The following is a 57,494-nucleotide window of genomic DNA, read 5'->3' as shown; positions in this document are numbered from 1 at the left end:
GGACAGCGAGCGGGAGCCGGTGCGCGTCGTCATCGTCGACGACGACCAGTTGGTGCGGATGGCGCTGCGGCTCGTCGTCGACGGGGAACCGGACCTGACCGTCGTCGCGGAGGCGGCCGACGGGGACGCCGCGCTCCTCGTGGTGGACGAGAAGCGCCCGGACGTCGTGCTGATGGACGTGCGGATGCCGGGCCGGGACGGCCTCAGTACGACCAGGGAACTGCTCACCCGGCCGGCACCGCCGAAAGTGCTCATGCTGACCACCTTCGACTCCGACGATCTGGTCCTCGGCGCCCTGCGCGCCGGAGCGCTCGGCTTCGTCCTCAAGGACACCCCTCCGGCACGGATCGTCGACGCGGTGCGGGCGGTCGCGGACGGGAACCCCGTGTTGTCTCCGGTGGCCACGGCACGGGTGATCGCCGCGGCCACCGGGCCGGCGTCCTCCGGCACCCGCCGCTCCACCCGCGACACCGCGCGGAAACGGCTGTCCACGCTGACCGAACGGGAACTCGACACCGCCAAGGCCATCGCCGACGGGCTGGGCAACCCGGAGATCGCCGAGCGGCTACACATCAGCGTCGCGACCGTCAAGGCGCACACGGGTAACCTGTTCAGCAAGCTGGCGGTCGAGAACCGGGTGCAGATCGCGCTCCTGGTCCGTGACGCGGAGGAGTGACCGTCCTGGCACCGAGGACGCCGACCGTCCCCCCTGGCCACCCGTAAGCGAAGGACCGCCCGGATCAGACATGCTCCGCCGCGTCCAGCGGATTGCCCGTTCGGACAACGAGATCGGCACGGTTCTCCCTGGAAAGTGCAAGTCTCCCGGCGAGTCGGCGTAAGTTCATATCCGTTGTGATCGCCCTGAGCAACCTCGGACGCCTCGTGTGCTCAGCGGGGACGGGATGACGACGACGCGAACAGTGCAGCCACTCGCGACGGCTGGGCCGGAAATCGTCGCTCTCGCCGCCGCCTGAGGGTGCTCTCCCGACTGGATCCTCCGGCACGACCCCGACCACCCCGCGAACCAGTGAACCGACGGCGCTCGAGGACGAGGACGCCGTCACGCCACCCATCGAAATCCCCGCGTAAGCCACGGCCGCCGCATTCGGGCACGCCAAGCGTGAGCGGGCGGGTCACGCCCGGCTCGGCGGACGGGGTCTGCCTGTTCGCAGTGCCCGCACGAACCACTCCGATCGACCTTCCCACGAGCAGGAGAACCACTCGATGATGCCGTCGTGCGCAGCCCCCGCAACGGAAACGACCGGGGCGTCGCCCCGGAGACACCGATCCGAACAGCTTCGACACGAGGCCGTTCCGGTCGAGCACGGGCCCCGGGAGAGCGTCGGCGAAGGCCACGCGATCGGCCTGTCCCGGTGAGCGCGCGACGGACCCTCGCCGGTGCATTGCTGGCCACGGCGGTCGTGGTCACCGGCTGCGCGACTCCCGGTGCGGAGCAGACGGCCGCGGGCCTCGACCGGCGGCACCAGACCATCATCGACGGGCCGCAGCGCCCGGAGGACCTCATCGCGGTACCGGCCAGCACCTGGGTGGTGAGCAGCGGTGTTCCACACGGCACCACGACCGGACGCCTCCAGGGCGTGAACTCTACCGACAGTGCCATCGTGGACCTGTGGCCGGCGAATGCAGGGCCCGCGCGTCCCGACCGAGAGACGTACCCGGACTGTCCCGGCCCGCCGGACGCGCAGCGGTTCTCGCCGCACGGACTCGATCTCGTCGCCACCGGCCCCGGCGTGGCTCGGCTGCTCGTGGTCAACCACGGTGGCCGCGAGGCCGTTGAAGTATTCGATGTGGACACTGCTAGCTCTCCGCCCCTCGTCTCGTGGCGAGGATGCGCCGTGCTGCCGGAGACCGTGGGCGGCAACGGAGTGGCCGCGCTACCCGACGGTTCCGGCTTCGTGGCGACGAACGCCTACGACTCCACCAAACCTCCGGACTACAAGGCGATCATCGAGGGCCGCTCCAGCGGCGACGTTCGCCTGTGGCAGCGCGGCACAGGATGGACGACGGTTCCGTTCAGCGCCCTCCCCGGACCGAACGGGGTCGCCGTCTCGGCCGACAGCAAGACCGCCTACGTCGCGGACTGGCCGAGCCGCCGCATCGTGGCCATTCCCGTGGCGGGGGGACTCCCGAAGACCGTGGCGTCACTGAAGTTCCTGCCCGACAACCTCCGCACGACCGTGAGGGGCACCATCCTGACCACCGGCCAGGACATCACCGCCGAGGACCTCGGCACCTGCGGGGCCGGCGAGGGGCCCGACTGCCCACCAGGGTTCTCGATCGTCGAGATCAACCCGGGGAAGGGGAAGACGAAGGTCGTCTACCGCAGTGAGGATCCGGAGTTCGGGATGGCCACCACCGCGGCCCCGGTCGGAAACGAGATCTGGGTCGGCCGGGTCGGCAAGGACCGGATCGCACGGGTCAGCCCCTGAGGCCGTACCCGATTCGCTTCGCCATCGCCTGCACGGCGAGCTGTTCGGGAACGGCGAGCCGCACAGCTGTGCCGGCTGCGGAGCCCGCGTCCTGCCCGAGGTGAATCGGATCGTCCGGTTGCCCGGATGTACTTCCTTTCCCGGCCGGGCACGCGCGTGGTGGTACAGAGATTCCGTGCGCATACTGGTGGCTGAGGATGAGAAGATGCTCGCCGACGCGGTCAGCGAGGGCCTGCGGGACAGCGGGCTCGCGGTGGACGTCGTGTACGACGGCGCTGCCGCGCTGGACCGGTGCCGCGTCAACGACTACGACGTCGTGGTGCTCGACCGCGGCCTGCCGCTCGTGCATGGCGACGATGTCTGCCGCTCGCTCATCGGTGACCAGCCGGGCCCGCGGATCCTGCTGCTCACCGCGGCCTCCGCGGTTCCGGACCGGGTCCGCGGCCTCGAACTCGGCGCGGACGACTACCTGCCGAAACCGTTCGCCTTCACCGAACTCGTCGCCAGGGTGCGGTCACTGGGGCGGCGGAGCAGGCCCGCGGCACCTCCGGTGCTGGAGCGAGCGGGAATCTCGCTGGACACGGCACGGCACCGGGTGGTGCGCGATGACCACCCCCTGCCGTTGACCAAGAAGGAATTCACCGTTCTCGAGGAACTGCTGCGCGCCGACGGGGCCGTGGTCTCCAGTGAGCAGTTACTGGAAACGGCCTGGGACGAGAACATCGATCCGTTCACCAACGTCGTGCGCGTGACCATGACCTCGCTCCGGCGGAAACTGGGTGAACCCGGCGTCATCGAGACGGTGTCCGGCGTGGGATACCGGATCTCGTGAAGCGCTGGACACTGCGAGGCAGACTGACGCTCGCCTACGTGCTGCTCACCGTCGTCACGGGGGCGATACTGCTCGGCCTGACCATGGTGATGGCGGATCCGCTGGCCCCGGCAGGGATGGCGAGCGCGCCCCCCATTCCCGACTCGTCACCGGACGCCGTCGTCGAGCCGGCCGAGCTTCCGTCTCCGCCCCCGGTCGAGGAGGAACTCAACGATGACCCCATCGACAATCCGGTGGCGCTCAGCTATTCCTCGCTGATCAAGAACGGCTTCATCGCGCTGGGCGTCGTGGCGTTGGTGTCCGCCTTTCTCGGGTGGTTCACGGCCCGGCGCGCACTTCGCCCGGTCCGGTCCATCACGGCCGCGGCCCGGCGGGCCGCGGAACAGGATCTGAGCACACGCATCGAGCTTCCCGGTCCGAACGACGAGATCAAGGAACTCGCGGACGCCTTCGACCACATGCTGGGCCGGTTGGAACGGTCGTTCACCGGGCAACGCAGGTTCATCGCGAATGCCGCGCACGAGCTGAAGACCCCGGTGGCGGCGCAACGAGCGGTCACCGAGGTGACGCTCTCGCGGCCACAGGTAGGGCCTGAGACCGTGGCCCTGGGACGCAAACTGCTCACCAGTCTCGATCGCCAGGAACGTGTGCTGGCGGGCCTGCTCACGCTGGCACAGAACGCGGAGACCGTGCGCCGGGACGAGATCATCGATCTCGCCAGGTTCACCGAGGACATTCTGCACGAACGAGTCGCCCATTCCGGCCGGGGAATCGAGCTGACCACCGAACTGGACACGGCCAAGGTGCGTGGCGACGCCGCGCTGGTCGAGCAACTGGTCCGCAACCTCGTCGACAACGCGTACATCCACAACAGTGCGCACGGCTGGATTTCCGTGCGCACCAAGGACGATCGGACGAGCTGCTCCCTCGAGATCGCCAACGGCGGCGCACACATCGACTCCGCCGACGGTGCCGCCCTGTTCGAACCGTTCCAGCGGTTGTGCTTCACCAGGGCGGACCCGCCCCCTGGCAACGGTCTCGGCCTCTCGGTCGTGCGGGCGATCGCCGAGGCGCACGGCGGCTCCGTCACCGCGCTGCCCAGGACCGAGGGCGGGCTCGCGGTCGAGGTCCGTCTGCCGCCGGCGGAGTACGCCACGAAATTCTGGGGACCACACCCGGCCCGTATCGACGCGCCGGTGTCCCGGAAAACGACTACTGTCCTCAGTGGACAGTGACTGGTGAGCGTTCGGAGCGCATCGATCGTCCGGGGATCGCCGAACCGTCCGTCAGGAGGCGACGGAGTCGATCAGCCAGTGGTACCGGAGTCTCAGTGCGCGTTCGACGGCGGAGAGGATCCCGGCGACGACCATGGTGACGTTCGCCCAGGTGGGCAGGCGGATCGGCGAGACGAAGGTGCCGAGGTGCTCGGCGACGACCGGGATCCGGGTGACGGTCTCGACACCTTTGAGAACGGCGACGACGAACACGACGAGGAGAATGACCAGGGCGAGCGCGCCGATGACGGTGCTCGTCCTGGGAAACTTCTGCTCGAATCTCGCCCGCAGCCCCTCCTGGGAGGAACGGTGCGGGCGCAGAGCGTGTTCGCTGCCGTCCTCAGCGACGTAGCGCATGCGCTTCAGTCCGAACGCGCTGGTGGCAACCTCGATCACACCACCCGGCACCGGGAACGTGGTCGGCAGGTTGGCCCGGTGGACCTGGACACCGTCGCGGTACAGCGCGGCAGGGCTCCTCCCGACCGCGTTGTTGTGCTGGCTCTTGGTCTTCGCATCGGCGAGGTATCGCACGTCGACCGCGTAGGTCTGACTGTGCCCCGAGGGGGCCGGGAGGTCGAGGAAGAACAATGAGCGCGAGAAGAGCTGCCAGAGACGGTACTCGGCGAGTGGCCGCCCGTCGCCGGGCCTGACCCTGCCGAGCTGCCAGCGCCGCTTGAGCTTCTTGACCATCGTCTTTCTCTCCTCGGGACTGCCCTCGGATGGGTTCCCCGGCCACCGGACGATGCCCGCGCATCCACCACGAGCGCTGACGCCCAGTACAAGGGATGCCCTCGGGGCCAGGTCAAGTCAGTCGAGGTGTATCAGCCGAAGGTGTGTACGTCACGAGAGAACTCAGGTCAGGTACTGCGCTGGGATACTGACTCCGTCCTTCACGGAGTCGAGTACGAACATGGTGTCGTAGCGGCGGATGTTGTCGTCCGCCTTGAAGAGCTGGTTTCCCGTGTCCCGCAGCTCGCGCACGGATGGTGCCGAGACCAGAACCGCGTAGTCCCACCGTCCGGAGAGCAGGAAGCACTGCTGGACCGCCGGGTGTGCTCGCAGCGTTTCGGTGATCCGCCTGTGGTGCTCCACGGATTCGTTGACCAGTGCGAGCAGGACCACGGCTTGCGTGAGCCTGGGGGCCTTGTCCGGGGCGATCTGCACGACGGTGCGGGTGAGGCCCGCGGCCTTGTATCGCTGAACGCGTCGCTGGACCGCACTGGGTGACAAGCCCACCAGGCCCCCGAGTTCGCGGAGCGTGCGGTCGGCGTCGATCTGCAACTCGTCGAGCAGGCGGACGTCGATCTCGTCCAGCCGGAGCGATTCGGGCACGCGAAATTTTTGCGCGCCCACGCAATCTTTGCAAGCGCGTTCGTCGGCGCTGCTCGTATGTTCGCCAGATGGACATGACGCGCCGTACAGGGATCATCGGAGTCGGAGAGCTCGGCGAGGCCATCGTGACGGGCCTGAGCAGCACCCCCTCGCCGCTACCGATCCACCTGTCGCCGCGCAGCGCCGGGGCCGCGCGCGGCCTGGCAACCACCTTCCACGGGGTGCGGGCCTGCCCGAGCAACCAGGCCGTCGTGGAGCACAGCGACGTCATCCTGCTCCTGGTACGCCCCAGTGACGTGGCGGAGGTGCTGGCAGGCATCCAACGAATCGCTGCGTCAGGACTGGCTCGGCCCGGCCAACGTGGCTGGCCTCCGGCAGGCACTCGCGCGCATTCACGACAGGGTCGCGCCACCCCATGCGGGCCAACGGTGACCCACACGGAAAGCACCACCGGGCAGTCGAGAGCCGGCCGGTGAACCGCGTATCGCACAACATGCCCTATCGGACGGTGCTGCTGGTCCTTCGGGTCCTTCCGCCACCGAGCGCTCGATCCGGTACGTGCTCGCTGGCTATCCTGGCGGGCGTCCTGAGGAGGGGATCACTCTGCCTGGAAGCGTGTTCTTCGTCGCCGCACCCGCGGCCGGTCATGTCACCGTCACCCTCCCCCTCGTGCGGGAGCTGACCCGGCGCGGGATCGAGGTCGTCTACGCGACCGGGGCCGAGCAGATCGGCGCGACGGAGGCGGCCGGAGCGCGCGGATTCGAGCTGCCGTGGACACTCGACGCCGGATGGCTCTCCAGCGAACGCTTCAGCACCACGACGTTCGTGGACTTCCTCGACGGCCTGCTCACCTCCGCCGCACCACACCTGGACCGGCTCGTCGCCCAGGGACGAGAGCGCGACGCCGCGGCGGTGTGTTTCGACGCGGCCGTCGCGCCCATCGGCATCGCGCTCGCTCAGCGTCTGGGAGTGCCGGCCGTGTCGGTCACCGGGAGCATGGCCGTGAACGAGCACCTGCCGCTGCACCGCTTGCTGCCGCCGGACTTCCGGCCGGACAACGAGGCACTGGTCCGACACGCGGGACACCTCGCGCAGTTCTCCACGGACCAGGGGCTCGACGGCCCGCTGCTGCCGATGGTCCAGCCGGAAGTGCCGCTGAGGCTCGTGTTCCTGCCCGCCGCGTTCCAGATCGCGGCGGACACCTTCGACTCGACGTGGCAGTTCGTCGGGCCCACGCTCGCGCCGTCCGAGGACGCGGCCGCGAGCGACGACCGGCCTCTGCTGGTCGTCTCGCTCGGCTCGGCGTTCACCGACCGTCCCGACCTTTTCCGCGCGTGCGCCGACGCCTTCGCCGGCTCCTCGTGGCGCGTGGTGATGGCGACCGGCCGCACCCCGCTCGCCGAGCTGGGCCCGTTGCCTGCCAACGTCGAGGCGACGCCGTGGATCCCGCAGCAACGGCTTCTGCGGCAGGCCACCGCGTTCGTCTCCCACGCGGGCACAACCGCGATCATGGAGGCCTTCTCCCTCGGCGTGCCGCTGGTCATGCTGCCGCAGGTGTCCGAGCACTTCCTCAATGCCGACCGCGTCGCCGAACTCGGCCTCGGCGTCACACTCGATCCCACCGACCTCAGTCCGCGAACCCTGCGCGACACCGTCGAAGGTCTTGCCGAGGACACCGTCGTGCGCGATCGCCTCAGCTGGATGGCGAACGAGATCGCCGCGACCGGCGGCGCGCCCCGGGCCGCTGACGCCGTGCTCGAACTGACCAGCGCCGGGAACTGAGTCCTCACCGCGAGTCGGACTCCTTCAGTTCTCGTCGTCGGGTTCGCTGGTGTGGTGGTCGTGGTCGGCCGTGCCGCGCTTCCAGTAGCCGTCGACGCAGGTCTGTCGTCCGGGCAGTCCGAGCTCGTTCCTGAGGTATCGGCGGATCGGCTTCATCGTGCCTGCTTCCCCTGCTGCGAAGGCATACAGCGCATCGGGATCTTCGGGCAGATCGATCCGGCGCACCGCGGTTTCCAACGCACTCCCGTGATCCGCCTCGACGGGAGCGGTGTCGCGGTGCACCCAGCGCAGATCCAGGTCCACCCCCGCCCCTACGGTGAGACGCTGCTCCTCGGCCGGGTCGGCGACCTCGATCACCGCTGTCACCCGGGCTCCCGGTGGTGCCTCCTCGACCAGCCGGGAAATCGCCGGTATCGCCGTTTCGTCCCCGGCCGCCAGATAGTGGGGGTAGTTCTCGGGTAGCAGCCAGTTCGCGCGTGGACCCATCACCACGAGTTCGTCGCCGGGGACCGCCCGGCTCGCCCACACTCCGGCGACGCCGTGCTCGTGCAGCACGAAGTCCACGGTCAGCTCGCGCGCCTCGGGATTCCACGCCCGCGGCGTGTAGTCCCGGCGGATCGGCGCACCGCTGTCGCTGTCTGGTTCCCAGCCGCCGCCGGCGGTTTCCCGGTAGGCGACGATCTGCCCGGTCCGTGGGTTCGGGAAGTACACCTTGACGTGGTCGTTGCAGGCGAACCGCACGAACGGATAGCCCTGCGCGAGTACGTCGCCGGTCAGCACGATCCGCCGGTACCGCAGGGTGATCTCCTCGACTCTGGACACCCGCAGATCCCGGCGGACGATCGCAGGCTGGAACCGGTGCTGGAGTTCACCGGTGCGGTTCGTTCCGGTGGCGGCGGGTGATGCGGGAATGGTCATCGGAGTTCCTCGTCGTCGGGGGCTGGGTTGTCGCCGGGGAGAGGACACGGTTTCGGCTCCACCGGGCGGAGGGTGCTGGTGCGCGGATCGAGGGGCACGACGTTCGGGGTGCCGGCGACCGGGTCCGGCACCACCAGGGCACGCAGCCCGAAGACGTCCTCGATCAGCTCGGCGGTGACGACCTCCTCCGGTGCGCCGGTGGTGACGACCTGTCCGTCGCGCAGGACGATGAGGTGATCGGCATACCGGGCCGCCTGGTTCAGGTCGTGCAGGACGGCAACGATGGTCTTGCCGTCCTCGTGCAGGCCACGAAAGAGTTCCATCAGTTCGTACTGGTGCGCGATGTCCAGGAACGTGGTCGGCTCGTCCAGCAGCATGATCGGGGTGTCCTGGGCCAGTAGCATCGCCACCCACACCCGTTGCCGCTGCCCGCCGGAGAGTTCGTCGACCAAGCGGCCGGACAGTTCAGTGAGCCGGGTCGCCGTCAGCGCGGCCGCGACAGCGTCCTCATCGGATTCGCGCCACTGCTGGATCAGGTTCTGGTGCGGTGCCCGGCCGCGGGCGACGAGATCGGCGACGCGGATACCGTCCGGCGCGAGCGAGGTCTGTGGCAGCAGCCCAAGCCGGCGGGCGACCTCCTTAGACCGGTACGAGTTGATCGCCTTGCCGTCCAGCAGCACCTGCCCGCTGGTGGGAATGAGAACGCGCGCGAGGGCACGTAACAGGGTCGACTTCCCGCACCCGTTCGGACCGATGATCGCGGTGAACGAGTGGTCGGGGATTCGCACCGAAAGGTTCGCGGAGACGACGCGCCTGTCGTAGCCGATCGTCGCGTCCTGAGCGGACACCTTGGCCGGGACCGGTCGGCCGGCGCGCGCCACCTCGTTGGTCTGGTTCATCACCATGAGCTTTCTCTCCGGGTCACCGGGGGCCTCCGTACTGTCTGCGGGCTTCGCGGACGAGCAGCCAGAGCAGGTAGATCCCACCGAGACACACGCTGATCAGGCCGACCGGGATGGCCCGGTAGAACTGCGCGATCACCAGGGACAGCAGATGCGCGCACGCCAGCAGGGTCGCTCCCATCGCGGCCGCGGCGAGCAGGCTCACCCCCGGCGACCTGGTCAGTCGCCTGGCCACCTGGGGTGCGATCAGGGCGACGAATCCGATCGGCCCGGCCGAGGCGGTGACCAGCGCGACCGTGGCGACACCGACGGTCATCAGAGCCAGGCGAGCCGGGCCGGGACGGGCGCCCTGGGTGATCGCGGTGTCCTCGCCGAGTTCCAGGACGCGCAGCGTAGGTGCGAGCAGGGCCGCCGCGACGACGATCGCGGCCGCCAGGGCCAGTGTGGGCACCATGCTCGTCCAGGACACCCGGGAGATGGAACCCGCGCCCCAGAACCCCACGACCAGGGCGTCGTCGACATCGGCGCGGGTGATCAGGTAGGAATTGATCGCGCCGAGCATCGCGGACACACCGATCCCTACGATGATCAGCCGGAAACCCTGGACACCGCGCCGGTATGCGAGGACATAGACGAGGAACGCCGTCGCGAGTCCGCCGGCAATCGCCGCCGCGGCCACCGACCAGTACGTACCCGAGCCGAACACCAGAATCGTGAGCACCACGGCGGTGTAGGAACCGGCGTCGAAACCGATCACGTCCGGTGAGCCCAGTGGGTTGTGGGTCAGGGACTGGAAGATCGCCCCGCCGATACCCAGCAGCGCCCCGAAGGTCACCGCGGCCACCGCGACCGGCAGCCGCCACTCGACCACGATCACCTGCTGGAAACGTTCTCCACCACCGGCAAGCGCGGCCAGCACCTGCTCCAGCCGCAGCGGATAGTCGCCATAGGTGATGGCCACCACCGCAAGGGCCGTCGCGACGAGGAACAACAGCACCGAAACGGCGAGCACCCGCACCGGCAGCAGGACGGAGAACCAGCGCGTCCGAACCCCGAGGGTGGCATAGCCGAAATCGACCCTCGCCGCACCCTCGGTCGGCGAGGACGAGGGCTCAGTGCCCGTCACAGCTCGCTCACTTTCCGGCTGCGCACCAGCGCGATCAGTACCGGAGCGCCGATCACCGCCGTCAGGATGCCCACCTCGATCTCACCCGGCCGGGCAATCACCCTGCCCAGCACGTCCGCGGCGAGCACCAGCACCGGCGCGGCCAGCCCCGAGCAGACGATGATCCACCGCTGATCCGGACCCGTGAACCATCGCACGACATGCGGCACCACCAAGCCGACGAACCCGATCCCTCCGGTCAGGGCGGTCGCGCCTCCGGCGAGCAGAGTCAACGCGATCACCCCGAGCACCCTGGTGCGGATCACCTTCGTACCCAGAGACGCCGCCAGGTCGTCACCGAGCGCGATCGCGTTCAGCGGCCCCGCGATCAGCACCGCGAGCACCAGTCCCACCGTCAGGAACGGCAGCACGGCACCCGTGTCGTCCAGGCTCGTGTCGGCGATCGATCCCAGTCCCCAGTTCCGGATCGACCGGAAGGTCTCCGGATCGATCAACGTCAGGAACGTCGAGAAGCCGTTCAGCACGGCACCCAGTGCCACCCCGGCCAGCACCAGGGTCACCGGCGAGACCAGTCCACGCCCGGCGGAGCCGACCAGGTACACCAGCAACGTCGCCGCCGCGGCACCGAGGAACGCGAACCAGACGTAACCGGTGATGCCGGAAAGGCCGAACACCCCGACGCCCACGGTGACGGCGAACCCCGCCCCGGCGTTCACACCCAGAATCCCCGGTTCGGCCAGCGGATTGCGCGTCAACGCCTGGATCAGCGCACCGGCGACCCCGAAGGACACGCCCACCACGATGCCGATGATCGTGCGGGGCCAACGCTGCGTCCACACGATGATGGACGCCTCCGACCCGTCCCGTTCCCACAGCACCCGCCACACCTGATCGAAGGGCAGCGCCTGTGCCCCCAGCGCCATGCTGGCGAGCACCACCGCCGCCAGTGCGGCCAGGAGCACGGCCGGCCCGAGCGTCCGGCGAGCGCGCGGCCGACGGTGGGCGAGAGCATCCTCCCGCCCACCGCGCCGTCCGAGTGCCTGCGAAATCACCCGGTCAGGCCGGCCTTGCTCAGCCACACGCTCGCCACCGTCTCCGCCGCCCACGGCAGGCTGAGTGCGCTCGCGCCGCGGCGCATCACCCAGATGGCATTCGTGCCCGAGCCCTCCTCGCCGGCGACGACCGCCGTGTACCGGCCCTGCGCGACGGCCGGGATGGACTGGAAAAGCTGGTCCGCCTCACGCTGCGCACGGATCGCCTGGCTGTTGTAGCCGACCACGAGCGCGTCCGCGTCCAGTGACCGCACCTGCTCACTGGCGATCTTCGGGTTCGCGACGAAACTCTCCGCGAGCGGGTTGGGCATGAATCCCAGTGCCCTCACGAAGGTCTCGGCGGTACCGCCGGCGACCGTGTAGTACTCGAGGCCGGAGGAGTACTCGGTGGCGATCGTGATGGTCTTGCCTGCGAACCGCGGGTGCCTCGCGGCGACGTCGGCGATCGCCCGCTCGGCTTTGGCGATGGCCTGTTCCGAAGCGGCAGGCAGGTCCAGTGCCTCGCCGGCGAGGCGTTGCAGTTCGCGCCAGTCGATCTGGTCGGAGGAGACGTCGGCCTTCTTCTCCAGCACCGGCGCGATCGCGCTGAGCCGTTCGTAGTCGGCGTCCTCCACCGCGTAGTTCAGCGAGAGGATCAGGTCCGGGTTCGTCGCGGCGATGCCCTCGACATTGACCGGATCACGGCGCGTGCCGGCGTCGACGACCTCGATCCCGGCCAGCCAGTCCTTGTTCCGCCACTCCCACTCGGCCTCCTCGCGCTGCGCGTACACCGGGGTCACGCCCAGCACCTCGAGTACGTCGAGATTGGTGGAGAAACCGAGCACCGCGATCCGCTCCGGCCGCTTTTCCAGCACCGCTTCTTTCCGGGACTGGACCGTCAGCGGGTACTGGGTCGTCCCTTCAGCCGCGGGCAACGCGGTCGCGACCGGCGTCTGCGCCTGCTCGCCCGTATCGGACTCGGTGGCGGCGCAACCGGTCAGCGCGAAAGCGACGGTCAGCGCGACGGCTCCGAGAACGCGGAGTCGCGCGCCTGGCAACTTGGTCATCGAATGCTCCTCTCAGGGATGCCACGCACCGCTTCGGCCGATGGCGAGCGCACGACGCGACTCAGCAGCTCTCGCGCGGGAACGGCGATCACCGGTATCGGACTAAGCTTAGGGAAACCTAACCTATGCGGGTACTCTGTTTTGGCCTCGTGGTGCACTGATTTGGCCACATTGCGCAGAAGCCGCGGGACAGCGCGGAAGCGTCGTACGAGAGTGGAGCGATGCCACAACAGGGCGACCGTGAGCGAGCGGCGGACGATGACGGCGCGGACGAGACACCATGGCGAATCTGGATACCGCCGATCACGATCGACGCTCGCCGGGAGGGTCGGGTCCACGTTCTCCTGTGGCAGATGGAGGGCACGGCCGACCTCACCGTGAAGGACCAGACGATCACGCTGACGAAGCACCAGGCCCTGTGGATACCGGTGGGCACCCGGCACAAATTCACCGTGCACGCCGGCTCGGTACTGATGCCGGTGATCTTCGACGCCGCCGACACGGCCACCACACTGTGCGAACCGGGGCTGGTCACCGTGAGCCGTGAGCTGCGGGCACTGATGCTCGCCTATGTGACAGCGTGGAACTCGATCATCAAGCCGGAGGCGAATCTGGCCCGTCAGATCCTCGGACTCATCGAACCGAGCCCGGTGCTGTCGACCACCCTGCCGATGCCTGCCAGTGAACCGGCACGGATCATCGCGGAAACGCTGAGATTCAACCCCGGTGACACCCGGAGCGCGGTCGAGCTCGCGGAATCGGTGCACACGTCCTCGCGCACCATCCGGCGTGCGTTCGAAACGGAGACCGGCATCAGCCTGCGACAGTGGCGTATCCAGAACCGGATGGAGGCCGCGAGCATCCTGCTGCGCTCGGACACGACCCTCGACGCCGTCGCCCATCGAGTCGGCTATACCAATGTGAACGCGTTCCGCCGGGTCTTCCATGGCCACTTCGGAGTGTCGCCGACCGAGTACGCCCGGCGATACACGGCCACGTGACTGGGCGCCGCTCGACCTGACCTGTCGTCGGGGCGCGACCACGTCGGGCGGCCCCGTTGTCCTTACTGTCGGCGGCGTGCACGGCTGCCGGAGGCTGGCGACCGGCGCCTACAGCGTTCCTGTCGCGCGAAGGAGCGGTCGTAGAGCCACTTGCTTGCGCTCGTTGTAGTCCATGACTTTCCCGCCCTGGGACCGCTGCTCGTTTCGCTTCTTCGTATCGCGCGCGCTCCTCGGGATGGGTGCGCGGCCACCCGGGCCGGTAGGTGACGATCGTGACCGTCTCCGGCGGGGTCGATCACCGCGACCGGTCATCCCGCTCCGCCGCCGAGAAGGGTGACGCGTTCGGCGGCGAGCCGGGCGAGACCGGGGCGCCAGGACTGGCCGACCGGGCCACGACCGGAACTGCGCCGCTACCGGGCCGCGCTCGGCCCGGTGCTGATCTTCGCGGCCAGCAACTTCCCGTTCGCGTTCAGCGTCGCGGGCGGCGACACCACCTCGGCGCTGGCCGCGGGCTGCCCGGTCGTGGTCAAAGCCCATCCCGGGCATCCGGTGCTGTCCCGCCGCACGGCGGGGAGCGTCGCCGAGGCGCTCGGCAGGCCGGGTCTGCTCGGCCTCGTCGAGGGCGAACGGAACGATGTGGAGGCGTTGCGGCACAACGACATCCAGGCGGCAGCGTTCACCGGGTCGGTGCCCGGCGGCTTGGCGCTGGCGGAGATGGCGGCGGCAAGGCCCCGGCCGATCCCGTTCTACGGCGAGCTGGGCAGCGTCAACCCGGTGGTCGTCACCTCGGGCGCGGCGGCCGCCCGCACGGCGGCGATCGCCGAGGGCGACGACGTCGGCTCGCTGACCCAGGGCGCGGGCCAGTTCTGCACCAACCCCGGGCTGCTGTTCATCCCGGAGGGCAGCGATCTGGTCGACCGGATCGCCCGGCTGCTCACCGAATCCGCTGCCGCACCGATGCTCAACGAACGGATCTCGAGCGGATACCTGCGCACCGCACGGGAACTCGCCGGACAGCCCGGCGTGGACCGGGTCGTGTGGCCGGACGCCGACGACTCGATCGCACCACGACTGCTCCGGAGGGATCTCGCGGCGTTCGCCGGGAATCCGGACGCCGCCGAGGAATGCTTCGGGCCGCTCGGGCTGGTCGTCAGGTATCGCGAGCCGAAGGAACTGCTCCCGGTGCTGGCCGCTCTGCCTGGACAGCTCACTGCCACCCTGCAGGCCGAGCCGGACGAAGCCGCCGCACTCGGCGAGCTCACCGCGGTGCTGGCCGGGCGCAGTGGCCGGGTGTTGTGGAACGGCTGGCCGACCGGCGTCTCGGTGACCGCCGCGATGCAGCACGGTGGCCCGTTCCCGGCCACCACGGCACCGGCAACGACTCGGTCGGCACCGCCGCGATCGAACGGTTCCTCCGACCGGTGGCGTACCAGGGCTGGCCCGAGGCGCTGCTGCCCGAGCCGCTGCGCGCGGACAACCCCTGGCAGGTGCCGCAACGCGTCAACGGATGAGGAAAGCGCGCACGGTCGAGTCGTGGTGGAACAGGCGGCACGGGTGGGTGGCGGCGGTCCGCGGTGGGACTTGAGGCGCCGTGCGAACGGTCACCACTGCCCGTCGACGACGCGCGCCGAGGGACGGGACTATCGATCCGACTTCGCTGTCCGCCATGCGCCAGATCGTCTGCAATTCGCCCAGGAACTTGCGGTAGCGCCAATCCCAGGCCGGTAAATGGCGTTGCAGTCTTTCGTACAGTGTCGTGTCGTCGCTCCACGACCGGTCGATCGGACCGCGCGCGGATCCGTGTCATCGATAGTCGAGGTCGTTCAGGCGAGGAACAGGGCGTCCGCGCGGCCGGTGTGCCCGCCGAGGATCCGCGTGGGATCGGCGCCGAGTACCCGGTCGAGCACCGTGGCGTAGACGTCCCGGAAATCGGTGTCGTGCTTGAGATCTTCGTCGGCGAGGTCGGTCAGGCTCGGTGCGGCGCCGGCGAGTCCGCCCCGCACCTGCTGCCCCAGCAGGAACATCGGGCCCGCCGTGCCGTGGTCGGTGCCGTCACTGCCGTTCGCGCGGACCCTGCGGCCGAACTCGGAGTACACCAGCACCGTCACCTGCTTGCCGCGGTCGGTTCCCGCCATCCGCCGCGCGAACGGCGTTAGGGCACCGTCCAGTTCGGTGAGCAGGCGCTGCTGGGTTCCGCGCTCGTCGGCGTGGGTGTCGAAACCGCCCAGTGACACCGAGTACGCCCGCGAGGGCACACCGGCCTCGATCAGGTTGGCCACCACGTCGAGTTGCGCCCCGAGCGCGCCCTTGCCGCCCGCCGACGCACCGTTGTCGCGCTCCTCGTCCTCGGCCTCGTCCGGCTGCCGTTCGCCCGCCGGCGGGCCGAGAATCTCGGCGGCACGCATCAGATCGGCGAACGACCTGGCGACACGTGCCCGCTGCGGATCTTCGCCGGGCTGTGGGGTGCCGAGTGCGCGCACGGCGTCGGCGAGCTTGCCCTTCGGCAGCTTCAGGCCGCGTACCGGCAGCGTCGCGGCCGCGGTGGTCTCCCCCGCGAACAGCGGTGGCAGCGTCGACTCGATCGACACCGCGCCGAGCGGATCCGAGCCCGTCGCGTCCAGCCAGCGGCCCAGCCAGCCGGTGCGGGTCTGGGTCTCCGGCGAGGCCGTCTGCCAGATGGACATGGACCGGAAATGGCTGTGGTCGGGCTTCGGATACCCGGCAGCGGGGACGATCGCGAGCCTGCCGGAGTCCCACAGACCCTTCAGCCCGGACAGTCCGGGGTTGAGCCCCAGCCCTTCGCCGATGTCGAGCACCTCGTCCGGCTGGTACGCCAGCTCCGGTCGGGCGTCCTGGTAGGCACCGTCCCCAGCGGGGATGACGGTGTTCAGCCCGTCGTTGCCACCGTAGAGGGTGACCACCACCAGTACCCCGGCGCCGTCGGCCAGCGGGGTGTCCTGCGCGGCGTTCATCAGCTCCGGCAAGGTCACCGCAGTGGCACCCGCGGCGAGTACACCCGCGCCCGCCACGCCGGAGCCGATCAGGAACCTGCGTCGGGTCAACGAATTCACGGTGTGGTTCTCCTATCCACTGACGACGTACTCGGGGGAACACGCGGCCGCGGCGACCAGTTGCATCGGATCGCCGGCCACAGTGGACAGTGCCGCGCGACTGCGGTCGCTCCAGGCGGGAACTCCGAGCAGCAAGCCCACGGCGTCGGGACGTTCCGGCTCGGCTGTCCCCCGCAGCCCGCCGAGTTCCGCCTTCGACGCGAGGAGCTGGGCAAGCCGCAACCGGGACAGGCCGGCCGAGGTGTTCAGCCACGCCTGCCCGGACGGCCAGCCGCCGACGCTCGGCGGACGCAACGGAACCTGGCCCATACCGCGCAGTCCACCGGTGAGCCCCTTTGCCGTCTCTGCGTCCATTGTGGATGGACGGAGTCCGAGAGCGCGCATCAGTCCCACGCCCCACTCCACCGGTTGCTTGACCACCGCTGACGCGCTGTCGATGAACGCCGGTTCGAGCGCGATCGCCCGCACCAGCGCCCGGACGTCGCGACCGGGCCCGCACGCGGCGGTGAGCCGGTCGAGTACCTCGCCCGGCGGTGCGGTGTCGGAGACGAGGCGTTCCCAGAGCCTGCCCGCGACGTACGGGGCCGACTCGGGGTTGGCGAGCACAGTGGCCGCGAAGGACCGGACGTCGTGCGCGGCGGTGACGCCGAGCAGGGTCTTCTCCCCGCCGTCCTGCTTTTTCGTTGCCAGCTCGGCGTTTCCGTCCTTACTCACGGTCCAGCCGGTCAGCGCACGCGCTCCCTCACGCACGTCGTCCTCGGTGTAGTTGCCGACACCGAGCGCGAACAGTTCCATGAACTCGCGGGAGAGATTCTCGTTCGGTGCCTCGGCGGTGTTGCGCCGCCCGTCCAGCCAGATCAGCATCGCGGGGTCGACCAGCACCGCTTCGGCGAGATCGCTGAACGATCCCATGCCCTGCCGGCGGAACAGGTCGATCTGCCGCAGCATCAGCGCCGGATACTTCACCTTCTGCGCACTGGTGGCGAAATGCCCGTGCCAGAACCAGGTCAGCCGCTCCGTCGCGGTGGGCTCGGTGACCATCCGGTCGAGCCACCAGGACACCGCGGTCGCCTCCTGCCGGGCTCGCAGGTCCTTGGCCTCCTTGGCCGCCCCCTTCTCCGCGGAGTTCTTCTCGCCCTTCTTCCCGGACTTCTCCGGCAGCGGGCCGAGGTCGGGCAGGACGACGGGTGCCGCGGGGGTGAGCAGCTCGTCGAGGGTAGCGGTGAAACCGCGCGGCACCCGACGGTCCAGCTCGCCGGGTGCCGGACCGAAGTTCAGCCGGTCGAGCAGGCGGCTGATCGCGGTGCGCTCGTCTACTGGGGTCACACCCCGATACTGTCGTCCCGGAGGCTCACGGGCACGGATTCCGGGCCGGACTTCAGGAAGCCTTCAGCACCGGCAACCGCAACCGGAACGCGGCGCCACGATGTCCGTCCGGTGGACGTTCGCAGGTCAGGTCGCCGCCGTGCGCGCGGGCATAGCCGCGGGCGATGGCCAGTCCCAGTCCGGACCCGCCGGAGTCGCGGTCACGCGCTCGCTCCAGCCGCACCAGCCGGTCGAAGATCCGTCCCGCCTCGGCTTCGGGCACGCCCGGACCGTCGTCGAGCACGGTGACCTCGCCCCTCCCGGTGACCTCCACCCGGATCCGTCCGCCGTCGGGGCTGGCGCGGCGGGCGTTGTCCAGCACGTTCGCCACGATCTGGTCCACCCGCTGCGCGTCAGCGTCGACCGTGACCGGCACACCGGTGAACTCGATCCGCGAGAAGGACGTCAGCAACCGCGCCTGTTCCACCCGTGCCGCGACGAGACCCGCCAGTTCCACCGGGCCGCGCCGCAAGGTCACACCCGCGTCCAGGCGCGCGAGATCGAGCAGATCGTCCACGAGCCTGCCCGCACGACGGGATTCCCGGATCAGCAGGGCTTCAAGGCGTTCCCGTTGTTCCGGGTCGGTGTCGGGCGGTTGGTGCAGCACGGCCTCCGCGGCGGCCTGCACCCCGGCGATGGGAGTGCGCAGTTCGTGCGCGGCGTCGGCGACGAACCGGCGGGTGCGTTGCTCGGAATCCTCCAGGGCGTCGAGCATGTCGTCGAACGCCTCGGCAGTCCGGCCGAGTTCCGTCTCCGGCCGTTCCGGTGCCAGCCTGCGGCCACGGTCACCGCGTGCGATCGAGCGGGCCAGATCCGTCATCCTGTTCAACGGCGCCAGCGCGAACCGAACACCGAACAGGGTGGCCGCGACCGCGACCGCCAGCGCCAGCGCACCGGTCACCAGTAGCAGCCGCACCAGCGTCGTCTCGGTCCGCACCAGCACGGAGGCGTCCGCCGCGAGGGTCAGCTTCGCACCGGCGACCCGTCCGTTTCCGGGGAGTGTGACCTCCCGCGTTCGCTGGTCGCCGCCGCGCTCGCCCAGGTCACCGAATCGCTGCCCGTCAACGGTTTCCAGTCGTGCACGAACGCCACGGCCGTCGAGCCTGCGGACCATCGTCGCCGGGCCGGTGCCCGCGCGGGCGAGCTGCTGGGCGAGCTGAACGCGGTCGCCGAGTGCCGCGTTGATATTGCGTTCGGCGAGCCTGCCGAACAGCAGCGTCACCACGACGACAAGCGCGACCAGCACCACCGCCAGCACCGCGAACACGGTGACGGTGACTCGGCGCCGCAGCGACGCGGTGCGCAGGCCCGACATGGTCAGTCCCCCTCGGCGCGCAGCAGGTACCCGCGCCCGCGCACGGTGTGCACCAGCCGCGGCCCGCGCAGTTCGAGCTTTCGGCGCAGGGCGCTCACGTGTACCTCGACCAGGTTCGCGTCGTAGTCCTCGTAGCCCCATACCGCGGTCAGCAGCCGGGTCTTGCTGACCACCTGCCCGCGCCTGCCCGCCAGGTAGGACAGCAGGCGCAGCTCGGTGACGGTCAACTCGATCAGCTCGCCGCCACGATGTACCGTGCCCGATCCGGCGTCCAGCACGAGGTCCCCGATGGTCACGGTCAGCGCGACCCGGCCGAGCCTGCGCAGCACGGCCGTGACCCTGGCGACGAGTTCGGCCAGCACGAACGGCTTCACCACGTAGTCGTCCGCACCGGCGGACAGCCCGCGCAACCGGTCGGGCACCCCGTCCCGGGCGGTCAACAGCACGATGCCCGCCGTGCCGTGGCCGCGCACCACGCCGAGCAGTTCGAAGCCATCGCGGCCCGGCAGCATCACGTCGAGCACGACGAGGTCCGGCCGGTACCGGGCGAGGTCGGCCTCCAGTGTCCGCCCGTCGCCCCGGCCCAGCACCTCGTACCCAGCCTCGCGCAGGCCGCTCTCGACGGACACCCGGATCGCCTCGGCGTCCTCCACGACCAGTACCCGGGCGACACTCATCGGCTCATAGTGCCAAGGCTGACCGGCCGGGGCATCCTGCGACTCGAACTGGGTCAACGCAAACCATCGTGAGCCACGTCAGTACTCAGGAGGCATGATCAACTGTCAGATCGGCGCGGCGGCCCCTGCGGTAGACCGCCCGATGATCCGATCACGCCACGTGATCAGGTTCGTTCTCGCACCGACGCCGCCGTGCTCTCCGTGCGCCCAGATGATCCCGGCCGGCCGCAGGCTGCCGTCGGCTCGGCGGGGCGAGATCGCCCGTGCACGGCCGTGTTTCCGGTGTGTCCTCAGAGACCATCCGGTGCTGCGGAACACCCGGCGGCGCCCGGAGAATGGCTGTTCTGTATCGGGGTTCGTCGCTTGCGGTACCGGACTGCTCGGTGCCCGGGTTCCCAGGAGCGCGACGCGCCGGGCGACGAAGTCACCTGAGCTGCACAACCGGACCGCGGTCTCCAGAACCGCGACACCGCGCGCGAGGTTGACGACACCACCATGCACGGGGCTGAGACGAAGACAGCCGCACCGGTACTGGCAACACGCGACCCCAGCCGATCCGAGATCGCTCGTGGTGGGCCGTGCGGGGTAGGGCGGCCAGCCTCGGGCCTGCGGTAGCGACTCGAGCGAGGTCGCGAGGAGGTCGCGGCGAGTCGGCCCGTGAGCGCTCGGGTCCGGTCAGTCGATCGTTGGCCGGAGGACCAGGCAGAGGAACCCGAAGACATCTCGGTAGACCCGCAGCCACTCGTCGCGGTGGGTGGCGGCCACGGCAAGTGCCTGTGGGCTGTCCGGATCGTCGGGGTGGTCGAGGGCCCACGCAGCCAGTGTCCCCGCCCAGTCCCATTCGTACTCGTCGAGCTCACGGCGAGTGCTGATGTGCCCGAAGGTCGGGACCCATCCATCAGCGACGACACGGCCGATCGTGGTACGCAGATCGTGGAACTCGCCCAGCATCTGCACTGCTTCCGGCGATGGTTCGTGGTCCCAGAAGCCGTCACCGACGAGGATGCGCCCTCCGGGAGACAGAAGCTTTCGGACGGCCGCGAGGTTCGCGAGCAGCCCTCCGAAGGCATGCGCGGATCCAATGCTGAGGACCACGTCGAACGGTTGTGCGGAGCTGAAATCCTTGGCGTCCTCGTGGAAGAGGACGAGCCGGTCCGCCACACCGAGGGCGCGTGCCGCGTGCCGGGCACGTGTCAGCGCGCTCTCGGAGATGTCGACGCCCACCGCTCGCAACCGCGGGTAGGCAGCCAACGCACGCAGAAGCCACTCGCCACCGCCACAACCGAGGTCGAGAATGTACTCGTCACCGACTGGCAGCGCGCGTTCCAACAGCCGTCGTACCGAGTCGTCGTCCAGCGGCGCGGACACCGGATGGTTCGCATGGGCAATTCTGGAAATCTGTTGACGTTCCACCCTGCGAACTTGACATGGTCGAATGACACGAGCAATCGGTTTGTTCGAGGCTACAGCTCCTGTCGGTCGCCGCCACCGGCCACGAAGCAGAAGTGGAACCAGCCTGGTCGGCTCCGGGCTCGTGACCTCGGACGCGGAGGACTTCCTACGTCCGGCCGCGTGTAGGTACCGGAAGGCACGGGCCACGGCGACTTCGTGGGCAGGATCCGCTCGTGCAACTCTGGCGCGGCGGGACCTCGGCACAGCACGTGGGGCCGGAAGCACCAATCTGGATCGGTCCCGACGGAAACCGCCCTGCCGTACCCAATCACTTAGGTGGCGACGGACCGGGATCGAGTCGTCTACCCTGATCGCGCGGCGGCGGTCGTGGACTCGTCGGTTGCGCGATGATATCGACACGCTCAGGGAACCGACCACCAAGAACACGACGTACGCCTCGGTGTCCTGCGCCGATCAGCGGAGACTGAACCGCTCGACGTCGAAGTGCCAGCACGCGCGGTCGGCCGGAGCGGTATGACGGCCGGATTCGAACTCCGCGCTCCCCCGCCGGGGCGACATTGGGCGCCGACGACCAAGTGCCGCGTCAACAACTCCTGGGCCACAAGGCCTTGGTAGCGCTGATACATCAGTTGCGCGAAGCACTCCCACCGTGAATTCAGGTGTGTAGCAGCCAGTCGATGGGTAACCAACATCGTCGGCCGGGCAGGTTCGGCTGCGCTTGCGATCCTGGCCGTCACGGCTCTGGTGTGTGCAACCCTGACCTTCAGCAGCGTAGGGTCGGCCACCAGTCATGCTTTTCGCGAACTATGGAAGCTGAGGCAACCGGCTTTCTCCACCGATGAACGAGTGGATGGCATAGCGGAAGATCAGGCGCCGTGTGAGTTATGGCGTCGACCAACGGATATCCCGGCTGGACCTCGCCCGGCGGCCAGCGATACCCGGCGCCGGAGGCTCGGCTGACCGAGCGACCAAGCCGACAGCGAAGCGGCGTCGGTGTTCGGTCAAGGGAGGGTCGGCCAAGATACGACGGAAACCCGGCAACCAGCGATCTTGAGTCGAACCTGCCGCAAGTGAGGTACTGGAGCGGGTCGGCGTCGGCTGCCCGACCAGGACCGGTGATGCGCACGCGCAGCCGGACGCCCGATCTTGGGTCACCGTTTCGCAGTGGACTTCTTCGCGTACCCGCTCAGCTAGGTCAACGGCGCACCCGATAGCGCAGGTGAAGCACCCGGTTGCCCTGAATCACCAAGTCAGGTCCCTCCAACAGGTGCTGCGCGTGGACCGCCCCGAAGTAGCGCTTACCGGATCCGAAGACGACGGGTACGACGTCCATGCGCACCTCGTCGACCAGACCGGCGGCAAGCACTTGGCCACCGACGTCGCCAGCGGCGACCTCGACCAAGCGGTCACCCGCAAGCTCCTGCGCCCTGGCCACGGCTGCCTCGACGCCGTCGACGAAGTGAAACGGCGCCTCGGGGTCCCAGCCCTCGGGCTCCGGCCGGTGCGTCACGACGACCACGTGGTCGACCCCGCCCGGAGGTTTCCCGTCCCAGCCGTCCGTCAGGTCGAAGACATGGCGGCCGGCGAGTGTCGCCCCGATCTGGTCCCAGTACGGCCGGGTGTAGTCGTAGGACGTCTGCGACACCTTCAGCTCGCCGCTCTCGTCCAACGGGACCTCACCACTGGACAACCAGTCGAACAGTGGTCCTGGTTGGTCATTCTCGTCCGCGACGAAGCCGTCCACCGATACCGAGCTGTACATGACAACCTTGCCCACGGGGCTCTCCTCTGCTTCGGGGTGCCTCGAAACTAGCGTGTCGTGAGCTGCCGCTCTTGTAGGAAATCGATCGGCCGGCAGCGGCCAGCTGTCCAGCGCGTGGCGGGGATGTTCGCGCATGAACCGCCGCCGGGCCTCGACGCCTTGCGCCAACGCCTCGAATAACAATTTTGACTTATATAAGCCGAGGACGGTACAGTCGGCGACGTGCACGCGTTCGACATCCTCGGCGACCCGGTGCGCCGGCGCATTCTGGAACTGCTGGCCGACGGTGAGCGAACCTCCGGGGCGGTCACGGATGTCATCCGGGCCGAGTTCGGAATCTCCCAGCCGGCTGTTTCCCAGCATCTGCGCGTGCTGCGTGACAGCGGGTTCGCGTCGGTCAGGGCCGTAGGCACTCACCGGTTCTACACAGTCGAGCCCGCGCCGCTGCGCGAGGTCGACGCGTGGCTGGACCGGTTTCGCCGGCTTTGGGAACAACGCCTCGACGCCTTGGCAACCGAGCTGGCCCGGGGCAGGCGTGCACGCAGGATCCCGGCCGACGGGGCCACCCGACCGGCCGGTTCAGGTACCGATGCGGACAAGAGCGATCCACCACCGAAAGGGACATGACACATGAAAGACGTATTGGACGAGCTGGCCGCAATGCACCGCGTGATGGGAAAGGGCAGCGTGCCCGCCGGTGAGGCGTACACCGTGGAGCTCCGGCGCCGATACGACGCGGAGATCGAGGACGTCTGGGACGCCATCACCAGCCCGGAGCGGCTGGCCCGCTGGTTGAAGCCGGTCACCGGGGACCTCCGGGCAGGCGGGACGTTCGAGGTGGAGGGTGGTGAGCATGGCGACATCCTCCGGTGCGAGTCACCGCGGCTGCTGAAGGTGTCCTGGCTCTTCGGCCCGGAGGCCGACGACTGGCCCGGCACGAGCGAGGTCGAGGTGCGCCTGGCCCCGGGCCCGACCGGCGACACCGAGTTCGAGCTGATCCACTCCGCGGTCGTCGGCGAGCCATCCTTCCCGACGTACGGCCCCGGGGCCGGCGGCGTCGGATGGGACCTGCGCCTGCTCACCCTGGGCCGGCTCCTGGCAGGCGACGACATCGTCGACCACGAGGAGTTCGAGAAGTCGCCCGAGGGGCGCGAGTTCGGCCGGCGCAGCGCCGCGGCGTGGGGCCAGGCTCATCTCGCCGCCGGTGGTGACGCGGACCAGGTCGCGGCCGCGGTCGAGGCCACGACGAAGTTCTACGTACCCGACCCGACCTGACATTCCTGCCACGGTGGGCCGACCTGCGTCCTTGGCGCTCGCACCGCCAATGAGAATCATCAGATCGTCGGGCGTAGGGCCGCTCCGAGGCTGCGTACGCCCATAACTTTCCTACCGAGGTTGTTCGGTGAGCGTAATCGCTGGCGACCCGGGCCGTAGATCGCAAGGTCGCCCGGACACGGAGTGATCGGTGCTCCTCGGTCGAGGAGAACAGGGCAAGCAGCGCAACAGGATGTTGTCCCACACTCAGAAGGAAGAGCGATGCGCGCGTGAAGTACACCGTCTCTCGATCGAGATCGCCCTGCCGCGGGAGAGGGTGGTCCAGATTCTCGCCGACGCGACCGGGCTGACCGAAGCCGGCCCGGAAACGACGCTCTGGAAGTGCGAGAACGAGTACCGGTTCAGCGGCGTGCCGATGCGGCTGGTGGGGCTTCTGGTGCCCGACACCTTCCGCAAGCAGTCGCGACAGCACATGCAGGATTCCACGGCATTCGCCGAGCAGGGAAAAGATGTCCGCGAAGAATCGGTCTCGAGGCGATCGAGGCACGAATGATCTGATCATTCTCCAGCATGATCAACGGCCAACAAAACGGTCCACATAGGACAGAGCGCGGCTGCTGCCGGACTCCGTTGCCCGGAACATTACCCGAGTTCACACGACACCAGGTGGCCCTCAGGCGGAGCAGCGCTGCTCTCCACGCTGCCGGCGGTCGTCCCCGCTCGGGGCGACGGACCATAGGCGAAATTTCTGAGCGAAATCTGCACTGAACTCCTTGAGCATGCCGCAGGGGCATGGTTTCAAATGGGCCTGTTGGCGTAGGCCAATCGGACTTTTGACAAAGGGGCGATATATGCACAGGAGACTACGGTTCGTCGTGGTGATCCCCGCGGTCGCGGGTGGCCTGCTCGCGGGGATGACCCCGGCGCTGGCGAACCCCGACCCGTTGAACACCACCGGCATCCCGGCGCATTACGCCGAACAGGGCCTGGACTGGCGCCAGTGCACCGCCGAGGACGTGCCGGACAAACCCGAGACGGCGAAGATCCTCGAGTGCGCGACGTTCGCGACCCCGCGCGACTGGGAACACCCGGACGACCGGCAGGACGTGACGATCGCGATCAGCAGGCTGAAGTCCACCGGTGAGACGACGGCGTCCGTGCTGACCAACCCGGGCGGGCCCGGTGGGCCGGGCCGCTCGTTCCCCGCCTCGCTGAGCGAGCAGGCCAAGCTGCGTGAGCATCAGGAGATCATCGGCATCGACACCCGCGGCACCGGCAGGAGCACGAACATCTCCTGCGACGGAGCGGGCCAAGGTGAGATCCACGACCCGCGCGACCGCGACCCGCGCAATCTGGACCTGCTCCTGGACACGACGGAGTTGACCACGAAGACCTGCGAGCAGGCCTCCGGTGAACTCGGCAGGTTCGTCGACACCTTCCACAACACCAAGGACCTGGACCTGCTGCGGGTCCTACTCGGCCGCGAGAAGATCAACTGGATCGGCTACTCGGCGGGCACCTGGCTCGGCGCGCACTACGCCCAGCGGTTCCCCGACCGCGTCGGGCGGTTCGTGCTGGACTCCTCGGTCGACTTCACCTCGACCTGGGCGGCGTCGTTCGACCTGCAGCCCATGGGGTACGAACGCCGCTGGCGGCAGGACTTCCTGCCGTGGGCCGCGGCCCACGACGACCGGTACGGGCTCGGCGCCACCGGCGAGCAGGTCCGGCAGACCTTCGAGGACGTCCGGTACGCGCTGACGGGCAATCCGGTCGAGGTCGACGGTGTGAAGGTCGGCCCGGCCGATCTGGACAGCCGTTTCGTCGGCCTGCTCAAGAGCAAGCAAGCCTTCCCCGGCCTGGCCGACTTCCTGGTCCAGCTCAGGACGCTGACCGGGAACGACGCGCCGGAACAGGCCAAGGCGCAGGCCAGGGCGGCGATCGCCGACGCGCCGGCCGAGCCGGCCCCGAATGACGCTCTGCTCGCCGTGCTGACCGCCGTCAGGTGCAACGACAGCCCCACGCCCGGCGACCGGCAGTCGGTGATCCGCAGGTCGCAGGAGTTCCTCGACCAGGGCAACCTGCTGGCCGGGGGGTACTGGATGTTCATCCAGAACTGCATCTTCTGGGAGAACCAGCCCCGTCCGCTGCCCGCACTGGACGGCAAGGGTGTGCCGCCGGTGGTGATGGTCCAGTCGGCGAACGACCCGGCCACGCCCATCGAAGGCGCCCGGAAGGCACACGCAGGGTTCGAGAACTCCCGGCTGCTGACCGTCACCGGCGAGGGTGACCACGGCATCTACGGGTACGGCAACGCGGCCGTGGACGAGGTCGTCGATGCCTACCTGGTCGAGGGCGTGGTCCCGGAGGACCAGAGCGTGCCCGGCGTGCCGCCGCCCAACCCTTCCTGAACGGTCGAAGCTCGTGAAGGCCACCTCCGTTACGTTTTCCGTAGTGAAGGTGGCCTTCACGAGATTGTGGGGAGCCCGCCGGGAACCCGCGTTCGGCCGGGTCCGCATCGACTGATCGGTACATCGGCCACGGCTTCCGCTCCGTCGTCCTGGAGAGAGATCGCATCGTCGCGGTGACAAGGCGCCCGTCCCTTCGATCAGAAGGCCTTTGCGTTGTCCTCGGGAACGCCGGTACGCAGACCCAGCTCGGTGCGCGCCGCCACGGCGATCGGCGCGAGACCGGGTGCGTCCAGTGTCCGGACGATCTGGTTCAGGCTGGCGGCGAAGCGTTCCGCCTGCGCGTGTTCGGCCGCGGCGACGGCGATCCGTACGGCGGCCGGGAGCAACCGCGCACGGGCGAGGTCGTCCACCACCGGACTGGCCAGCGCGGCCGTGATCGCCCGGAAGGCCCCGTCGACGTCGCCAAGGGCGAGTTGGACCAGGGCGGCTCCCGGCTGTTGCGACACACCGCACGCCTTGGCGAGCACGAACGAACGTTCGGCGGCGAGGAGAGAACCACTGGCCAGATGCAGCATCCCCATCTCGTAGTGCGCAATGCCAGCGTGCAGCGGCTGGACGTCCTGAGCCTCGCGGCGGCCGGCCTCGGCCTCCGCGGCGGCGGCGTCCAGCTCACCGACTCCCCGGAGCGCTTCCGCCCGGTGAACGTGGCAGTCCCCAGGAAAAGCCATACCGGACTGTTCGACGACGTCGATCCACTTCCGGGCACGGTCGTACTCGGCGACCGACAGCAGCGCTTGCGTGGACCAGCACACGATCTGCCCGGCGGCCACCGGACCGAGCCGTCCCGGGACGCACGCCGCGGCGAAGGCCGCTTCGAACAGCGGGACCGCGGCCTCGATGTCGCCAAGCCGGGCGAGGCCAGAGCCCTCAACGGCCTGGCCGAGCGCCTCGATCTCGTGATCGCCCCGCCGCTTCCCGATCTTCTTGGCCCGGACGCCCTTCTCCACGGCGACGGCAGGGTCGCCGCCGGCCAGGGCGATGAGCCCTTCGGTGTAGGCGAACATTCCGTGAGCCGCGGACTCACGCACTCCGTCCAGGAGACGACCGGCCCGATCCATCCAGCCTCGTGCCAGTGAAGGTTGGTTGCGGACGTAGTAGTTGCACACGATCTGCATTGCGAATACCGCGGCACGGCTGGTGTCGGCCTGGGTCAGACACATCATGTGGGCCCGCATCCGGGCGTAGATAGAGGTTTCCTGGTCTCCCGACACGAACCCCGCGTCGCCGAGAAGTTCGAGATCGTCCACGTGCAGCGATCCACTCGTCTCGGCCGCGATCAGACTTTCCTGCACGGTCGGCCAGTCCCCGGCGTCGGCGGCGTCGTGCGCGCGTCGCAGCGTCTCGGTGGCCGCGGTGCGGGCGAGACCGCGCATTCCGTTGGTGCCAGGACCGTCCAGCCGCGGATCCTGCCGCAGGATCGCTGCCTGCAACTCGACCATCGGACGTGAGGGGTCGACGCCCATTTCCCCGGCCAACAGGTCGCGCAGCCTGCGATAGGCCGCCAATGCGGCGGATTGCCGGCCACACCGGTACAGGGCCAGAACGAGGGTCGCCCAGCGTTGTTCCCGCAGCGGCTCATCGGCGACCGCGGCCTCAGCGTCCGCAACGAGCTGCTGGTGCTCGCCGACGTCGAGACGGCTTTGCAGAAGTTGTTCTTCCGCCACCTTCCGCAGTTCGGTGAGCCGCGCCGCCTCGGGGTGAGCCCAGGCACGGTCGGCCACGTCTTGCAGCGCGTCGCCGCGCCAGAGACCGAGGGACTCGGTCAGGAGCTGGCGAGCCGACTCCGGCAGTCCGGTCGCCGCACTGACCAAAGCGCTGTCGAGTGCCCTCTCGAAGTTCATCGCGTCAAGACGGAGCCCGGACAGATCCAGCCGATAGCCACCGGCGTGGTAACCGATCCGGCCGCCGAGGGCCGTCCGGAGTTCGGAGATGTGCGTCTGCAACGTCCCGCGAGTGACCGGACGAGTCTCGTCGTCCCAGACGTCGTCGAGCAGGGTCTGCGCCGACACGGTGCGCCCCGCGTCCAGCAGCAACCTGGTCAACAGGGCACGCCGCCGATGCCCACCGAGCGGAACGGGCTGCCCGGACCTCGTCGCGTCCGTCGGTCCGAGTACCAGGACTTCGAGGTCCTGACCGCGCATGTTCGCCTCCGTGGCGGCCCCTCCGGCATGTTCTTCCCAGACGTTCCGGCCTCGCGACACACCGCACCGTCGTGGGTTGGCTTCTTCCCGCGCTGCCCGAAGCCGCGCGATCTCAGGTTACGCGAGATGCCTGGCCGGCGTGGCGGCAGCCAGCGCGTCCGGAACAGTGACCGCGCCCGTGCAGGTCGCCTCGCGGACGGGGTCGCGCTCCGCTCGGACGAGCCCATCGATCGTCGCGCACACGGTCGGAACCGGTCACAGGCGGTCGTCGATTGCGGGCCGAATCGTGGCCCCGACCGTTCGCCGCTCGTCTGTTCCAGCGGGAGATCCCGTGCGGGCAGCGGTACGTCTCCCCACAAAGGCGCCGTGGTCGGCCCCGGCCGGCCGCCGATCGTGCTTGTGAGAGTGACCCGCGGCACGTCCCGATCGTTCCTGATGTGGACGATGTTCGGCAGGGCGGAGCGGTCCACCAGCTGCGACCGGCACAGACTCGCGTGCACATCGATGGATCATGCGCGGCGGGGCGTGAAAAGCATGACCCAGTGGTCGCTCTCGGGGTCGTGCAGCATCTCGCTGTCGAAGTCGAGCGGTCCTCTGGTCGGATGGTTGAAACGTTTCATCGCGGACCTCCATGTTCCGATCTCTCCTCGGTCCCAGTGGCTGATGAACTCGGGGCTGCTTGCCACCAGCTCGCGAAACAAGGAGCGGAGACGCTCGTCTTCCGGGTAGAGGCTGAGTGCTTTGCGAAGTTCGGAGGCGGCCGCTCGGGCGAGTTGCTCCGCTCCCTCGTTACCGAGCACTTCGCGGAGTCCCGTCGAGGTGAAGACCTGGTGGACGATGTTGTAACCGTAGGGCCCGCCGCCGAAGACGGGCCCGACCAGTTCTGCCGCGGCAGCGTTGAGCGCCAGCACGTCGAGCCTGCCGTCGTGAATGGTGACCGGCATGGTGTGGTTCAGGCTGTCGAGCAATAGTTGGAGTCCCGGTCGGATTTCCGCGGCGGGTGCTCGTGGCTGCGGAGGGCGCTCACCGGCCAGCCGGAACAGGTGATCCCGCTCGGCGCTCGAGAGCCGGAACGCACGGGCCAGCGCGGTGAGGATCTCCCGCGAGGGGCGGGACGCGCGCCCCTGTTCGAGACGGATGTAGTAGTCGACCGATATGCCTGCGACGTCAGCGATTTCCTGACGTCGCAGGCCCGGCACACGCCTATGGGACAGAGCCGATGAGCCGGCCCGATCCCGGGGTGTCATCTCCGAGCGATGACGACGTAGGTACTCGCCCAGACCCAACCTCTCATCTCCCGCCATGACTTCATTGTCCCTACCCCTGCGGCCATCGCCAGGCCGGATGCGTGGCCCTGTGGATACCAGGCTCGACGAGGTCTCCCTCACCGTCGAAGACTCCATCAGTGTCGATGGCGGCGGAGAAAGCAGATGTCGACGCACACACGAACTCGCACGATCTCACCCGGAGGCCCACCCATGACCGCAGCGAACCGAACCCTGATCATGACCGGGGCCACCAGAGGAATCGGCCTGGAAGCCGCACGAGAAATCCTGCGTCGTAGCCCCGATACCCACCTCGTGGTTCTTGGGCGAAGCTCCTCTGCCGCCGAAATTCTACCGAGCCTGCGGGGAATCTCTCCGCATGTGTCGAGTGCCGACGTCGATCTGTCGAGCAGGGCGAGCGTCGCCGCTGCTGGGGCGAAGATGGAGGATCTTCTTGATTCCGGCGAGTTGCCTCCGCTGCGGGGACTCGTCTTCAACGCGGGTGTCCACCTCTCCAATGCGCTGACAACCACGGTCGACGGATACGAGAGGACCTTCGCCGTAAACGTCATGTCCACCCACCAGCTCCTCCGGCAACTACACCCTCACCTTCAGGCTCCGGCACGCATCGTCGTCACCGTCAGCGACGCTCACTTCGGCGATCTCCGGCACACCGGGGGGACCATGCCCGCACCCCGGTGGACCATCCCGGAAATTTCGCGCCCCGGAGCATTCGACCGTTCCGAAAATGTCCGAGCTGGTCGCCGTGCCTACGTGACGAGCAAACTCGGCGGCATTCATCTGGTCCACGAATGGGCCCGCCGACTGCCCGACCGCATCGACATCGTCTCGTACAACCCCAGTCTCGTGATCGGAACCGGACTCGCACGCCAAACCGGTGGAGCCTTTCCCTTTCTGATGAGTAAGGTCGTCCCGTTGCTCTCGGTCACCCCCCTGGTGGACACCCCGGTCCCCGCGGGCAAGAAACTCGCCGACGCAATCCTCGGCGTCACCACCGCCGCTACCGGTGCCTACATCCACAAGACGAAGGTCGCGGCGTCATCCACCGAGTCCTACGACACCCACCGCGAACGCATCCTCTGGAACTGGCTGGAACAGGTCGACTGAGAACGACAAAAGCGCCTCCGATACTCGCCCTTCGCCGGTCCGGGGTCTATCCCGTGAGCGGTGTTTCCGGCGTTGTTGATCAGTAGGCTCCGCTTCCGGCCAGCGATCACCGAAGGTGATGGTGAACGCGTTGATCATGGGTTTCCAGCACATCGTCCATCGGGCGCGGCCGGTCCCGGTCGGGTCCGGGCTGCGGGGCCGCGAGATGCAGGCACTTCATTGCGGCCTGCTCGGTCGGGAAATGCCCTCGTACGCGAATCGCCCGCCGATAACGGGCGTTCAATGATTAAATTGCGTTCGTGGAGCAGATCATCGTCCGGATCTCAACGTCGCAATCAAGGAACGGAATGAACTCCTCCCAGGCGTTGCGCCAGAGCCGGCTCTCGCCCCGTACTTCTTCCTTCATTTCTTCTCGATTTCGTCCATTGCGACAGCCGCGGCATCCGGACTGGGCGCAGTGTAGATAGGTTGATGTCCCGCTTCACCGCGTCCCAATCCTGACGCGCGACCAGCCGGAAGATGTTCCGGATCAAGTGGACGATGCAGGTTCGAACAATAGCTTTCGGCCAGACGTTCGCCACCGTATCGGGGAGCCCTTTGAGGCCATCGCAGACAAGGAAGAAGACGACGGCCACGCCGCGGTTCTTCAGGTCGATCAGCACGCTCATCCAGAACTTCGCGCCCTCACCACCGGTGCCCATCCACAGGCCCAGGACATCCTTGCGGCCGTCCACGGTGACGTCGATGGCCGCATGGACGGGCCGGTTGGCGACCTGCCCGTCGCGGACCTTGACGTGGATTGCGTCGATGAACACCGCCGCGTACACGGAGTCGAGCGGGCGGTTGGCACAGTGGTTCATATAGGCGACGACCTTGTCGGTGATCCGCGAGATCGCCTCCTTGCCCACCGGGGCTCCGCAGATTTCCGCGAAATGCGCGGATATGTCGCCGGTGGTCATCCCTTTCGCATACAGTGACAGCACGATCTCGTCCACATCCGCGAGCCGTCGTTGCCGCTTCTTCACGGTCTACGGATCGAACGCGCTCTCCCGGTCCCGCGGAACCTCGACAGTGGCCCCGCCGGCGGCATCCGAGCTCGCCATTTTCGGCCGTGCGCCGTTGCGCACATTCGTCGACTCACGGTCGGCCTGGTTCTGTTCGTGGCCGAGGTGCTCGGTCATTTCCTCGTCGAGAGCGGTCTCCAGCACGTTCTTGGTGAACAGTTTCAGCAGGCTGTCCGGACCGGTCAGGGCCAGCCCGCGAGCTTTCGCCTCGGCCACCATCGCCGCCGCGGCGGCCTGCTCCGGCGACAGCTCCCGCGCCAGCTTGGACTCACGCTTACGTGGACTCACAAGCTCAGATGTCACCACTCACAGTGCCCATCCCGACGGACCTACGGCCCGGCGTGTCGGGCCGGAAACACTGATCTTGGAACGGTTCCGGATTTGTCGACGAAGCCCGAATTGTGGGCCGTTCGACCGACTGTATTGCGGTCGCGTTTTGGCTAACGTTTTTGCCCGTACAGATGTCACCTGGGTATACGAAGGTCGGAGAGGACTCGATATGACGAAGAAACTCTCTCAACGGGCAGCGGCGGCTTTGGTGATGGTGTTCACCGTTGCCTTCCTAGGAGCCGGGGCTGGTGTCGCATCAGCTGGTCCAGTTGATCGAGCTGCCGAGGTCGGAAAGATGCAGGCGGAATACGCCAAGACGGTGACCGCAGATGAGTACACACAGGCCGTCAGTTTGTACGGCCGAATGCTGGCAACCGAGCGCACTCCTTCTGGCGCGGATTCGCAGCAGGTTGGACAGGTGGCTGGTGGGGAGTTCTGCGGAACAATTCCCAAGGAAGCTGGCATCGCTTATGGCTGGTATCTGAAGGTTAGAGGCGCGGTGACCGGCGTGGGGGCATTCGTTGTTGGCGGTGTCAACATCCCTGCCGGAGCGGTTGTGGCAGCGCTGGGGTTGGCGGAAGGACTTTCCGGCGACGCGGCAATCACGTGGTCGGAAGAGAACCTACCGAAGAAGGTTTGCGTGACCTGGAGCTGACAGTTCTGTCAGCGACCACGGAGCAGGCCGGGTGCACCGTACTGGTGGGCCCGACCTGCTCCGTGACGCCGTTCTCGGGCAGTCTCGGAACCCGTTCGCAAATGCGGTGGCCGATGCCGACCGCTACAGGTCGTCGAAGTTGATCAGCCCATCCTGGACCGCGCGCACCAGCAGGGTCGCCTTCGTCGATGCTTCCCTGCCGGCGTTGGCGTACTTGATCCGAACACGGTCGAGGTAGGTGTTGACCGTACTTGTCGACACGCCAATTCTCTCGGCCACCGCATCTTTCGATTCGCAATGGAACCAAGACACGAGAGCATCGAACTCGCGAGGAGTGAGCGAGGGCCTGTTGATGTCGGCGCCTCCCGCATCTGCGAGTGCAGGTGCGGGATAGCAGAGGTCGTTGGCGGCGGCATGGATGGCGGGGACGAGGTGCTCGTTGCCTTCAACTTTGCTCAGGTAGGTGTAAGCGCCGATGTCGAGACAGGCGAGGGCTAGCGCATGATCTTTGCGCATCGAGTAGACGACGACTCGTCTACCAGCTTCGGCCAGTCGCCGGAGGTCGTTCAGCGCTGGGACATGCCTGTCCGACATTGGGTCGAAGACAACGACATCCGCACTGATGCCGTGCTCGGTCCATGCGGTGTCCGTGCCAGTTCCTGAAGCGACGACGTTGATGCACGGGTCGGCGTCCGCGCACCAAGTTGTGATACCCATCAGCACCGCGGGGTGGTCGTCGACGAGGGCGACCGTGGTCATGTGTGCAGTCCTGCCACAGGGCCGCCGCGCAGGCGACAGCGCCACAACCCCGTGAATGAGCGCGACGTAGCTGGCCGCCCTGTCCGATCCATGATCTGCGAGTGGTCCATGGGTGCACCTACCCCAGTCGGTGTCCGCCGTATGGTCGGTGCAAGCTTGAAGGTGCCCTCGTCAGCGCGACAACCTCGCGCTGCGGTTTCGCACATTGTCCACACAGGTTCGTACGAACTCGTACAACGGCTCAGGCGCAAGAGCTGGGCACAGGTGGTGCCCGGTCGGCATCGAGCTGAGCCGGCGTAGGTGGAGTAGCCGTCGGTGAAGGCGGTCAGCAAGTGAGGTAGCGAGTGTGATGATTTCCCACCGTCGCTGATCCTGTAGCCGGTTTCGGCGAAGAAGATGTACGCGGTCTTCGACTTGGTCCCGCCCGAACGATCGGGTGATCGTACTCCTCGCTGGTCTCCAGCATCGGCTTACGCAACACCATCCCCGTGGTGTCGATGGCGATGTCGACCTGTCCGACCTCGTCGACGGCGTGGTCGAACAGTGCGGTGACAGCCGCCGGAGCGGTCGAGTCCCGGCGACCACGTTCGCCTCGGCTCCGGCGTCGCGGACCTCCCTCGCCGTAGTTTCGCGTCGGTCTCCGATCTGTCGTACCGCTGCAGACCGAGTTCGTTCCGCTTGAACCTCAACTCGGCTCCTCCGGTGTGCGAGTTCGTACGAGACTCTTCGGCGCCCTTGATCCTCTGCTAATCCGCCTCCAGCATCAGATGGTCTCCGACAGTGGGATCGTCTACGTCGCAAGGGACAACCGGAGTGGCGACCGCCACCGCTGGCGCACGACCGTGCGCGATCCAATAGATCGACGTCGAGCCGAATGTCGGTCCGCGTGCCAGCGCCATCACACCAGGGTGAAGAAAAGGTCGTTTCATGACAAAATTCCCGGAAAACCGTACAACCTGGCAACGTTGCCGCGTCCTGCTCGGTGTTGCAGTTATGACATCCAGCATGATCGCCGCGGGGGCAGTCACTTCCGCGACCGCACACGCCGCAGCCACCTGCTCAGGCACACTGAGCTGGGCATCCTCGCTCAAGAAGGAACCGCGCGGCCAGCTGGCGATCTACTACAACTCCGCCGCCGGCGGAACCAACACCGCGTGCATGTACCACGCAGGCTCCACCTCCGGCAAAAGACTCCAAACAGAAGTAGGAATCTCTCGATGCCAGGCTGGGAACTGGGAAGGCGACACCTACTGCCTTACCGATAAGACGCCCAAACCAGATTTGGGTAACTTCATATCCCAGGCTGGTCCCCTCGAAGTAACTGGCACCGCAAACCGCTGTGTCACCGCCTACGGAACGATCATCCTGGCCAATGGAGATCTCGTGCGCCTCGACAGTCCCCCGGTGGGTTGTCCCTGAACGCAAGCCGTCCTGGGCCAAGACGCTAGCCGGGTCGCCGACGTCGTAGGGGTTGGCCCGACAGGACTTCGCTCAAGTCAACACCTCCTCGCCGTGTTCGCTGGCACCCCCGGACGCGAACATCTACTCCTCGATGAGGTCGAACTATGCCGGCAGTAAGCCGAATCGCGCCATCGCCTACCCGCAAACGTTTCGGTTGCAGTGATATCAAAAGGACGGGGTGCACCCTGCCGCGCCCCGTCGTCGTCTCCACGCTCGGGTGAGTCAGGCACTGATTAGCGCCGGCATCGCGCACGGGAGCTTGTGCCACCCGTATGCGTCGTCTGCGTCGTCGCAGAATTCAGAACAGTCGACACCATCGCTTGCATCGCCGCACATCAATTACTCCACGACGCCCGGCAACCGGCCCTTGCCCCAGAGGTGACGTACAGGCTCCGCACGTGCCCTCGGTCCAGCGCCAACACCAAACCCGAACACTAGTGGAACGCAGTGGCGATCGGCTTCACAGCCACCCGGTTGGGCACGCCCTTCGTGTAGTGCACGGCAAGCGTCTCGGGCCGACTATGTGTCCGCAGCGACGGAGTCGGCTACGGCCCATACGACCGAGCCGGTCACCCTCCATGCTCGGCGCGTTACGCGGTCGGTGGTGCGGGGTGGTCCTCGCGACTGTCCGGGCGCAGGAAGTTGTGTGACAGCGATTGGCTGACCTCGGTGAGTTGGTCGACGAGCGTGTCGGCGTCGAGGTCGACGAGGCCGGATCGCCAGGCGAGCATGATCTCGACGAACCCGCCGATGCCGAGCAGCACGTTGGTGCGCAGCGCCCGATCGTCGACGCCGTCGCGCAGGAACGGACGCGCGAGGTCGACCATGATGTCGGTGGCCTGCTGCACGGTTTGCCTGCGGCGTTGTTCCAGCACGGCGCTACCGGAATGGTCTCCGAAGAGGATCTGCGCCCATCGAGGCTCGGCCTGCAGCTGGTGCACAAGGGCATGCAGGGCGGCGTGAAGCTGGTCGAGTGCGGAGTGTTCGGCGCGGGCGCCGATCACCCCGAGGAGCATCTGCAACGTCTGGTCCCGGATCTGGTCCCAGACAGTGGCCAGCAGTTCGTCGCGGTTGGCGAAACTCTCGTAGAAGTAGCGGTCGGTCAGCCTGGCGCGAGCGCACACGCCGCGCATTGTTACCGCCGCCCAGCCCTGCTCCTGCCAGATCTCCACCGCCGACCCGACCAGGACACCGCGCCGCTCCTGCCGGCGCTCATCTGCGGTTTTCCCGCCGTAGCGCCGGGCGGGTCCGGCTGATGAGCTCACGCGCACATCTTGACATGCGATGTCACGAGCACCATTCTGATGGCGTGCGCCATCAGAATGATCGGGTAGTGCGGATGACCCGCGGTGACGTAGCCGCAACCGTCACCGCACTCACCTTGCGCCCGCTGACCTCGGTGATCCCGCTCAACCGGCCCGGTATCCGGTTGTCCCGCTGGATCGTGGCGAGCGCGCTGGCCACGTTCGGGCCACCGATGCCGGGCAGCCGGTTCGGTCCGGCCGAGTCCGGTCCGCGTGGCGAGTGGGTGCTGGCGCGAGGAGTGGTCCGTGAGGACGCCGCGGTGCTGTATGTGCACGGCAGTGGCTACGTGCTGTGCTCGGCCCGGACGCACCGGGGTCTGACCAGCCGGGTGTCGGCGGGCACCGGGTTGCCGGTCTTCGCCTGTGACTACCGGCTCGCGCCCCGTCACCGGTTCCCCAGCGCGGCCGACGACGTGCGCGCGGCCTACGACTGGCTGGCCGCGGAGGTCGGCGACCCCGGCCGGATCGTGCTGGCCGGCGACTCTGCCGGCGGGCACCTCGCCGTCGATCTGACCTTGCAGCTGCTGCGCGAGGGCCGAAAGCCGCCCGCCGCACTGGCGCTGTTCTCGCCCCTGTTCGATCCGACCTTCGCCTTGGCCGCCGAGCAGGAGCGCCTGCGGCGGGACCCGCTGATCTCCGCGGCGCGGGCGGCCCGGTTGATCGACCTCTACGCCCGCGACGCGGACCCGCACTCGCCACGGCTGCGGCTCTCCGGTGATGACGTGACCGGGTTCCCGCCCGCGCTGATCCAGGCGGGTGGCCGGGAGATGCTGGCCGCCGATGCGGTGGAGCTGGCGCGGGTGCTGCGCCGTGCGGGTTCGGACTGCGAGTTGGACCTCGTCCCGGGGCAGATGCACGTGTTCCAGGCGTTGCCCAGGCTGATCCCCGAGGGGCGAGCCGCGCTGGAACGGGCCTGCGGGTTCCTGGCCGGCCACCTGCCGGCCGCTTCCGGACCGTTGCGGGAGGCGTCCTGATGGCCCGCCGGACCCACGGCGCGCACGCGGTCGTCACCGGGGCTGGCAGCGGGATCGGCCGCGCTTTCGCCGTCGAGCTGGCGTGCCGTGGCGGCCGGGTGGTCTGCGCCGACATCGACCTCGGCACCGCCGAACAGACCGTGGCCGGAATCGAGGGCGATGGTGGCGAGGCCGTGGCCGTCGTCTGCGACGTATCCAGTGCCGAGGAGGTCGCGGAGCTGGCCGAGGCGGCCCGCTCGTGGCTCGGCCGCGAGCCGGACCTGGTGGTGAACAACGCGGGCATCGGCGCGGGCGGCCGGGTGGTCGGCGACGCCCCGCTGGCGAATTGGCAGCGCACGCTGGGCGTGAATCTGTGGGGCGTCATCCACGGCTGCCACACGTTCCTGCCCGCGATGCGCCAGGCCCGCGCGGGCGGCGTCATCAACGTGGCCTCGGCCGCCGGGTTCACCGCCGCACCCCGGATGTCGGCCTACAACGTGAGCAAGGCGGGAGTGGTCAGCCTGTCCGAGACGCTGGCCGCCGAGCTGTCCGGCACCGGCGTCGGCGTCACGGTGCTCTGCCCGACTTTCGTGCGCACCAACATCTTCGGCGGCGAACTCATCGACGTCGCCGCCCGCGGGCTGGCTCAGCGGCTGTCGGATCTGGTCGGCTTCTCGCCCGAGCGGATCGCCCGGCGAACCCTCGACGCGCACGAGCGCGGACGGCTGTACGTCGTCCCGCAGCCGGACGCCCAGCTGCTCTGGCACGCCAAACGGCTGCTGCCCACCCCGTACGCCCGCGTCGCCGGGCTGCTCGGCCGGTTCGCGCCCGGGCCACAACAGTAAGGAGGACCGATGACCGACGACTTCGCCGCCACGCTGCAGACCATCAAAGACAAACAGTGGTCGCTGGCCGACATCGACTGGGACGCCCCCGGCGCGGACACGATGACCGACGAACTGCGCGCGAAAATGCGGCCGTTCATGGCCGACCTGGTGTGGATAGAGCACGTCGGCGCCCGTGGGTTCGCCTCGTTGGCCAAGAAAGCGCCCACCCCGGAGATCCAGGAGATCTACCGCTACTTCCACGCCGAGGAACAGAAACACGCCAACGCCGAGCTGGCGCTGATGAAGCGCTGGGGGATGCTCGACGAGGACGGCACCATGCCCGAGCCGAACATCAATGTGAAGCTGGCCATCAAGGTGCTCGACGACTTCGGCGACACGCTGCCGCTGACCGGGCTGGCCACACTCATCCCACTGCTGGAATGCGCACTGGACGGCGCACTGGTGAAATTCCTGCTCGAAGAGGTCACCGACCCGGTGTGCCACCAGGTGTTCAAGCACATCAACTCCGACGAGTCCCGGCACATCACGGTCGACTTCCAGGTGCTGGAGCTGATCGGCTCGGGCCCGAGGCACAAGCTGCTGATCGAGACCATCGGCAACCTCAAGCCGCAGGTGGTGCTCGGACTGATCGTGGTCTTCGTACCGCTGATCAACAGGATGCGGGACAACATCGTGGCGATGGGCTTACCGGAGAAGAAGCTGTACAACGCCGTGAAACGGTTCCACACCATCGGCGGCCGCGGCGAGTTCACCAAGCGTATTCCGGCTTACCACGTGCTCAAGGCGCAAGCGGCGATGGTCGTGGATCGCTCGCATGCCTATCACAAATATTTTGCCGACCCGATGGTGAAGCTCACCAGCCGGGTACCCGCCAAGCTGCTGGGCAAGCCGCAGTCGTGGACCGAGGAGATCACCCACGAACCGGTGGCGTCATGAGCGACGCTCGCGACGGACTCGGTGACTTCTCCGGCCAGGTACTGCGAGGCACCGAATGGTTCGGCCACGACTTTGCCGGGCAACGGGTCGCCGTGGTGGCGCCGGGCCGCGAGGCCGCACAGATCGCACCCGAGGTGGCCGCCACCGCGCTGTCGGTGAAGGTGTTCCAGGAGGAGCCGGACTGGGTGCTGCCACTGCCCGTACCGGGCGGCCGCGCCGTCGGCATCGCGGTGGCACGGGCGTTCCTGCGCTGGCAGATCAAGGACCCGTGGGTCCGCCGGCTGCTCACTCCGGACCGCCGGTTCGGCTCCCGGCGGCTGGCACCCGGCCTGAACTACTACGACGCGCTGCAGCGGCAGAACTGCACCCTCGTCACCTGGCCGGTGTACGCCTTCGCGCCCGAGGGCGTGCGCACCGCCGAAGGCGTCGAACACCGGGCCGACGTGGTCGTCCTCGGCAACAGCTCGATCTTCGCCCACACACCGGAAGGACGTCCCGCATGATCGCGGCTTGCCGGCGAATCATTGACATACGGTCCCACGCCGGGCCGGAATGTCGGCGCGTTGCACAGTATTGTGAGGCCAGAACATGACTGTTCCGGACCACGAGGTCGCCATCGTCGGCGGCGGATTCTCCGGCATCGGCGCCGCGATCCTGCTCGACAAGGCGGGCTTCGGCGATTTCGTCGTGCTGGAGGAAGGCGACGGCCTCGGCGGCGCCTGGCACTGGAACACCTACCCCGGTGTGGCCGTGGACATCCCGTCGTTCAGTTACCAGTTCTCCTTCGAGCAGATCGCCCGCTGGTCGCGCATCTACGCACCGGGAAACGAACTCAAGGCCTACGCCGAATACTGCGTCGACAAGTACGACATCCGCCGACGCACCCGCCTCGGCACCAAGGTCGTCACCGCGACGTTCGACGACGAGACGCACCTGTGGCGACTCGACACCGCCGACGGCGGGTCCATCACCGCGCGATTCGTCATCGGCGCCACCGGCGTGCTGACGCAGCCGAAACCGCCGGACATCGATGGCCTCGCGGATTTCCGCGGCACACTCATGCACACCGCCCGCTGGGACCATGAAGTCGACCTGCGCGGCAAGCGGGCGGCAATCATCGGCACCGGCGCCTCGGCAGTGCAGGTCATCCCGTCCATCGCTCCGGATGTCGAGCACCTCACCGTCTTCCAACGCACCCCCATCTGGTGCCTGCCCAAACTCGACACCACCCTGCGCGCACCCGCCCGCCTGGCGCTGAACCGGCTGCCCGGCACGAAGCGACTGGCCAGGCTGGCCAGCCAGACGTTCGTGGAGCTGACTTTCCCGCTGGCCGCGCACTTCCACCGGCTGCTGCCCACCGCGGGCGTGGGCGAGCGGATCGCCCGCGCCTATCTGCGCAGGGCCGTGCGCGACCCGGCCACCCGCGACAAGCTCGCACCCCGCTACGCCCTGGGCTGCAAACGTCCGAGCTTCTCCAACGACTACCTGCCCACCTTCAACCGCCCCGACGTCACGCTGGAAACCTCTGCCATCTCGGCCGTCACCGAACACGGCGTGCGCACCGCGGACGGCACCGAGCACCCGGTGGACGTGCTGATCCTGGCGACCGGGTTCAAGGTGTTCGAGAAGGGCAACATGCCCCCCTTCACCGTGCGCGGCACCGGCGGCAACGACCTGGAGAAGTTCTGGCACGAGAACCGGTTCCAGTCATACCAGGGCACCAGCGTGCCCGGCTTCCCGAACCTGTTCACCATCCTCGGCCCCTACGGCTACAACGGCTCGTCCTACTTCAACCTGATCGAAACCCAATCCGCGCACATCGTGCGCTGCCTGACCCACGCGCGGCGGACCGGCACCACCCGGGTGGAGGTCACCCAGGAAGCCAACAACCGCTACTTCCGGACAATGCTCGGACGGCGCAAGCACCAGGTCTTCTTCCAGGACTCCTGCTCCCTGGCCAACAGCTACTACTTCGACGAGAACGGCGACGTGCCCTTCCGCGCATCCCCCACCCTCGAAACCATGCTCACCAGCCACAGGTTTTCCCTACGGGACTACACATTCGCCCGCTGATCGCGAGATCACCGGCAAGACGCTTTCTCATGAGGCTGGATCGCGCGCCATCGAAGGCATGGCACGCATGCCGAGCGTTCTCGTCGGGGACACAGGTTGAGCCAGGCAGATTCTCGGATACGCGTCGGACAAGGGTTACCCGTATGTCAAAAAATTGCGTATACCAATGGGTGACGCGGTCATCGGTGGTACTGGCGGTGGCGCGCCGCACTTGTCCGGCAGGCACATCCCGACTGGTCGGTCGAGGAGGTCAAGGCGGCGGTGATCAACACCGCTGGCGCCGACGTGGTCGAGAACGGCAAAATATTTGGCCCTCAGCGCGTCGGTTCCGGCCGGGTGAACGCGAAGTCCGCGGTGGACAACCAGGTGCCGGCCTACGTTCAGGACGACCCAGGCGGGGTGAGCGCTTCTTTCGGTGTCGTCAAGGCGGCGGGCCCGGTAAACCTGAGCAAGACGATCAAGATGGCGAACAAGGGAACCGCAGCGGCCGAGTACGCGGTGGCTTATGAGGATGTCACGCCGTCGCCAGGTGTGCGATCCGGCCGGTGACTTCATCGGCCGCGGTCCTGTCGAGCACGAGCAGCGGTCCTGCGGTCCCGGCATCAAGGGACGCGACGATCCGGCCGTTGTCGGCGAACTGGTCGATCCAGGCCGGCGGGATGTGGGTGACCGCGCACGTGGCGATGATCCGGTCGAACGGGCCGTGCTCGGACCACCATGCCGCTCCGTTCCCAGCCATGCTGCGCGTGCTGCTCCGCGTGGGCAAAGTGCCCGCGGGCGGTACCGACGAGGCCGGGGGCGATGTCGGCTGCTCCGGTCGATGCACCCGGGTGACGGGAACCGTCGCGGGTCAGGGTTTTCGGGCGACGCCACCGGCGATGATGCGGTGGGCGACGGTGGTCGGGGTCAGTTTCGGGCCGTCGGGCCACCAGTGCATCAGTTCGACCACTCCCGGGGGGACCAGTTCGAGTCCGTGGAAGAGTTCGGTGATCTCGTCGTGGGTGCGCCAGGTGGCACCGCCGAGAGAACCGCGAGCTACCGCGTCGGAGAGTTGGCTGGCCACGGCGCTGTCCTCGCTTTCGGGGTCGAGCAGGTGCGAGATCGCGACGTAGGACCCGGACGGCAGCGCGTCGATGTATTCGCCCATGACCTCGGCAGCCTGGTGCCGTTCGCCCTTGTGGTGGTGCAGGGTCGCCAGTTGGAACAGGGCGATGGGTTCGGTCCAGTCGAGGTGCTGGCCGACGACCGGATGGTCGAGAATGCTGCGTGGCTGGAAAATGTCACCGTCGATGAACGCGGTGAACTCGTTCTCGGCCAGCAGCGCCTGTCCGTGCGCGATGACGACGGGGTCGTTGTCGACGTAGACGACCTTGGAGTCACGCTCGTGCCGTTGGGCAACCTGATGAATGTTGTCGGCGGTGGGCAGGCCGGAACCACAGTCCAGATACTGGGTGATCCGGGTCTGCCTGGCGATGAACCGGACCGCGCGGGTGAGGAACGCCCGGTTCTCGCGGGCCACGTCCACCACCTCGGGCAGCGCAGTCGCCATCTGCTGGTAGGTCGTGCGATCGACCTCGTAATTGTCTTTGCCACCCAGCATGTAGTCGTAGACTCTAGCCACGCTGGCCCGATTCGGATCGATACCTACCGGCCTGTTGAGATCAAGGTCGTCCGCGCCAGATGCCATCCGGTGCCTCCCAAGAATCGGATCAGCGAAGTCGCTCACTCTAGTCACCTCATCGAACCGCCGAAGCACGCCACTCAGCGACCCGGCGTGGCAGAGCACGATGCGCGATACCGCGCCCACGGCCGGCTGCCCCGCTCCGACACACAGGACCTCGACCGCCTCGCAGGTAATGTCCGACATTAATGCCGACTTCAGCCGGCTTACCAGCAGGGAGTCCCAGCACAGAAGATCGGTAGCGTGGCCGCGAGATCGCTGATCAGCAAGGTGCGCACCCCTCAGGGAACGTAGCCGAGCCGAAACCGCATTCCGCCATCGCGCGCGAGGCCGGCCGTCTCACCACACAGGTTGGGGACCGCGCACCCGCCGAGCTTTGATCCCTTGGTCCTCTTCGACAGGTCTCGTCAGTGCAAGCCTTGGCGGGCAACTAGGTTGCGTTTCCGTCATAAACCACAACGACCAGTGGCTTCGGCCACCGGACTACGGCCCCGGCTGGGGACCCGGTCGACCACGCAGGACCAGGCCGCTCAACCTCCATGCGGACACGCGGACACCTCGCCCACAAGGTCAGCAGCCACAGGCGAACAGAAAACCCTCACAGATGCCCAGTCGAGTGACCCTTGGGGCAGCCCGAGGTGACCCCGTTTCGAACGTGGTCACCGCCTGCTCCGATCGTGCCCCAGCTACTGAACGTAGCTAGAGCGACATCCACAATGGACAAAAGTTTGGATGACCAAAAAATAATGCCCGACCTGCATAAAGTGCAGAGCCGGGCGATTTCGAAAACGGTGGAGCTGAGGGGACTCGAACCCCTGACCCCCTCACTGCCAGTGAGGTGCGCTACCAGCTGCGCCACAGCCCCGGAAACGGTCAGGCACCCCGTTTCGGTACGAGTACACGTTACAACACGCCTTCCCCTGCCCTCACGCAGGGGGTTGCTACCGATCCGCCGCAGGTGGCCGGGCCGAGGCCCGGCCGGTCATCGTCCGTCGACGGCCGCAGCTGGAACCCGGAACAGCCCGGGTGGCGCACCGTGCCGATGCGCCACCCCGGCCGTGGACGCTGCTCAGCCCTGCGCCGCCACGACCTTGGACAGCCACTCCTGGTCGGTGCTCCAGTCGACGATCCGGCCGTCCGCGACCACGGTCGGCGTACCGAAGAAGGTCTCGCCCTGCTGGGTCTGCTTCAGCGCCGGATCGTTGGCCGCCTTCTCGAACTCGGCGGTGAGCTGCTGGTCGTAGGTGCCGTTGTTCACGCAGGCACCGAAAGCGGCGTCGTTGATCCCCACGGATGTGCCGAGCTGGATCAGTTGCGCCTTGTCGTAGCCGCGGCCGCCCTCCGCGGGCTGCTCGGCGAACAGGCTGTCGTGGTACTGCTGGAACTTTCCCGCGTCGGCCGCGCAGAGGCTCGCGTTGGCCGAGTCCAGCGAGTAACCGGGCGGGTCGGACTGCTCGTTGAGCAGTGGCACCATGTGGTAGCGGACCTTGATCTTGCCCGCGGTGACCTGCTCGGCGATCGGCCCGCCGTAGACCTCCTCGAACTTCGCGCAGACGGGGCAGAGGAAGTCCGCGTAGACGTCCACCGCGATCGGCGCGTCCTGGTTCCCCGCGACGACGACGGTGCCGTCCCGCTGCTGCGGGTACGCGGGGGCCTCCCCCGCCGACACCGCGATGTTGCTGCCCTCGGTCTCGTTCTTCGACGAATTGGTCCAGACGACCCCGCCGACGACCGCGGCGGCCAGCACGACCACACCGACCACGGCGACGATCACCTTCCGGTTGCCCCCGCCTCCGCGCGCGCTCGCGACGGCCTGCGCCCCCGCCGCCTGCTGCTGCCGGCGCTTGCGCGCGTTCCGCTCTGCTCCACCCACCTGCTCAGATCCTTTCCGATTCACGCCCGGACACCGCGGGGGTATCCGGTTCGCCCAGATTGTCGTCCGGGGCCGCCGCCGAGTTCCCGCGCTCGCCACCCATCCAGCCGTCCACCGAGAACGCGGTCCGCGGACGCACGGTCAGCCAGATCGCCAGCAGCAGGAAACCCACGTCCCTGGCGATCTCCTGCGGATACCGCGTCTCGCCGACGGGCACCTCGCCACCACCGCCGAAGCAGCCGCAGTCGATGGACAGTCCGCGCGCCCAGGACTGCGCCACCACCGCGATCAGGGCGAGCAGCAGCAGGCCGGACGCCACCGCGGTGAACCTGGTCAGCAGGCCAGCCACCAGCAGCAGGCCGAGCACCAGTTCCAGGATGGGCAGGCCGGTGGCGACCACGCCGATCAGGCCCTGCGGCAGCAGCTCGTAGGCCTGTACGGCGACGTAACTCTGCCCGGGATCGGCGAGCTTGACGCCGCCGGAGATCAGCCAGACAGCGGCAAGGCCGAGGCGGGCGAGAGTGCCCACCGAATCGAGGACTCGTGGTGACGGTCGCAGCACGCGCATAGGCTAGCCATCGAACCTGAGAGGACCGTGAGGTCGCCAGGGGTGTCCACCGAAGGAGGTGCCATGCGGCTCGCCCGGATCCTGAGCGCGCTGCTGCTGGTCGTCGCGGCCGGATGTTCGCCCGCCGCGTCGAAGAGCGATTCGCTGGTGGCCAGGGCCGCCGACGGCGATCGCCTCACCATCGGCATCCGCTACGACCAGCCCGGCCTGTCCGAGCGCACGCTGGACGGCAGGTTCGTCGGCTTCGACATCGACGTCGCCACCTTCGTCGCGGGCGAGCTGGGCGTCGATCCGGAGGACATCGACTGGCAGGAGACGACCTCGGCCGCGCGGGAGACCGACATCGCCTCCGGCAAGGTCGATCTCGTCGTGGCCACATACTCCGTCAGCGACAAACGCAAGGAATCGGTGAGCTTCGCGGGCCCGTACTTCCTCACCGGCCAGGATCTACTGGTTCGCTCGGCCTCGGCGGACATCACCGGGCCGGAGGCGCTCAACGGCCGCAAGCTGTGCTCGGTCAGCGGGTCGACGCCCGCCCAGCAGGTGAAGGACCGCTTCGCGCAGTTGGTGGAGCTGATCGAGTACCCCCGTTACCCGGACTGCGTGACGGCGTTGCTGGCCCGGCAGGTGGACGCGGTCACCACGGACGCGGTGATCCTGGCCGGTTACGTGGCACAGAATCCGGAGCTGATGCGTGTCGTCGGAAGCCCGTTCTCGGTGGAGCGCTACGGGATCGGCCTGCGCAAGGGCGACACCGAGGGGCAGGCGGCGCTGAACACGGCGATCGAGCAGATGATCAGCAGCGGTGCGTGGTCGGAGTCGCTGAGTCGCAACATCGGTCCTTCCGGCTACCAGCTCCCGCGGCCACCGGGGATCACCGAACGGTGAGGCTTCCCGTACTGCCGGATCTGCCGGTCCGCGCCGTCCTCGACGAGGTGACCGGTGCGCTGGCGACCCACGCGACGGCGGTGCTCATCGCCCCGCCGGGTACCGGCAAGACCACGATCGTGCCGCTGGCGATGGCCGCGGCGGCCGGGGGCCGGGTGGTGGTGGCCGAGCCGCGCAGGCTGGCCGCACGGGCGGCCGCGGGGCGGATGGCGGCGCTGCTCGGCGAACCGGTCGGCGAGACCGTCGGGTACGCCGTACGCGGTGACCGCAAGGTCTCCGCACGGACCCGGATCGAGGTGGTCACCTCGGGGCTGCTGGTCCGCCGGTTGCAGCACGACCCGGAGCTGCCCGGCGTCGGCGCGGTGCTGCTCGACGAATGCCACGAGCGTCACCTCGACGCCGATCTGCTGCTCGCCCTGCTGATGGACACCCGCGCCGGACTGCGGGAGGACCTGCGGGTGCTGGCGACCTCGGCGACCGTGGCGGCGGGCAGGCTGGCCGAGGTGCTCGGCGGCGCGCCGGTGATCACCGCCGAGGCCAGGGCGTTCCCGACGCGCGTCGAGCACTCCCCGCCCGCGCGCGGGGAACGGATCGAGGCCTGCGTGGCGCGAACCGTGCGCCGCGCCCTGTCCGAAGCAGACGGTGACCTGCTCGTCTTCCTGCCCGGCGCGGCGGAGATCTCCCGGGTGGCGGGGCAGCTCGCCGGACTGTCCGATACGGACGGCGGCACGGTGGACGTTCTGCCCCTGCATGGCAGGCTGACGGCGGCGCGGCAGGACGCCGCACTGGCCGAGGGCGACCGCAGGCGGGTGGTGCTGGCGAGCGCGGTGGCCGAGTCGAGTCTGACGGTTCCCGGTGTGCGGATCGTGGTGGACGCCGGGCTGGCGAGAGTGCCGAGGGTGGACCACCGCCGGGGGTTGCCCGGCCTGGCGACCGTGCGGGTGTCGGCGGCGGTGGCCGAGCAGCGGGCCGGGCGGGCGGCGCGGGAGGGCCCCGGCACGGTGTACCGGTGCTGGCCGCGCAACGAGCACGCCGGCCTGCCCGCCTACCCGGAACCGGAAATCCGCACGGCGGAGTTGTCCCGGCTGGCACTGGAACTGGCCTGCTGGTCCACTCCGGACGGTGCGGGACTGTCCTGGTGGGACGCTCCGCCGGAGGGCCCGCTGCGGGCGGGCCGGGAACTCCTGCGCACGCTCGGCGCCGTGGACGTCGCAGGCGTGGTCACCGCGCGCGGACGCGTCATGGCCTCGCTCGGCCTGCATCCGCGATATGCCCGCGCCCTGCTCGACGGTGCCGATTCGGTGGGGGCGCGCGCCGCCGCCGAGGTGGTGGCCCTGCTCGACGCCGGTGCCGGCCTCACCGACGCCGACGCGGAACTGCACGGCCTGCGTTCCCGGCGCGACGAGGCGGCCCGCCGGTGGCGGCGAGAAGCCGACCGGCTGGCCGGGCTGGTCGACGGCGGGCGGGGCACCCCGGACACGGCACTGGTGGTGGCCCTCGCCCATCCGGAACGGCTGGCCCGCCGCCGCTGCCCCGGCTCGAACGTGTACCTGATGGCGGGCGGGACGGCGGTCGAGTTGCGCGGGGACAGCGGTCTCGGTGACGCGGAATGGCTGGCGGTGGCCGAGGCGACGCGGGAGCCCGGCCGCCCGCACGGGATCGTCCGGCTCGCCGCGCGCGCCGACCAGGCCCTCGCCGAACGCGCCGCGGGGCCACTGTTGTCCGAAGTGGACGATGTGGCGTGGCGGGACGGGGACGTCGCGGCCAGACGGGTGCGCGCGCTGGGCGCGATCACACTGACCGAACGGCCGTTGCGGAACCCGGATGCCGTGCTGGTACGGGACGCGCTGCGCTCCGGTCTGCGCGAACAGGGCACCGGGTTGCTGCGCTGGACCGCCGAGGGAAAACGGGTGCGGGAACGAATGGGCTTTCTGCACGACGCCATCGGCCCGCCGTGGCCGGAGGTCACCGAACGGGCACTGTTGTCCGAAGTGGACATGTGGCTGGAACCGGAGCTGTCCCGGGCACGCGGGCGAGCGGACCTGGCGCGGATCGACACCACCTCGGCGCTGCGGCGGTTGCTGCCCTGGCCCGCGGCAGCCCGCTTCGACGAGCTGGCACCCGATCGGATCGAGGTGCCCACGGGCTCCCGCGTGCACGTCGACTACACCGGCGCGCAACCCGTGCTGGCGGTGAAGCTGCAGGAGACCTTCGGCTGGCTCACCACCCCGCGCATCGCGGACGGCCGGGCCCCGGTGGTGCTGCACCTGCTCTCCCCCGCCGGACGTCCCGCTGCCGTCACCGCCGACCTGGAATCGTTCTGGCACAACGGTTACGCCGCCGTCCGGGCGGAGCTGCGCGGACGTTACCCGAAACATCCGTGGCCGGAGGATCCGCTGACCGCACAGGCCAAGCGGGGAACGAACCGGAGGCGCTGAGTTCAGGAGCGCAACCGCTGCGGGACGGTCGGCAGCTCGCGTTCCAGCTCCTCCTCCGAAGCGTCCCGCTCGTTCAGGCCGAGCTGGATCGCCTCGCGGATCTGTTCCCGGTTCTCCTTGACCACCTCGGCGAAGAAGTGGTCGATGCGCGGATCGGTGAGCGTGGCGAGAATGACGCGCATCGAGGTGTCCACGGTGGTACGCACGATCTCGTCGTGGAAGGGCAGCTTGGCGAGTCTCCCGGTCTGTGGGTCCTCACGCAGCTTCTCCGAGATCACCGCACGCAGCAGGGCCTGGTTCTCGCCCAGCGAGCGGGCCAGGTTCTGCGGATAGTTCCCGGTCTCCAGCACCCCCACCACCTCGTCCATCACGGCGATGGTGATCGGCTTCTTGATCGCCTTGACGATCGGGCCCGTCAGCCGTTCCAGCAGCCGCTGGCTGAACTTCTCGCCGAAGGCGCGGTCGGCGGTGCGGGCAAGGCGCACCAGCACCACGACGACGCGCAGCAAGCGGAAACCGCGCAGGGCGGGGTGCGCGATGGGGATCATGCCCAGCACCTCGTACCAGTTGCGCAGCGGGAACCACTTCTCCCAGCCCTGCTGCCGCCACCGCCACAGGAACTCGATCAGGAACACCCCGCACACGCAGGTGTCGATGACGAAGACGCGCTGTGCCGTCGCATCGGAGTGCGGGAAGAACATCACGTACAGCAGCAAGCCCACCGAGCCGAGGGCGAGCACCAGCATCGCGAGGTCGACGAGGGGGACTCCGCCACGGCGGGTCGCAGGTCCGCTAGCCATGCGCCGCATTGTGCCTCTCCCCCGGCGGACGTGCCGATCCCGTGGTGCCGAAAGTAGGGGCAAGTCCTGACTCCGGGCCATTACCGCCGGTCGCCGTCGTTCGTAGCGTCGCCTCCGGTAACGGCCGCTGGACGAGGAAGGGCACATGATCACGCTGAACGGACTGACGAAACGCTACGGCGCGAAGACCGTCGTCGACGGGCTCACCACCACGGTGGAGTCCGGCATGGTGACCGGGTTCCTCGGCCCGAACGGCGCCGGGAAATCCACCACGATGCGCATGGTGCTGGGCCTCGACCGGCCGGACGCCGGGCACGCGCTGGTCCGGGGGAAACGCTACGACCGGCTCGCGCATCCGCTGCGGGAGGTCGGCGCGCTGCTCGACGCGAAGGCCACCCATCCGGGCCGGAGCGCGGGACGGCATCTGTTGGCGATGGCGCGCAGCAACGGCATCCGGCCGTCGAGGGTGGAGGAGGTGCTGGCGACGGTCGGGTTGAGCGATGTCGCGGGCAAGCGGGCCGGGCAGTTCTCGCTCGGCATGGGGCAGCGGCTCGGTATCGCGGGCGCGCTGCTCGGCGATCCGGGCGTGCTGATGTTCGACGAGCCGGTGAACGGGCTCGATCCGGACGGGGTGCGGTGGATCCGGCGGCTGATGCGCTCGCTCGCGGCCGAGGGACGCACGGTGTTCGTCTCCAGCCACCTGATGAGCGAGATGCAGCAGACCGCGGACCGGTTGGTGGTGATCGGCCGGGGCAGGCTGCTGGCGGACGCCCCGCTGGACGAGTTCATCACCCGCAACTCACGGAGCTCGGTGCTGGTGCGGGTGGCGCGGGAGGCGGACCTGCGGGCGTTGACGGCCCGGTTGCGGCCATCGGCGCGGAGCGTCGATCCGGACGGCGCGGACGGCGTGCGGGTGCACGGAATGCCCGTCGAGGAGGTCGGCGGCATCGCGCACGAACTGCGGATCCGCCTGCACGGCCTGCGGGCGGAAGAGGCCTCGCTGGAGCAGGCCTACATGGAACTGACGGAGGGCTCCGCCGAGTACGGCGTGGCCGCGGACGACACGGCAGGAGCTCGGCCATGACAGGCAACAAGATGACGGACACGGGGATGGCGGAGACCGCGACGACCCGGATCGGCGGCGGACTCGCCGGGGCCGTCGCCGCGGAGTGGACGAAGTTCTGGTCGCTGCGCTCGACCTGGTGGGGCCTCGCCGCCGCGGCCGGGCTGCAGCTCGGCTACTCGGCGCTGCTGGCGCTGTCGCTGCGCGCCCAGTACGCCGCCGGATCGGTGTCGGCGGCCGAGCTGTCGGCGCCCTCGGTCGCCGCGGAGTCGGTGCTGTACCTGACCCAGCTCGCCGTGCTGACCGTCGCCTCGCTGACGATCGCGAGCGAGTACGCCACCGGGAGCATCCGTTCGACCCTGCAGTGGGTTCCGGCTCGGTGGCGGGTGCCCGTGGCCAAGTGCGCGGTGCTGATGCCGGTGATGTTCGGCGCCGGCGTGCTGTTCTCCGCCTCGTCGATCGGGCTCGGCACCGCGGTGCTGGGCGGCAAGGCGCCCGCCCCGGACGGGGGTGCCGTCCTCGGGGCGGTGGCGGGCACCGGGGCGTACCTGGCGCTGCTGTCGGCGCTGGCGATCGGGGTGGGCACGGCGCTGCGCAGCGTTGCCGGGTCGATCGCGGTCACCTTCGCCCTGCTGCTCGTGGCGCCCCTGCTGCTGGCCGGGATGGGGATGACGGCGGCGGTGGACTACCTGCCGGGGGTCGCCGGCCTGAACCTGATGGTGGTGGACGGTCAGGTGAATCCGATGACCTCCGCACCCGCCCCGTACGGGGGCGCGGTGGCACTCACGATCACCGCGGCCTGGGCGGCCGTGGCCCTGCTGACCGGTGACCGGGTGCTGCGTACCCGGGACGCCTAGGATCGCGGGCCGGAAATGCTTCGCTGGTTAGGTGTTCGTCGAAGCGGCCTGCCCGCCCACCAGGCCGCTTCGACGAGCACGATGCCGGCCGCCGCGCAGGCGAACGCCGTCAGCGTGGCGCCGGCATCGGACGGATCGAGCTGGAAGATATCCCTGGTGAACGGGGTCAGGAACATCAGCGTGGACGCGCAGGCCATCACCGCCAGCAGCGCGATCTTCCACCAGGCATAGGGCCGGGCCACGATAGCGAGTACCCACAGTGCGATCGCCATCAGCGTGACCAGCGCCGCGGTGCTCGCCCGCACCTGCTCCGCGGGGCTGCCGGTGACGCCGGGGTAGGTGAGCACGTAGGACACGAAGGACGCGATCGCGATGATCACCCCGGCGGGCACCGCCATCCGCATCACCCGCGGCACGAAACCGCCGCGCGCGCGTTCGTTGTTCGGTGCCAGCGACAGGACGAACGCGGGCAGGCCGATGGTGAACCAGCCGATGATGGTGACGTGCCTCGGCAGGAACGGGTACGGCAGCGCGTCGAACCCGATCAGGCCGGGGATGCCGACCAGCAGTGCGAGCAGTACCGAGTAGACGGTCTTGGTCAGGAACAGGTTCGCGACCCGCTCGATGTTGCCGATCACCCGCCTGCCCTCGGCGACCACGTACGGCAGCGTGGCGAACTTGTTGTCCAGCAACACGATCTGCGCCACCGACCGGGTGGCCGGGCTGCCCGCTCCCATCGCGACCCCGATGTCGGCGTCCTTGAGGGCCAGCACGTCGTTGACCCCGTCGCCGGTCATCGCGACGGTGTGCCCGCCGGACCGCAGGGCGCCGACCATCGCGCGCTTCTGGACCGGGGTGACCCGGCCGAACACCGAGCCCCGTTCGACTTCGGCGGCCAGGCCGGCGGGTTCCCCCGGCAGTGAACGCGCGTCCGTGGGCGAGCCCGCGCCGGGCAGGCCGAGCGTCGCGGCCACCGCGCCGACCGAGGCGGCATTGTCACCGGAGATCACCTTCACCGTCACCCGCTGCCCGGCGAAATAGTCCAATGTGTCCTTGGCGTCGGGTCGGATCTTCTGTTCCAGCAACACCAGGGCGACCGGGTCCACCGTTGCGGGGGCGTCCTCCCGGTCGACCGCTCCCGCCGCCCTGGCCAGCAGCAGCACGCGCAGGCCGTCCGAACCGGCGACAGCGGCCTCGGCACGCACGGCGTGGTCCGCCGCGAGCAGCACGTCCGGCGCGCCGAGAACCCAGTCGCCGTGATCACCGAAGGAGGCGCCGCTCCACTTGCGGGCCGAGGAGAACGGGGCGATCGCGGTGACCGTCCAGCCGGGATCGTCCGGGTGTGCCTCGGCGATGGCCGCCAGGCTGGCGTTCGGCCGGGGATCGGCGGCGGCGAGCGCGGCGAGTACCTCGTCCGGCATCTCGTTTCCCCCGACCGGCCGGACCTGTGCGAGCCGCATCGCGTTCTCGGTCAGCGTTCCGGTCTTGTCCGCGCAGACGACGTCCACCCTCGCCAGGCCCTCGATCGCGGGCAGTTCGTTCACCAGGCACTGCCGCTTTCCCAGTCGCACCACGCCGACCGCGAACGCGATCGAGGTGAGCAGGATCAGCCCCTCCGGCACCATCGGGACCAGTGCGGCGACCATGCCGCGCAGGGCCTCGGGCAGCGCCTGGTCCCCGGAGAGCTGGTTGTAGACGGACAGCGCCCCGGCCGGGACGAGCAGGTAGGTGATGAACTTCAGAATCCTGTCGATGCCGTTGCGCAGCTCGGAATCGACCAGGGTGAACTTGCCCGCCTCCTCTGCCAGGCGCGCGGCGTAGGCGGCCCGGCCGACCTTGGTGGCCCGGTACACGCCGGAGCCCGCCACCGCGAAACTCCCGGAAAGCACCTGCTGGCCGGCATTCTTGACCACCGGGTCGGACTCCCCGGTCAACAGTGACTCGTCGACCTCCAGCGCCGCGCCGTCGAGCACCTCGCCGTCGACCACGACCTGATCGCCGGGCCCCAGTTCGATCACGTCATCGGCGACCACCTGATTCGGTGCCAGTTCGACGGTCCGGCCGTCCCTGCGCACTCGCGGCCGGGCCTGACCGATGATCGACAACCGGTCCAGCATCCGTTTCGCCCGCAGTTCCTGCACGATCCCGATCACACTGTTCGCCACGATCAGGCCGCCGAACAAACCGTCCAGCACGTAACCGGTCGACACCACGATCGCGAACAGGACGGCGAAGATCGCGTTGATCCGGGTGAGAACGTTGGCGCGGACGATGTCCCAGGTGCTCCGGCCCGCCCGTTCGGGTATGTCGTTGGATCGCCCCTGTACGACCCGTTCCCGGACCTCGTCCTCAGTGAGCCCGTGCGTGTCCGATGTCGCCACGGCGCGCGTATCCACCACGCTCGCGACCGTACCCGCCGCCCGTCACCACGACGGCGATGTTCACCGCTTAAGGTGGCGTTTCCCAGGATCACTCCGGTCGCCGCGAACTCCTTGGCACAGGGGGTAACCCGGCGGGGTGAACCACGACCGCGTTCGGGCGGCATGAGGTCCGCGCGGCCGGAAACCACCGGCGGAACGGCTAGGGTCCTGGCGTCCGCCCGTCGCATCATCGAATTGGCCTTCATGCTCTACGCCTGCTCCGGAGTGCTGGTCCTGCTCGCGATTCTCAGCATCCGCCAGGATCGCCGGCGGTTCCGCAACGCCGTGCTGCTCGGCCTCGGCCTGGTGTTCCTGCTGATGGCCCTGATCGACGACATCCAGCGCCTGCCCGCGAGTACGGCAGGGACCGTCGCGACCGCCGTCATTCTGCTGCCACTGCTGACTGTGCTGGTACTCGCGGTCTTCCTGATCGCCAACGGGGTCACCATGATCCGCAGGGAGAGCCGCAGTCTCGGCAACCTGCTCTCCCTGCTGGCCGGCCTCGGGATGATCGGTCTGCTGATTCTGCTCGCGGCCACCCAGTACACGCAGAACCACACGATCGCCGCGGTCGCCATCCCCGCGCTGGCGGCACTGTCCTATGTGGGTTTCCTGTTCTGCTGCTACCTGGGCTACGCCTTTCTCTACGGCCGTCTCCGGATACGCCCGGGGATCGATTTCGTGGTGGTGCTCGGTTCGCGAGTGATCGACGGACGGATACCGCCACTGCTCGCCAGCCGTCTCGACAAGGCGAAGCTGCTCTACTCCACCGAACGGGCGAGCGGCGCGGAGCCGATGATCGTCACCTCGGGTGGACAGGGCACGGACGAGGCCCTGCCCGAATCCCATGCCATGGCCGACTATCTCCTCGCCGCCGGCGTGCCCGAGACGGACGTACTCCGCGAGGATCGCTCCACCACGACCGAACAGAATCTGGCGTTCAGCCACGAGTTGATGGAACAGCGAAAGCCCGGCTACCGGTGTGTGGTCGTCACCAACAACTTCCACGCCTACCGCGCCGCGATCATGGCCCGCAAGGCCACCGTGAACGGGCAGGTGGCAGGTTCCCCGACAGCGCTCTACTACTGGCCGAGTGCCACTATCCGCGAATTCGCCGCCGTTCTCATGGGGCACCGGATGGTCAATCTCGGTATCACCGGAATACTCGCGGCCCTTGGCGTAATGGTCGCCCTCCGTTGACCGGCGGATGCCGGAGCGGTGTGATTCGGAATCGGCGGCGTTGACGTGGCCGGTGTTCCTGTCGCCCTGAAACGCCGTCTCGAGGACGCGCTCCCGGCTTGGGCTGCCCGTGCGCACGATGTGGTTGCGGTTCGCCATTCTCGCGCTCTCCAGCGCCACCGGACTGACCAGCGGGCTGCTAGTGGCGGCCGCCGGCGAACTGGCTGATGAGATCCAGTCGGAGGCGCAGGCACTGTGGGCGTCAAGGCTCTGGCGGCCGCGACCACACTCCTGGCGTGGCTGATTCTGCATGCCGGGTACACCACGCATTACGCGAGCCTGTACTTCCACCACGGCCGCGGAATGTCGTTCCCCGGTGTGCGCGTGCCCAACCGGCGGAACCACCTTCTCCACCTCCGACGTCCGCATCGAAGGACGAGTGATCGGGCACGCGATAGTCTGGCACTCCGTTCGGTCGTTTCTGTACAACGCGGCCGTGCTGGGCGTCGCGATCGAGGGCAGCACCAGCCTGTGCAACGGAGCTCCGGCCGGGGAGCCGGTAGTGACACTGCGTCATACGTCCACCAGCGTGAATGTCATGGCGGGCTCGTGACGTGGTCGCACTGGTCGCCGGACGCCCAACCTGCTGAGATCTGTGTATGCCCACGACATCAGTGATCGACGTTGAACGTCTGAACCTCAAGTACGGCGACTTCCACGCGGTGAAGGACCTGTCCTTCACCGTCGGGCAAGGCGAGTTCTACGCGCTGCTGGGTACCAACGGCGCGGGAAAGACCTCGACACTGGAGGTGATCGAGGGGCACCGGACAGCGACGTCGGGTTCGGTGCGGGTGTTCGGCCAGCGCCCGGGCGACCGGGCTTCCGTCCGCCCCCGGATGGGGATCATGTTGCAGGAGAGCGGTTTCGCTCCCGATCTGACGGTCCGGGAATCCATCCACCTGATCGGGCGGCTCAGCGAGCGCCAGGACACTGTGGACCGGGTGCTGGGGGTGGTGGACCTCAAGCCGAAGGCGGGAACGAAGGTGTCGCAGCTCTCCGGCGGTGAGAAGCGGCGGCTCGACTTCGCCACCGCGGTGTTCGGAACGCCCGAACTGGTTTTCCTGGACGAGCCGACGACCGGTCTGGACATCCAGTCCAGGGACGCCCTGTGGGACTCGGTGGACAAGTTGCGTGAGGACGGCTCGACGATCGTGCTGACCACGCACTACCTGGAAGAGGCGCAGCAGCGCGCCGACCGGATCGGCCTGATGCACCAGGGCACCTTCCACAAGGAAGGGACCGTCGCTGAGCTGACCCAGACCCTGCCCGCGGTGATCAGTTTCGGCATACCGTCCTCGGGGCCGGTGCCGCGCCTTCCGTTGCGGGGCAGGCCGGAGAGCGACGGGAAGATCGTGATCGAGACGTTCTCACTGCAGAAGGACCTGCACACCCTGCTCGGCTGGGCACAGGATCACGCGGTGGAGTTGCGGGGACTCGAAGCGGGCCCGACGCGACTCGATGACGTGTTCCGCGCCATCGGCAACGACTGACCCATCCCCCTCATCCCAGCCTCCCACGACTCGGAAAAGGATTCGCCTGTCATGTTGTCCATCGCTCGTAGTGAGCTGATCCAGATTTTCCGGAACCGATCGGTACTGATCACGAGTTTCGTGATGCCGGTGGCGATCAGCGCCTTCTTCATCTACCAGCACGAACTGTTCGCCCAGGTCGGCAGCCTCGGCTACATCG

General features: G+C 68.4%; 51 protein-coding genes, 1 tRNA gene and 2 pseudogenes (1 of these 54 running past the window's edge). 29 read left to right on the top strand and 25 right to left on the bottom strand.

The genetic code is table 11. From position 1 onward, the window contains the following. From CFN78_RS20840 to CFN78_RS20825, 4 genes are all read left to right on the top strand, one after another. Positions 1 to 676, top strand: partial view of a response regulator transcription factor gene (locus CFN78_RS20840; RefSeq protein ID WP_094864549.1) — the 3' portion only. 2 nt of this gene lie to the left of the window's left edge; 676 of the gene's 678 nt are visible here — the last part of the coding sequence; its start codon straddles the left edge of the window (only 1 of its three bases is visible, at position 1); the stop codon is at positions 674 to 676. A gap of 697 nt (positions 677 to 1,373) precedes the next feature. Further along, positions 1,374 to 2,450 carry an SMP-30/gluconolactonase/LRE family protein gene (locus CFN78_RS20835; protein WP_165777641.1) on the top strand — a complete coding sequence of 359 codons (1,077 nt, stop codon included), beginning with the start codon at positions 1,374 to 1,376 and terminating at the stop codon, positions 2,448 to 2,450. 175 nt (positions 2,451 to 2,625) lie between these two features. Further along, a complete protein-coding gene (locus CFN78_RS20830) occupies positions 2,626 to 3,282 on the top strand; it encodes a response regulator transcription factor (protein WP_094864547.1) in 657 nt (218 codons plus the stop codon). Next, complete coding sequence (locus CFN78_RS20825) at positions 3,279 to 4,517, top strand: sensor histidine kinase (RefSeq protein WP_094864546.1); 1,239 nt, start codon at positions 3,279 to 3,281, stop codon at positions 4,515 to 4,517. The genes CFN78_RS20830 and CFN78_RS20825 overlap by 4 nt, the downstream gene beginning before the upstream one ends. A gap of 51 nt (positions 4,518 to 4,568) precedes the next feature. Here the strand turns inward: CFN78_RS20825 and CFN78_RS20820 are convergent, their stop codons facing one another. Further along, complete coding sequence (locus CFN78_RS20820) at positions 4,569 to 5,246, bottom strand: hypothetical protein (protein WP_094864545.1); 678 nt, start codon at positions 5,244 to 5,246, stop codon at positions 4,569 to 4,571. A gap of 162 nt (positions 5,247 to 5,408) precedes the next feature. Beyond that, entirely contained in the window at positions 5,409 to 5,888 is a 480-nt protein-coding gene (locus CFN78_RS20815) for an Lrp/AsnC family transcriptional regulator (protein ID WP_094864544.1), read from the bottom strand. Between the two features lie 68 nt (positions 5,889 to 5,956). Between CFN78_RS20815 and CFN78_RS20810 the strand changes: the two genes are divergently transcribed. Further along, positions 5,957 to 6,364 (top strand): NAD(P)-binding domain-containing protein, encoded by a 408-nt coding sequence (locus CFN78_RS20810; RefSeq protein WP_094864543.1) that lies wholly within the window; start codon positions 5,957 to 5,959, stop codon positions 6,362 to 6,364. 82 nt (positions 6,365 to 6,446) lie between these two features. Continuing rightward, the gene (locus CFN78_RS20805) at positions 6,447 to 7,670 is read left to right on the top strand and encodes a macrolide family glycosyltransferase (protein ID WP_338065545.1); all 1,224 of its coding nucleotides are present in this window, start codon (positions 6,447 to 6,449) and stop codon (positions 7,668 to 7,670) included. 24 nt (positions 7,671 to 7,694) lie between these two features. On the opposite strand, the gene CFN78_RS20800 is transcribed toward CFN78_RS20805, so the two are convergent. The 5 genes from CFN78_RS20800 to CFN78_RS20780 form a co-directional block, all read right to left on the bottom strand. Then, positions 7,695 to 8,588: a siderophore-interacting protein gene (locus CFN78_RS20800; RefSeq protein WP_094864541.1), complete on the bottom strand. Its 894-nt coding sequence runs from the start codon at positions 8,586 to 8,588 to the stop codon at positions 7,695 to 7,697. After that, positions 8,585 to 9,487: an ABC transporter ATP-binding protein gene (locus CFN78_RS20795; protein WP_094864646.1), complete on the bottom strand. Its 903-nt coding sequence runs from the start codon at positions 9,485 to 9,487 to the stop codon at positions 8,585 to 8,587. Before CFN78_RS20795 ends, CFN78_RS20800 begins: the two co-directional genes overlap by 4 nt. 22 nt (positions 9,488 to 9,509) lie before the next feature. Then, a complete protein-coding gene (locus CFN78_RS20790) occupies positions 9,510 to 10,616 on the bottom strand; it encodes a FecCD family ABC transporter permease (protein WP_094864540.1) in 1,107 nt (368 codons plus the stop codon). After that, on the bottom strand, positions 10,613 to 11,578 hold the full coding sequence (locus tag CFN78_RS20785; protein ID WP_165777639.1) for a FecCD family ABC transporter permease: 966 nt from the start codon (positions 11,576 to 11,578) through the stop codon (positions 10,613 to 10,615). Before CFN78_RS20785 ends, CFN78_RS20790 begins: the two co-directional genes overlap by 4 nt. 86 nt (positions 11,579 to 11,664) lie before the next feature. Continuing rightward, positions 11,665 to 12,714: an ABC transporter substrate-binding protein gene (locus tag CFN78_RS20780; RefSeq protein ID WP_094864538.1), complete on the bottom strand. Its 1,050-nt coding sequence runs from the start codon at positions 12,712 to 12,714 to the stop codon at positions 11,665 to 11,667. 221 nt (positions 12,715 to 12,935) lie between these two features. Between CFN78_RS20780 and CFN78_RS20775 the strand changes: the two genes are divergently transcribed. Further along, a complete protein-coding gene (locus CFN78_RS20775) occupies positions 12,936 to 13,715 on the top strand; it encodes a helix-turn-helix domain-containing protein (protein WP_094864537.1) in 780 nt (259 codons plus the stop codon). 333 nt (positions 13,716 to 14,048) lie between these two features. After that, positions 14,049 to 15,443, top strand: coding sequence for an aldehyde dehydrogenase family protein (locus tag CFN78_RS20770; protein WP_240519589.1), 1,395 nt, complete (start codon positions 14,049 to 14,051; stop codon positions 15,441 to 15,443). A gap of 95 nt (positions 15,444 to 15,538) precedes the next feature. Here the strand turns inward: CFN78_RS20770 and CFN78_RS20765 are convergent, their stop codons facing one another. The 6 genes from CFN78_RS20765 to CFN78_RS20740 all read right to left on the bottom strand — a co-directional run bounded on the left by CFN78_RS20765 (position 15,539) and on the right by CFN78_RS20740 (position 23,333). Then, positions 15,539 to 16,786, bottom strand: coding sequence for a DUF1501 domain-containing protein (locus CFN78_RS20765; RefSeq protein WP_094864536.1), 1,248 nt, complete (start codon positions 16,784 to 16,786; stop codon positions 15,539 to 15,541). Between the two features lie 12 nt (positions 16,787 to 16,798). Beyond that, positions 16,799 to 18,112 carry a DUF1800 domain-containing protein gene (locus tag CFN78_RS20760; protein ID WP_094864535.1) on the bottom strand — a complete coding sequence of 438 codons (1,314 nt, stop codon included), beginning with the start codon at positions 18,110 to 18,112 and terminating at the stop codon, positions 16,799 to 16,801. Between the two features lie 52 nt (positions 18,113 to 18,164). After that, positions 18,165 to 19,466, bottom strand: a complete 1,302-nt coding sequence (locus CFN78_RS20755) for a sensor histidine kinase (RefSeq protein WP_094864534.1) — start codon at positions 19,464 to 19,466, stop codon at positions 18,165 to 18,167. 2 nt (positions 19,467 to 19,468) lie between these two features. After that, positions 19,469 to 20,143, bottom strand: a complete 675-nt coding sequence (locus CFN78_RS20750) for a response regulator transcription factor (protein WP_094864533.1) — start codon at positions 20,141 to 20,143, stop codon at positions 19,469 to 19,471. 675 nt (positions 20,144 to 20,818) lie between these two features. Further along, on the bottom strand, positions 20,819 to 21,511 hold the full coding sequence (locus CFN78_RS20745; RefSeq protein ID WP_240519588.1) for an SAM-dependent methyltransferase: 693 nt from the start codon (positions 21,509 to 21,511) through the stop codon (positions 20,819 to 20,821). Between the two features lie 1,240 nt (positions 21,512 to 22,751). Further along, positions 22,752 to 23,333 carry a dihydrofolate reductase family protein gene (locus CFN78_RS20740; protein WP_094864531.1) on the bottom strand — a complete coding sequence of 194 codons (582 nt, stop codon included), beginning with the start codon at positions 23,331 to 23,333 and terminating at the stop codon, positions 22,752 to 22,754. Between the two features lie 207 nt (positions 23,334 to 23,540). Between CFN78_RS20740 and CFN78_RS20735 the strand changes: the two genes are divergently transcribed. The 4 genes from CFN78_RS20735 (at position 23,541) to CFN78_RS20720 (ending at position 27,001) form a co-directional block, all read left to right on the top strand. Beyond that, on the top strand, positions 23,541 to 23,945 hold the full coding sequence (locus CFN78_RS20735; RefSeq protein WP_094864530.1) for an ArsR/SmtB family transcription factor: 405 nt from the start codon (positions 23,541 to 23,543) through the stop codon (positions 23,943 to 23,945). A gap of 3 nt (positions 23,946 to 23,948) precedes the next feature. After that, positions 23,949 to 24,593, top strand: a complete 645-nt coding sequence (locus CFN78_RS20730; protein ID WP_094864529.1) for an SRPBCC domain-containing protein — start codon at positions 23,949 to 23,951, stop codon at positions 24,591 to 24,593. A 190-nt stretch (positions 24,594 to 24,783) separates the two neighbouring features. Beyond that, the gene (locus CFN78_RS29575; protein WP_205660596.1) at positions 24,784 to 25,146 is read left to right on the top strand and encodes a hypothetical protein; all 363 of its coding nucleotides are present in this window, start codon (positions 24,784 to 24,786) and stop codon (positions 25,144 to 25,146) included. Between the two features lie 298 nt (positions 25,147 to 25,444). Then, the gene (locus CFN78_RS20720; protein WP_094864528.1) at positions 25,445 to 27,001 is read left to right on the top strand and encodes an alpha/beta hydrolase; all 1,557 of its coding nucleotides are present in this window, start codon (positions 25,445 to 25,447) and stop codon (positions 26,999 to 27,001) included. Positions 27,002 to 27,198: 197 nt separating this feature from the next. On the opposite strand, the gene CFN78_RS20715 is transcribed toward CFN78_RS20720, so the two are convergent. Together CFN78_RS20715 and CFN78_RS20710 are read right to left on the bottom strand one after the other, a co-directional pair. After that, positions 27,199 to 29,202 carry an AfsR/SARP family transcriptional regulator gene (locus tag CFN78_RS20715; RefSeq protein WP_094864527.1) on the bottom strand — a complete coding sequence of 668 codons (2,004 nt, stop codon included), beginning with the start codon at positions 29,200 to 29,202 and terminating at the stop codon, positions 27,199 to 27,201. A gap of 509 nt (positions 29,203 to 29,711) precedes the next feature. Beyond that, the gene (locus tag CFN78_RS20710) at positions 29,712 to 30,506 is read right to left on the bottom strand and encodes a helix-turn-helix transcriptional regulator (RefSeq protein ID WP_094864526.1); all 795 of its coding nucleotides are present in this window, start codon (positions 30,504 to 30,506) and stop codon (positions 29,712 to 29,714) included. A gap of 174 nt (positions 30,507 to 30,680) precedes the next feature. Between CFN78_RS20710 and CFN78_RS20705 the strand changes: the two genes are divergently transcribed. Next, a complete protein-coding gene (locus tag CFN78_RS20705; RefSeq protein WP_094864525.1) occupies positions 30,681 to 31,595 on the top strand; it encodes an SDR family NAD(P)-dependent oxidoreductase in 915 nt (304 codons plus the stop codon). A gap of 87 nt (positions 31,596 to 31,682) precedes the next feature. Here the strand turns inward: CFN78_RS20705 and CFN78_RS20700 are convergent. Continuing rightward, a pseudogene (locus CFN78_RS20700) lies at positions 31,683 to 32,965 on the bottom strand (IS256 family transposase); the annotation flags it as partial. A 193-nt stretch (positions 32,966 to 33,158) separates the two neighbouring features. On the opposite strand from CFN78_RS20700, the gene CFN78_RS28790 reads away from it, so the two are divergent. Next, complete coding sequence (locus CFN78_RS28790) at positions 33,159 to 33,644, top strand: hypothetical protein (protein WP_133116403.1); 486 nt, start codon at positions 33,159 to 33,161, stop codon at positions 33,642 to 33,644. A gap of 123 nt (positions 33,645 to 33,767) precedes the next feature. Here the strand turns inward: CFN78_RS28790 and CFN78_RS20695 are convergent, their stop codons facing one another. Then, complete coding sequence (locus tag CFN78_RS20695; protein WP_094864524.1) at positions 33,768 to 34,403, bottom strand: DNA-binding response regulator; 636 nt, start codon at positions 34,401 to 34,403, stop codon at positions 33,768 to 33,770. 927 nt (positions 34,404 to 35,330) lie between these two features. Here CFN78_RS20695 and CFN78_RS28785 point away from each other — a divergent pair. Further along, positions 35,331 to 35,822 (top strand): hypothetical protein, encoded by a 492-nt coding sequence (locus CFN78_RS28785; RefSeq protein ID WP_133116402.1) that lies wholly within the window; start codon positions 35,331 to 35,333, stop codon positions 35,820 to 35,822. Positions 35,823 to 36,454: 632 nt separating this feature from the next. Here CFN78_RS28785 and CFN78_RS20690 read toward each other — a convergent pair. Beyond that, positions 36,455 to 37,129, bottom strand: a complete 675-nt coding sequence (locus tag CFN78_RS20690) for a TetR/AcrR family transcriptional regulator (protein WP_094864523.1) — start codon at positions 37,127 to 37,129, stop codon at positions 36,455 to 36,457. Between the two features lie 74 nt (positions 37,130 to 37,203). On the opposite strand from CFN78_RS20690, the gene CFN78_RS20685 reads away from it, so the two are divergent. The 6 genes and pseudogenes from CFN78_RS20685 to CFN78_RS20660 form a co-directional block, all read left to right on the top strand. Further along, on the top strand, positions 37,204 to 38,142 hold the full coding sequence (locus CFN78_RS20685; protein ID WP_094864522.1) for an alpha/beta hydrolase: 939 nt from the start codon (positions 37,204 to 37,206) through the stop codon (positions 38,140 to 38,142). After that, positions 38,142 to 38,966 (top strand): SDR family NAD(P)-dependent oxidoreductase, encoded by an 825-nt coding sequence (locus CFN78_RS20680; RefSeq protein WP_094864521.1) that lies wholly within the window; start codon positions 38,142 to 38,144, stop codon positions 38,964 to 38,966. The genes CFN78_RS20685 and CFN78_RS20680 overlap by 1 nt, the downstream gene beginning before the upstream one ends. Positions 38,967 to 38,975: 9 nt before the next feature. Next, entirely contained in the window at positions 38,976 to 39,905 is a 930-nt protein-coding gene (locus CFN78_RS20675; protein WP_094864520.1) for a reductase, read from the top strand. Further along, positions 39,902 to 40,408: an NAD(P)/FAD-dependent oxidoreductase gene (locus tag CFN78_RS20670; RefSeq protein WP_094864519.1), complete on the top strand. Its 507-nt coding sequence runs from the start codon at positions 39,902 to 39,904 to the stop codon at positions 40,406 to 40,408. Before CFN78_RS20675 ends, CFN78_RS20670 begins: the two co-directional genes overlap by 4 nt. Before the next feature lie 85 nt (positions 40,409 to 40,493). Continuing rightward, the gene (locus CFN78_RS20665) at positions 40,494 to 41,978 is read left to right on the top strand and encodes a flavin-containing monooxygenase (RefSeq protein ID WP_094864518.1); all 1,485 of its coding nucleotides are present in this window, start codon (positions 40,494 to 40,496) and stop codon (positions 41,976 to 41,978) included. A gap of 207 nt (positions 41,979 to 42,185) precedes the next feature. Beyond that, positions 42,186 to 42,512 (top strand): annotated as a pseudogene (locus tag CFN78_RS20660) (hypothetical protein); the annotation flags it as partial. On the opposite strand, the gene CFN78_RS20655 reads toward CFN78_RS20660, so the two are convergent. From CFN78_RS20655 to CFN78_RS20635, 5 genes are all read right to left on the bottom strand, one after another. Beyond that, the gene (locus CFN78_RS20655; protein WP_240519587.1) at positions 42,493 to 42,717 is read right to left on the bottom strand and encodes a protein-L-isoaspartate O-methyltransferase family protein; all 225 of its coding nucleotides are present in this window, start codon (positions 42,715 to 42,717) and stop codon (positions 42,493 to 42,495) included. The pseudogene CFN78_RS20660 and the gene CFN78_RS20655 sit on opposite strands and share 20 nt — an antisense overlap. Before the next feature lie 111 nt (positions 42,718 to 42,828). Beyond that, the gene (locus CFN78_RS20650; RefSeq protein WP_094864516.1) at positions 42,829 to 43,665 is read right to left on the bottom strand and encodes an SAM-dependent methyltransferase; all 837 of its coding nucleotides are present in this window, start codon (positions 43,663 to 43,665) and stop codon (positions 42,829 to 42,831) included. 786 nt (positions 43,666 to 44,451) lie between these two features. Continuing rightward, positions 44,452 to 44,524: transfer RNA gene (locus CFN78_RS20645), tRNA-Ala, on the bottom strand. A 204-nt stretch (positions 44,525 to 44,728) separates the two neighbouring features. Further along, positions 44,729 to 45,532 (bottom strand): DsbA family protein, encoded by an 804-nt coding sequence (locus CFN78_RS20640; protein ID WP_094864515.1) that lies wholly within the window; start codon positions 45,530 to 45,532, stop codon positions 44,729 to 44,731. 4 nt (positions 45,533 to 45,536) lie between these two features. Next, complete coding sequence (locus tag CFN78_RS20635) at positions 45,537 to 46,094, bottom strand: MauE/DoxX family redox-associated membrane protein (protein ID WP_094864645.1); 558 nt, start codon at positions 46,092 to 46,094, stop codon at positions 45,537 to 45,539. Between the two features lie 69 nt (positions 46,095 to 46,163). Between CFN78_RS20635 and CFN78_RS20630 the strand changes: the two genes are divergently transcribed. Together CFN78_RS20630 and hrpB are read left to right on the top strand one after the other, a co-directional pair. Next, positions 46,164 to 46,988, top strand: a complete 825-nt coding sequence (locus tag CFN78_RS20630) for a glutamate ABC transporter substrate-binding protein (protein ID WP_094864514.1) — start codon at positions 46,164 to 46,166, stop codon at positions 46,986 to 46,988. Continuing rightward, a complete protein-coding gene (gene hrpB / locus CFN78_RS20625; RefSeq protein WP_094864513.1) occupies positions 46,985 to 49,426 on the top strand; it encodes an ATP-dependent helicase HrpB in 2,442 nt (813 codons plus the stop codon). Before CFN78_RS20630 ends, hrpB begins: the two co-directional genes overlap by 4 nt. 2 nt (positions 49,427 to 49,428) lie before the next feature. Here the strand turns inward: hrpB and CFN78_RS20620 are convergent, their stop codons facing one another. Beyond that, a complete protein-coding gene (locus tag CFN78_RS20620) occupies positions 49,429 to 50,226 on the bottom strand; it encodes a hypothetical protein (RefSeq protein ID WP_094864512.1) in 798 nt (265 codons plus the stop codon). Between the two features lie 145 nt (positions 50,227 to 50,371). On the opposite strand from CFN78_RS20620, the gene CFN78_RS20615 reads away from it, so the two are divergent. Next, on the top strand, positions 50,372 to 51,310 hold the full coding sequence (locus CFN78_RS20615; protein ID WP_094864511.1) for an ATP-binding cassette domain-containing protein: 939 nt from the start codon (positions 50,372 to 50,374) through the stop codon (positions 51,308 to 51,310). Next, complete coding sequence (locus tag CFN78_RS20610) at positions 51,307 to 52,146, top strand: ABC transporter permease (RefSeq protein WP_110495016.1); 840 nt, start codon at positions 51,307 to 51,309, stop codon at positions 52,144 to 52,146. The genes CFN78_RS20615 and CFN78_RS20610 overlap by 4 nt, the downstream gene beginning before the upstream one ends. Here the strand turns inward: CFN78_RS20610 and CFN78_RS20605 are convergent. After that, on the bottom strand, positions 52,143 to 54,542 hold the full coding sequence (locus CFN78_RS20605; protein WP_420807912.1) for a cation-translocating P-type ATPase: 2,400 nt from the start codon (positions 54,540 to 54,542) through the stop codon (positions 52,143 to 52,145). The genes CFN78_RS20610 and CFN78_RS20605 overlap by 4 nt on opposite strands. Positions 54,543 to 54,770: 228 nt before the next feature. On the opposite strand from CFN78_RS20605, the gene CFN78_RS20600 reads away from it, so the two are divergent. From CFN78_RS20600 to CFN78_RS20590, 4 genes are all read left to right on the top strand, one after another. After that, positions 54,771 to 55,766 (top strand): YdcF family protein, encoded by a 996-nt coding sequence (locus tag CFN78_RS20600; RefSeq protein WP_094864509.1) that lies wholly within the window; start codon positions 54,771 to 54,773, stop codon positions 55,764 to 55,766. 109 nt (positions 55,767 to 55,875) lie between these two features. Then, positions 55,876 to 56,049 carry a hypothetical protein gene (locus CFN78_RS29265; RefSeq protein ID WP_165777637.1) on the top strand — a complete coding sequence of 58 codons (174 nt, stop codon included), beginning with the start codon at positions 55,876 to 55,878 and terminating at the stop codon, positions 56,047 to 56,049. Further along, positions 56,001 to 56,423: a DUF1345 domain-containing protein gene (locus tag CFN78_RS30355; RefSeq protein WP_094864508.1), complete on the top strand. Its 423-nt coding sequence runs from the start codon at positions 56,001 to 56,003 to the stop codon at positions 56,421 to 56,423. The genes CFN78_RS29265 and CFN78_RS30355 overlap by 49 nt, the downstream gene beginning before the upstream one ends. Further along, positions 56,405 to 57,295 carry an ABC transporter ATP-binding protein gene (locus tag CFN78_RS20590; RefSeq protein ID WP_094864507.1) on the top strand — a complete coding sequence of 297 codons (891 nt, stop codon included), beginning with the start codon at positions 56,405 to 56,407 and terminating at the stop codon, positions 57,293 to 57,295. The genes CFN78_RS30355 and CFN78_RS20590 overlap by 19 nt, the downstream gene beginning before the upstream one ends. Positions 57,296 to 57,494: the final 199 nt, after the last annotated feature.

The sequence above is a fragment of the Amycolatopsis antarctica genome, from assembly GCF_002262875.1.
Taxonomy (GTDB): Bacteria; Actinomycetota; Actinomycetes; order Mycobacteriales; family Pseudonocardiaceae; genus Amycolatopsis; species Amycolatopsis antarctica.
The sequence above is the reverse complement of the archived record's forward strand: the minus strand, read 5'-3'. Positions and strand labels throughout refer to the sequence as shown.

Bases quoted from the DNA above. Each gene is read 5' to 3' on its own strand.
- CFN78_RS20820 (WP_094864545.1), bottom strand. From the start codon at position 5,246: ATGGTCAAGAAGCTCAAGCGGCGCTGGCAGCTCGGCAGGGTCAGGCCC.
- CFN78_RS20810 (WP_094864543.1), top strand. From the start codon at position 5,957: ATGGACATGACGCGCCGTACAGGGATCATCGGAGTCGGAGAGCTCGGC.
- CFN78_RS20800 (WP_094864541.1), bottom strand. From the start codon at position 8,588: ATGACCATTCCCGCATCACCCGCCGCCACCGGAACGAACCGCACCGGT.
- CFN78_RS20795 (WP_094864646.1), bottom strand. From the start codon at position 9,487: ATGAACCAGACCAACGAGGTGGCGCGCGCCGGCCGACCGGTCCCGGCC.
- CFN78_RS20780 (WP_094864538.1), bottom strand. From the start codon at position 12,714: ATGACCAAGTTGCCAGGCGCGCGACTCCGCGTTCTCGGAGCCGTCGCG.
- CFN78_RS20775 (WP_094864537.1), top strand. From the start codon at position 12,936: ATGCCACAACAGGGCGACCGTGAGCGAGCGGCGGACGATGACGGCGCG.
- CFN78_RS20755 (WP_094864534.1), bottom strand. From the start codon at position 19,466: ATGTCGGGCCTGCGCACCGCGTCGCTGCGGCGCCGAGTCACCGTCACC.
- CFN78_RS20750 (WP_094864533.1), bottom strand. From the start codon at position 20,143: ATGAGTGTCGCCCGGGTACTGGTCGTGGAGGACGCCGAGGCGATCCGG.
- CFN78_RS20730 (WP_094864529.1), top strand. From the start codon at position 23,949: ATGAAAGACGTATTGGACGAGCTGGCCGCAATGCACCGCGTGATGGGA.
- CFN78_RS20720 (WP_094864528.1), top strand. From the start codon at position 25,445: ATGCACAGGAGACTACGGTTCGTCGTGGTGATCCCCGCGGTCGCGGGT.
- CFN78_RS20715 (WP_094864527.1), bottom strand. From the start codon at position 29,202: ATGCGCGGTCAGGACCTCGAAGTCCTGGTACTCGGACCGACGGACGCG.
- CFN78_RS20710 (WP_094864526.1), bottom strand. From the start codon at position 30,506: ATGGCGGGAGATGAGAGGTTGGGTCTGGGCGAGTACCTACGTCGTCAT.
- CFN78_RS20705 (WP_094864525.1), top strand. From the start codon at position 30,681: ATGACCGCAGCGAACCGAACCCTGATCATGACCGGGGCCACCAGAGGA.
- CFN78_RS28790 (WP_133116403.1), top strand. From the start codon at position 33,159: ATGACGAAGAAACTCTCTCAACGGGCAGCGGCGGCTTTGGTGATGGTG.
- CFN78_RS20695 (WP_094864524.1), bottom strand. From the start codon at position 34,403: ATGACCACGGTCGCCCTCGTCGACGACCACCCCGCGGTGCTGATGGGT.
- CFN78_RS28785 (WP_133116402.1), top strand. From the start codon at position 35,331: ATGACAAAATTCCCGGAAAACCGTACAACCTGGCAACGTTGCCGCGTC.
- CFN78_RS20685 (WP_094864522.1), top strand. From the start codon at position 37,204: ATGACCCGCGGTGACGTAGCCGCAACCGTCACCGCACTCACCTTGCGC.
- CFN78_RS20680 (WP_094864521.1), top strand. From the start codon at position 38,142: ATGGCCCGCCGGACCCACGGCGCGCACGCGGTCGTCACCGGGGCTGGC.
- CFN78_RS20675 (WP_094864520.1), top strand. From the start codon at position 38,976: ATGACCGACGACTTCGCCGCCACGCTGCAGACCATCAAAGACAAACAG.
- CFN78_RS20670 (WP_094864519.1), top strand. From the start codon at position 39,902: ATGAGCGACGCTCGCGACGGACTCGGTGACTTCTCCGGCCAGGTACTG.
- CFN78_RS20665 (WP_094864518.1), top strand. From the start codon at position 40,494: ATGACTGTTCCGGACCACGAGGTCGCCATCGTCGGCGGCGGATTCTCC.
- CFN78_RS20655 (WP_240519587.1), bottom strand. From the start codon at position 42,717: ATGGCTGGGAACGGAGCGGCATGGTGGTCCGAGCACGGCCCGTTCGAC.
- CFN78_RS20650 (WP_094864516.1), bottom strand. From the start codon at position 43,665: ATGGCATCTGGCGCGGACGACCTTGATCTCAACAGGCCGGTAGGTATC.
- CFN78_RS20630 (WP_094864514.1), top strand. From the start codon at position 46,164: ATGCGGCTCGCCCGGATCCTGAGCGCGCTGCTGCTGGTCGTCGCGGCC.
- CFN78_RS20620 (WP_094864512.1), bottom strand. From the start codon at position 50,226: ATGGCTAGCGGACCTGCGACCCGCCGTGGCGGAGTCCCCCTCGTCGAC.
- CFN78_RS20615 (WP_094864511.1), top strand. From the start codon at position 50,372: ATGATCACGCTGAACGGACTGACGAAACGCTACGGCGCGAAGACCGTC.
- CFN78_RS20610 (WP_110495016.1), top strand. From the start codon at position 51,307: ATGACAGGCAACAAGATGACGGACACGGGGATGGCGGAGACCGCGACG.
- CFN78_RS20600 (WP_094864509.1), top strand. From the start codon at position 54,771: ATGCTCTACGCCTGCTCCGGAGTGCTGGTCCTGCTCGCGATTCTCAGC.
- CFN78_RS20590 (WP_094864507.1), top strand. From the start codon at position 56,405: ATGCCCACGACATCAGTGATCGACGTTGAACGTCTGAACCTCAAGTAC.